Consider the following 57,671-nt stretch of genomic DNA (forward strand, 5'->3'; position numbering starts at 1 on the left):
GGCACTTTCTTATAGTAGCTAACCCCCCTCATCTTGTCAACTACTTCTAAGAAAAATTTTTTTGAATAGCCAAAACCTCACATATAAGCCACTTGAGGCTTAATTTTAGGCGGGACTATAACTAAAGTTAAGTTCTTAAGAATTTCAAATTTCCCTAAAACCTCATGTTTCAGTCCTTGTGAGGTGATACGTTAGTGCAGATGATCGCACGCATCAAAATTGACCCTTAATTGTGACCTCCTGTCCAATAGATAAGCTGCTGGCTAACTATCGCTTGTGGGCAAACTATGGTGATAGCAAAGCAGCTACAACCTAAACTAATAAGGAATGATGCAACCTTGCGAAGAACTACATCTAGTAAGATGACTACTACCAGCAGAAAAATTTTTCAAAGTGTTGAGTGTTTGAGTCAAGGACAAATCTTATGATATCTTCGCTTGCTGTACTGCCTCCGTTTATTCTGCTAGATCAATTGCTGCAAAGCTGGTTATTAGAAGATATCGGTAGGGGCGATCACACGACTCAATCTCTATTAAGTCAAGGTAAAATTCAACGACAGGCTAAGTGGATAGCTAAAACACCTGGCGTGATAGCTGGTTTGCCAATAGCAGCGAGGGTGTTCCAGCTTTTAGATGAAAACATTAGTTTTCAGATACATGCAAATGAAGGTGAATATTGTCAGCAAGGACAAGTAATAACGCAAATGTATGGATCTTTAGATGCATTGTTGATGGGAGAACGAGTAGCACTGAATTTGGCAATGCGCTTGAGTGGAATTGCCACACTGAGTCGTCAATATGCAGAAAAAATTGCAGATTTACCCACTAAATTTGTAGATACACGCAAAACGACACCAGGTTTAAGAATTTTAGAAAAATACGCAACTCAAGTAGGAGGAGCAATTAACCACCGCATGGGGCTGGATGATGCGGTCATGATCAAAGATAATCATATTGCAGCAGCCGGAGGAATAGCAGAAGCGATTTCTCGTATTCGAGAAAGGATACCTTATCCATTGACAATTGAGGTAGAGACAGAAACTTTGGAACAGGTACAAGCAGCCATTGATCACAGAGCTGACATTATCATGTTGGACAATATGCCTCTAGATATGATGCGGGAAGCGGTGCAAATGATTCGTTCGGTTGATATGAGAATCAAAATAGAGGCTTCTGGCAACATTACCTTAGAAAGTATTCGTGCTGTGGCAGAAACAGGTGTGGACTATATTTCTAGTAGTGCGCCTGTTACGCAATCGAAGTGGTTAGATTTGAGTATGAAGATTCAATGATGTCATTAGAATAGAAGGTTAATTATTTGTAGTCATGACAGACTAGTTAGCTTAGCTAGGTTCAAAGACCTGTATAAACTAATAATATATTTAAAGTAACTATAACTATTGATGAATTTAAAATCTACCCCTAGATGATTTGATGTAAAAGCGATCGCAAGTAAGCTTGCAAAGCAACATATTATTTTGCTTGCTAGCTTTTATGGTAGATATTTATATTATTGACCTATTGATTATTGGTCTACTGTTATTAGTTGTCACTCTAGGTTCAGGCTGGATCGCACGTTTACCTCTTTCTTTTGCCCTCATCTACTTAGTGGTTGGTATTGTGCTGGGACCTTACGGATTTGGACTAATTCAATTACGTCGTGATGGGATATTTAATGCTGAAGTACTAGAACGTATAACTGAATTTGTAGTAATTATTTCTGTTTTTAGTTGCGGTTTAAAAATTGTTCGTCCAATAGGTTGGAAATCTTGGAATCTTACGACACGGTTGATTGCTTTGTTAATGCCAATATCCATTTTTGGGTTAGCTGTTGTAGGTAAGTTGTTATTAGGGATGAATTGGGGAGAAGCAATTTTATTAGGAGCAATTCTTGCACCCACTGATCCGGTTTTAGCTTCAGAAGTTCAGCTAACTGATACACATGATCAAGATGAATTACGTTTTGGCTTAACTTCCGAAGGTGGCTTAAATGATGCTTTAGCCTTTCCTTTTGTTTACTTTGGATTATATGCTTTAAAAGATAGCAACTGGAATAATTGGTTAAAATCTTGGATAAGTATTGATTTATTTTGGGCTATTGCAGCTGGCATAATGATGGGGTTTGTTGTTGCTAAAGCAGTAGTCTGGATTGATAAAAAAGTCCAAAAGCGTCGTCGTCCTGACGAGTTAATGGAAGATTTTATTGCTATTAGTACTATTTTATTGACTTATTCATTAACAGAAATAGTTAATGGTTATGGTTTTCTCGCAGTATTTGTAGCCGGACTGGTTGTACAACGAAGTTACAAGAACTCCGAAAAAACTTTAGCGCAGTTAGAATTCATAGAAAGGCTAGAAAAGCTGCTAGAAGTAGGAACAATCTTATTACTAGGTTCAATATTATTATTCCAGCCGATACTTAATTACGCTACTCAATCTCTGTTGGTGATCGTACTATTATTCTTGATCATCCGACCTTTGGGGGTGTGGCTCAGTACGATTGGTCAAAGTTCATCGTCTAAACACCGCTTTCTACATCCAGGAAGTCGCTGGTTAATTGGTTGGTTTGGGATTCGTGGTGTTGGTTCTTTGTATTATCTCGCTTACGCCTTTGGTAAGGGTTTAGAGGGTGAAGTTGCCGAGAAGATTTCCTGGATTACTTACACTACTATTGTTGTTTCTGTGATAGTTCATGGTGTTAGCGCTACTCCGTTAATGAATATGTATGAACGTCGGATTGCAAGAAGTCAAGCAGTTCATGAATCTTCAACAATTGATGAATTTGAATAATTATAAAACATTACCAAATGTCGCATTCTCATAAGCTTCTCAAGGTATGTTCTTATAACTAAAGGTATGAGGTTTGCGACTATTACCACAGATGGTTGATCGCATCGGTAAGATAAACGATCCCAGGCATAAAAAAAGCAACAAAGATCCGAGCTTCCAGAGTACGTTCAAAGCATGAAACAACGAAAGTTGCCAGGATGCTACCAACTAGTCCAACCAGTAACCACGGTAAGCGATCGGTATGCTCGTCGAGTCGGGGAAGCTTCTAAGACATGACGTGCTTGAAAATCCTCCTCTCGAATGCCACTCAGGCGATGCAAATCTTGAATATGCTCTTGTCTGAGAATGGAAATTAAAGATTGAGCAGGAACTATTCCCAAAAAGTAACCTTGAGCGTCAACTACAGGAACATCCACCAATCCATAGGTTACTGCCAAATCAGCCACCTTTTCCTTATCATCGTGGAGATAAGCAGCTATTGGTTCAGTAATCATAATCTTACTGAGTTTTTGGGGTGGAGATGCGGTTAACTTATATCTTGCACCTGGAAATATGAATGTCAAATCCATGACTACGTGCAAGAGGAATCCGGTAATCATCGAGATGCTCTTTTGCATTCCTCACAAGTTTCTCAAATTATTTCTCTATATGTGTAGGTGTAGGACAAAAATTTTTGAAAAACTTACCCAGTATCAGTATTAGAGGTTTGTATGTTTAAAAAGATTTTGATAGCATTAGATTGCTCTGAGATGGGTAAACATATTTTTGAACAAGGCTTTGCTTTGGCAAAGATGACAGGAGCTAGTTTATTGCTACTACATGTTTTATCTAGTGAAGAAAAAGGCAGTCCTTATATACCAGTGTCCTCTTTTGACTACTATCCCGGAATGTGGGAGCAAGTCTCGGAGTTTTACCAACAGGAGTGGGACAAGTGGAAAAATAAAGGTGTAGAGATGTTGCAATCATTCTGCGCTCAGGCAAACACAGCCGATGTGAACGCTGAATTTAGACAAGTTCCTGGTACTCCTGGTCGAGTCATTTGTGATTTAGCTGCGAGTTGGGGTGCTGATCTGATTATTATCGGGCGTCGAGGTCACTCTGGTCTAGCAGAACTATTGCTTGGAAGCGTCAGTAATTATGTGCTTCACCATGCTCCTTGTTCAGTTCATGTTGTGCAAATTCCCATTGATGGCAAAGAAACTGAAGTTGTAAAAGAAAGTGCAAGTGCTTCCACCGCCAGGTAATTTTCATAACAATTTTAGTTCTCTGGGAAATTGAGCGATCGCCCTACTTGCGTCTCACGCAGACCAAGCTTCCCGGAAGTCAGCGTATAGTGTCAGCCCACCGTCAATAAACAGTGTTTGTCCTGTGATGTATGCGGCTTCGTCAGATGCTAAAAAAGCTACTGCTGCAGCCATCTCTTCCGAAGTTCCCGCACGACCCATGGGTATGCGACTTTCTACAACTGCTTTCTTTTGGGGGTCATTAGTCCAAGCTTCATTGATAGGGGTGATAGTTGCTCCCGGCGCGATCGCGTTGACTCGGATACCTCGGTTTGCATACTCCAGTGCCAGAGTTTTGGTCATATTTTCCATCCCGCCTTTGCTAATGGAGTAACTGACATACATTGGTCGGGGAATAATTTCGTGAACGCTAGAAATATTAATGATGATTCCGGAACGGTTTTGCGAAAGGAAGTATTTGATAGTTTCACGCGCACACAGATAAGCACCCCGCAGATTCACCCCAATCACTCGGTCAAAGTCTTCGGTCTTCACTTCATGAGATGGACATTCGGTTTGAATTCCGGCATTATTGACCAAAATATCAAGGCTACCCAACTTGTCAACTACGCTGTTGACCATTTTAATAATGTCTTCTTCCTTAGAGACGTCGCCTTGTACTAGAAGTGACTTCACACCGCAATTTTCAATACCCCCACAGGCTTTTTGCATTGCCATTTCTTCGGTATCTTCCGCACCTTCAGGACTTTTGCGGTAATTAATGGCAATATTACAGCCTTCTTGGGCAAGGCGAATGGCGATCGCTTGTCCAATACCAGAACTTGCGCCTGTAATCAAAGCATTTTTACCTTTTAATCCTTTCATTAGATTTGACTCCTTGCAAAACTTGCTTTGCTTGTCCACATATTTTTTATTTATTTATGGTTTCTGCTGCTTCCATTTGCCTTCTTGCTTATTGTTATTCGTGGGGAAGGAGTTAGAAAATATTTCTCTGGTTAGAAAGCGATCGCTTTGATCATATATTCCTTTGAGCGATCGCCTTATTTGAGCAGTGACAAATGCCAGGAATTCCATATATATATTGTCTGTAGCTGAATTTTATAACTTCTATCTAGAGAACTACTTAAAAAACCGCTATTTCTGACTCGTTATGTTTTTGACAAATATTCTGCAAGTAGAAGAATTTGCCGCAGTGCAGGAACGCAAACGCAATCATATTGCCCATAATATTCATGATTCTCTTGGACACGCTTTGGCTGTTCTGAATATTCAACTCCAAAGCGCTTTGAAGTTTTGGCAAGTTGATCTACATCAAGCTCATCAGTATGTTTTGCAGTCTAAACAACTCGGCTCTTTTGCTATGCAGGAGGTTCGCCGTTCAGTCAATACCTTGCGGGTGGATATACCAAAAGAGCGATCGCTCCAGATGGCGATCGCCTTTCTCGCACGAGAATTTCATCATACTACAGGCATTTTGCCTACCACTCAATTGAATTTAACTTCTGCGTTACCTCCACAGCAGAGCAAAACAATTTACCGTATTGTCCAAGAAGCACTAACAAATATCTACAAACATGCAGAAGCAACAGCAGTTCATATTCCTAAGTGCAATTCCAGAGTAAGTGTATCTGACTATAGAAGACAATGGCAAAGGCTTTCAATTAGACGAGCAGTCAATGGGGTTTGGACTCCAACAGATGCAACAAAGAGTTACCCTCTTAAAGGGTCAATTCCAAATAGAAAGTGAGCTAGGGACTGGCTGCTGTCTTACTGTGAGACTACCTTTATCAGAATTTCCCAGCAATACACCACAGCTTCTGGGTTCAAATAGGAAAAATCTCACTCTCCAAAAGAGCTTTGTCTGAACGAACAACTGTTGGAATCCTTCGTCAGTCTTGTCCTCCCAGAATTCCCCGACCCCACGGCTTAAAAGAGATTGGGAAACTCTTTCTGCCTAAGATTCGTTTTCAAACTCTCTGCTCTGGACCTACAACTTCTTGAAGTACCTGGCGGTCGGTAACAGCCCAATCGTTGGGATAGAATGAGTGGTACACTCCAAAGTCCATCACTTGCTGAATGGAATCAAAGACCGGAGTCCATGTCCGCAGCGAAAGACTGTTGATAGCATCAAGTTGACTTTTATCGTATGGTTCAATTCGCATTTCGGTATGAACTCCACTTATATGTGGTATCAGCAATTAAAACAAATCCAAATCAGTCACCGCACCAAGACTGCTAGAAGATACCAACTTGGCATACTTCGCCAACACACCCTTAGTATAACGAGGTGGACGAGGTTGCCAGTTTTGACGACGACGAGCTAATTCTTCATCTGATAGGTGCAGTTGCAATAAACGAGCGTGGGCATCAATGGTGATGGTATCACCTTCTTCTACTAATGCGATCGCACCACCCACAGCTGCTTCTGGTGCAACATGTCCCACAACCATACCATAAGTACCACCAGAGAATCTGCCATCAGTGATTAATCCCACGGAATCACCTAAACCAGCCCCGATAATTGCTGAGGTGGGAGCCAGCATTTCCCGCATTCCTGGGCCACCTTTGGGGCCTTCGTAACGAATCACAATCACATCACCAGCATTGATTTTTTTGGCGAGAATAGCGTCTAAGCAAGATTCTTCCGATTCAAAAACTCGTGCTGGTCCAGTAATTTTCGGGACTTTTACACCAGTAATTTTTGCTACTGCTCCTTCTGTGGCTAAATTCCCTTTAAGTACAGCTAAATGTCCTTGAGTATACATCGGATTACTCCAAGGACGAATGACATCTTGGTTAGTCGGCGGTTCTTCTGGCACTTCTGCTAAGACTTCTGCAATAGTTTGACCAGTGATGGTTAAGCAATCACCGTGCAGCAAATCATGCACAAGTAGCATTTTCATAACTTGGGGAATACCACCAGCTTGGTGTAAATCCGTAGCTACATATCTACCACTTGGTTTCAAATCGCATAACACCGGAACCCGGGCGCGGATAGTTTCAAAGTCGTCAAGACAAAGTTCAACACCAGCAGCACGGGCAATTGCCAAAAAATGCAACACGGCATTTGTTGAACCTCCCACTGCCATAATCACAGAAATCGCATTTTCAATTGATTTACGAGTAATAATCTGACGGGGTAAAATTTGCTTGCGAATTGCTTCTACTAGAACAAACGCGGATTTTTCTGTACTGTCGGCTTTTTCTTCATCTTCTGCTGCCATTGTCGAAGAATACGGCAAACTCATGCCCATCGCTTCAAAGGCCGAAGACATGGTGTTTGCTGTATACATACCACCGCAGGAACCAGCGCCAGGACAGGCGCGGCGTTCAACTTCCAATAGTTCATTTTCGTCTATTTTGCCAGCGCTGTATTCGCCTACCGCTTCAAAAGAACTGACGACGGTTAAATCACGTCCATTGTAGTGTCCAGGTTTAATCGTACCGCCATAAACAAAAATAGCAGGGATGTTCATCCGGGCGATCGCAATCATTGCTCCTGGCATGTTTTTATCACAACCACCAATTGCCAGCACTCCATCCATGCTTTGCCCATTGCAGGCAGTTTCAATCGAATCGGCTATTACTTCTCGCGATACCAAAGAGTATTTCATCCCCTCGGTTCCCATGGAAATACCATCGCTAATGGTAATTGTGCCGAATACTTGTGGCATTGCTCCGGCATTCTTGATGCCATTTTCTGCCCGTTGCGCCAGTTTGTTGATGCCCATATTGCAGGGGGTAATGGTACTGTAACCATTAGCAATGCCAACAATAGCTTTAGTAAAATCCTGATCTTGAAAACCTACAGCACGCAGCATTGCACGGTTAGGCGATCGCTGTACTCCTTGGGTAACAACCTTGCTTCTCCAGTTTTCTGACATTTTGATATTTCCTTAGGACTCCTGAATTATTAGATAGCAGAAATCGGAAAAGTATAAAAATTTTCCTTTCTCTTTATCCATATGTTATGGGAGTATCGTACGTGGATATTTTTCAGATGTCCAATATATATTTTTTGCTAATTAAAACTTTTAAAATATTAAAATTATGGAATTACGACACCTGCGCTATTTTATTGCTGTGGCGGAGGAACTACATTTCAGTCGTGCTGCTGAGCGATTACACATAGCGCAACCACCTTTAAGCCAGCAAATTCAACAACTTGAAACGGAGTTAGGGGTAGAGTTATTTCACCGCAAAACTAAGCGACAGGTACAGTTGACGGAAGCAGGAAAGGTATTTTTACAGGAGGCTTATCGACTTTTAGCACAACTTGAACAGGGAATTGAGTTAACGCGGCGCACGGGTAGGGGTGAAACAGGAGAATTGCGCGTAGGGTTTATTAGTTCTGTCACCTATGATGTGTTACCTGCCATCTTGCAAGCTTTTCGCCAACAGTTTCCAGCAGTGGAATTAGTATTGCAAGAGTTAACGACAACAGAACAAGAAAAGGCTTTACAAAATCATCGTATCCAACTTGGTTTTGTGCATTTACCTTTAGAAGATGACACCTTTGCGAGTGAGTGTATTCAGCAGGAAAATCTGGTTGTGGCTTTACCTGCAAATCATCCTTTAGCTAAACAAGAAAAAATTGCAGTGCGATCGCTTACGGAGGAATTATTTATTTTATTTCCGCGTCATTTAGGAATGGGACTTTACGACAAAATTATGGCTTTGTGTGAGCAAGGTAATTTCACACCAAAAGTTGCTCAAGAAGCTATTCAAATGCAAACTATTATCGGCTTAGTTTCGGCTGGGATGGGAATTGCTATTGTACCTGCTTCGTTGCAAAATCTCCAGCGTCAGGGAGTTGTGTATCGAGCGATCGCCCAAACAACACCGTTGGTAGAAACAGCTGTGGTGTGGAAAGCAGAAGAAATCACACCTGTACTGCGGCAATTTCTCACTGTTGTTAGAAAAATCACAAGCCGTAAACTAAAGTTCCACCTCAAAACTTAAACTCATTAAATAATGATTTTCATGCCCCCAGATTCCATCAGTGGAATCAATTCAAAATCTATAGACGCGCCTTCTTCGGCTGCAAAGAAGAGTCATCAAAAATCCAAAATTCGATCACTCACGCATGAATTGTGCCATCTGGCATAATCGCACCCTGTAACAAAGTTCCCATCAGATAAGCTCCATACAGATTAGCTTTTTCTAAATTGGCAGCGGTAAAGTCCGCATCCGTTAAGTCTGCCATTTTCAGATGCGCTCCATGCAGTGTAGCTCCTGTCAGCTTGGCTTCAAACAGATTTGCTCCGTTGAGGTTAGCTTCTTTCAGGTTGGCTCCTGTGAGGTTGGCTCTCACTAGAGATGCTTCTCTCAGGCTTACTCCTGTTAAGTTAGCTTCGCTCAAATCAACTTCACTCAGAGATGCTCCTTGTAAATTCGCTCCACTCAGATTTGCTCCATACAAGTAACCACCAATGAGGTTTACACCTTTGAAATTTCTTTCTCCTGACTGATAACGTCTGAGAAGTTCATCTATATGCATTGCGATCGCTTTAAAACTCCTTTACTTTATATAGTGTGGCTCGCATCACAAAATGTATCAGTTATTTGTGTTACTTAATATTTCTACTAGACAAAATATGATTGTTAGTTAACAACTTCTTGATGATTCGGTAATGGGTAATTACGCCTGATGTGAATTGAATATGGAGACGCAATATTCCTTGCGCCTGGTAAAAACGTTTTTTTAGAAATCGACCACCGATACACACTGATAAACACAGATAACACAGATGGATCTTTCATGGGTGGTTGGGTGGTCATTGGTTTGTTGAGTATTTCCCATGATCTATTAGCGCCTTTGTTAATTCACATTAGACGTTAATTGGGATACAGTATTTGCTTGCGATAGTCAAAGACTGCTCCTTAGTAACATCGCAGTGCGAACATAAAGTGATTATCCGAACTTAATATAATGAGCAAGATCAATTAATTGTATCTATTTTTACATTAAAAAATTACAATTTAAGTATATTAACTTAAAACAGAAGTTAGAATAGTTATATTTTTTGTCAGAAATTAATTGTAAATCTACGACAGCTTTACCCAATAAGTCTTTTGGTTTCTTAAACTGTGCTTATAGAAACACGTGGTTGTGTTTAGACAGGGCGTAAGCAAGGATAACATTTAGTAAAATTTTTTACTTCTTATTTCCGCATTTTATTACCCGAACCCTACACCTGCAATTAAACCAACTAAATCAAAATATCAAGTGTATTTGTATAAAATCACACTCAAAACCGATGGAGATGACAGCAGTGAAAAATACAGTAAAGAGACTTTTAATAGGCGTTTATATGGTTGCTGGTATGAGTGCGATCGCCACTGCTCCAGCACATGCGGTTGATTTTACTTTTAATAACTCCAACGAAATCAACACCTATACTGGTGGATCAGACGGCGTATTTATCGGTAAAGATACAACAGCAGCTACCAATGCACTGACAGATGGTGATGCATCTTCTAACGTTGAACTTTGGTATAGTAGCGAAACTCCAACTGCTAACGTTGGTTTTACTACTACAGAAGGAAACTATAGCGCAACCGTTAGCAGTGTTACAGCGGATGACTGGAAGGAGTTTGGTTCCCAATGGCTAAATGATCTATTAAATGCCTATCAGCCATTCCAATCTGTCTGGAATGCGTTTTCAAGCAATACCAAATCAATGATTACAAGTTCTCTTCCTTCATTAGGGATGGGAGATCCTAACATTGGTGGTTTCCAATTCGGTGAAAATGGCGGTGTCCAATTACAATTGGTCGGTCACTTGGATTTGAAGACCAAACTGTTAGACCAAATTAACACTCTTTTAAAATTACCATCAGTGCTGCTTCCACAAGCTCAGCGTACTGATCTCACAAATTTGAAAAACGCCTTAAATGCCTATCAAGGACAAATTGCAGCCAGTGAAATTGCTAAGGTTGTAACTGGCGGTAAAACTTATTACGCTTATAGCTTTAGTGGTGTTGCATCTGGAATTACAGCCTCTGACGATGGCAAATCCTACAATGCTATTTTTAATTGGAGTACACCTGATTACGTTGCTAAAGCGCCTCCGAAATCAGTACCTGAACCTTCTGTCATGCTTGGTTTACTAAGTATTGCTGGTGTTTTTGTGACACAAAGACAGCTAAAAAAAGCACAGGCATAGTTAAAGCTACTATTCTCACAACAAAGATTTATAACAGGAGCAACTAGCTCCTTTTTTTATTTATATCCTTCTCCAAGGCTGTTTTAGCTTATCACGCTCCTATTTTTTGCAGCCTCTGCTGCCATTTGTGAGTTTATAGTCTATGCTAGTGGAATCTGCTTAGTACCAGGGTGTAAAAAACTTATGAGCATTGTTAGTGGTTGGTAGTCTTAACTACTGAAAAGAAAGACGAAGTTGAATAGGAAAGGAAAAGCTTAACTCCAGCCTGTGATGGTTGTTAGCACTAGCATTTAGAACATCCATCATGATGAGTTTTAAAGAAATTATAAATTACCACATATTTCTCAATTTTTCTTAAACATTTTTGTTGTACATTTAAATTGATCTTTTAAGCGAATATCTATTAAGTATTAAAATCATGTAACTACAGTAATTCGTATAGTATTTGTATCTGTTTTATAATTAATTATTCTATTTTAGATGTGAAATTATTTATTGTGGCAAGATTTATTTACTTTTAACCTACAATTATTAGGTGAAAATGACAGCCCAATTACTTAATATTAAACAGCAGTTATCATCACATAAAGATAAAAAAATATTACTAATAGAAGACAATGACATCAATAGAATGCTACTTAGTGATTATCTCAGCTACTGTGGGTATGAAGTCCAAAGTTTACCTGAAGGATCACAGTTTCTCTCTACTATAGAAAAATTCAAACCTAATTTAATTTTACTAGACCTCAAACTACCAGATATTGATGGTTATTCTCTGTTAGCAAAAATTCAGCAGCGCTCAGATTTACAATACATACCTATATTTGTGGTTTCAGCCTTTGCTTTTAGAAAAGATCAGGAAAAAGCCATAAAATTAGGCGCTCGTCGTTACTTCGTCAAACCTGTAAACTTAACTGAATTGATTCTGGCAATTGAAGAAGAGTTAGCTTGCCAGTGTAGGTAAAATTTATGTTAAAAATGGCTCTCTACTCATTTCTTTGTCTTGCCATAAATTCTTCAAAATTTTGGCTAAGATTTTGTACAGAGTTACCAATTTGTGATATTTTTAATTGCACTTGCGTTAGCATAAGCATTGCTGATTGTAATTCGTTAAGCGTTTCAGCAATAGCACCACGATATTGATTATCAAACTCGTCTATATTCATTTTTTCTCCTAAATACAACAAATCAAGAATTAAGGTTAAAAATTCACTACCTCTATGGAGTTATTTCGTTATCGTCTATTGATATGGCTGGAGTAACAAGGAAATAAAGCTTCTCATTACGAGCTTTTTACCTTGTTCAAACAGCATAACTATTTCATTTCGCTGCACTGATTTTCACCTAGAAGTGCATACTTTAGATAATATAAATTCTAGTTTAATTGGAGATTTTAAAAATCCGTTAATTTGCTTAATATTTTGTGAAATAACAGTATATAAAATATTTCATCTGAAAAGTTTTAGATAATTATAACTTTATAAAAAGTCTAAAAAAATCAAGTTTTCTATAAAAATCATGAATCACATCTACCAATAGACTCATATTGCTACAGTACTCAACCGCGAGATACCCGAGTTTTTTTAAAACTCGAGGATCTGGCTTCTCCCAACCCCTCAAAACTGATGTAGTCGAGTAATAGAGTAGAAGTTGAAAACCCTTCTAAAAAGATTTAGTCTAGTAGATAACATCGAAAACTCTAATTTATGGTTGAAAGAAAACAGCAGTATATAAAAATCAAAATCTGCAAATTATCAAATTAATATAAAAATTTTAAGCAATCAAGAAACTTTTTTATAATTACAAGTCTTATATAAAGATTCAAGTGTTTGAGAGAGTGAGAACTAGCGGTAACGCATCCTCTAGACTCACATAGCTAATTTCGTGCATAAATCTCTTCTTCTATACTCTGTGTTCTCTGTGCCTCCGTGGTTTATTGATGCACTATTTTAACGCGTCACACTAATACTTAAGCTTTACTTTATAAAGTACTGTGAAAAATCAGTTTTGACTTTTACTGTATCTGTCACTACTTGCTACTTAACAACTCACTGAAATCCTATAAGCAGTAAAGCATAACATCCACAGCTAAAAATAGTAATTTTACTTAAAATAAATATAGGTAAATTGTAAAGTTACCAATCTCTGGTTGTGACAACATCTGCTCAAACACTACCACTCATCAAAGATCCGCAACGCCTAGAAAATCGTCTAGCCGAAATTCCGCCAGAACCTGGAGTTTATTTGATGCGAGACGGAAGCGATCGCATCATATATATAGGGAAATCACGAAAGCTGCGATCGCGTGTTCGTTCCTATTTTCGCGAATCACAAAAACTTACCGAACGTATTGCCACAATGGTAAGGCAGGTGACAGAAATTGAATTTATCGTCACCGATACTGAAGCTGAAGCCTTGGCACTAGAAGCTAACCTGATCAAGCAACACCTGCCATACTTCAACGTACTACTGAAAGACGATAAAAAGTATCCCTACGTTTGCATCACTTGGTCAGAAGACTACCCACGTATTTATATCACCCGCAAGCGCCAACTCAGTAACCAAAAAGATAAATATTATGGCCCCTATACAGATTCTCACTTACTGCGGGAGATTTTGCGCCTCTGCAAACGGATATTTCCCTTGCGTCAACGTCCCCAACCACTATTTAAAGATCGTCCTTGCTTAAATTTTGACTTAGGACGCTGTCCGGGTGTGTGTCAGTCGCTGATTTCCCCAGAAGAATACCGCAAAATTGTGCAAAAAGTGGCGATGGTGTTCCAAGGAAGAAGCAGTGAACTCATCGACATCCTCACAGAACAAATGCACAAGCAAGCAGAATTGTTGAACTTTGAAGCTGCGGCGCGATTTCGTGATCAAATTAACGGGTTAAAGTCTCTGAGTGCGGAGCAAAAAGTATCCTTACCAGATGATACTGTTTCCCGTGATGCGATCGCTCTCGCAGCTGACACCCAGCACGCCTGCATTCAATTATTCCAAATTCGTGCCGGAAAATTAGTTGGACGTTTGGCTTTCGTCGCAGAAGTACCCACCCTTTCCTCTCCCTCAAACGAAGGGGAATTGATGGGAGCAATTTTACAACGGGTTTTGGAAGAACACTACCAAACAGCCGAAGCGGTGGAAATTCCTACAGAGATTTTAGTGCAATACGAGTTGCCAGAACCGGATATTTTGGCAGATGTGCTGACACAGCGTAAAGGTAGAAAAGTGACAATTGTAGCTCCCCAACGCCAAACTAAGGCAGAATTAATTGAGATGGTAGAGCGAAATGCTCAGTATGAATTGCAAAGAATGCAAAAATTGAGCGATCGCAACCAACAGGCGATGGAAGATTTAGCTGCTATCCTCGACTTACCCGAATTACCCCACCGCATCGAAGGTTACGATATTTCCCATATCCAAGGAGCAAATGCGGTAGCTTCTCAAGTGGTATTTATTGATGGTTTACCTGCAAAACAGCACTACCGTCATTACAAAATTAAAAATCCCACAGTTACTGTTGGACACTCGGATGATTTTGCGAGTTTAGCCGAAGTTATAGGACGTCGCTTTCGCAAGTATGCTGAAGATCCCCAACTACAACGCATTGGGAATCCAGATTGGCCTGATTTAATCATGATTGATGGGGGCAAAGGTCAGTTATCATCGGTTGTAGCAGTCTTGCAAGAAATGAATTTATTGGAAGACTTGCGTGTAATTAGTTTGGCCAAAAAGCGAGAAGAAATCTTTTTACCGGGAGAGTCTGAACCACTTACTACTGATGCTGAACAAGCAGGAGTCCAACTTTTGCGACGGTTGCGAGACGAGGCGCATCGATTTGCTGTCAGTTTTCATCGTCAACAGCGCAGTGATAAATTGAAGCGATCACGTTTAGATGAAATTCCTGGTTTAGGACACCATCGCCAGAAACAACTTTTGGGACATTTTCGTTCTGTTGATTATATTCGGCAAGCTACACCGACACAACTAGCTGAGGTTCCCGGAATCGGTCCACGCTTAGCACAAGAAATCTATGATTATTTTCATCCCTCTTGAGGTGTAGATTCTTAAAAAACCTTCGCCTACTTTGCGTCTAATGCGGTTTATGACTTCATCCCTGTCGCCAAATGTATCAGATGTGCGGTGCGAGCGTCAGCACATATCTCAAATCGGACATTGCTGTATTTGGTCATCAATTATGTTTGCATAGATTTTTCTGGTTTGATGCCAAATCTTTGACCAGACTTAGCATTGCTACCTCTGGTCTTTTTCGGAGATGATATCTGCGGCTAATCCTAATTCCTTTTTGGCATTGCTGAATCAAGATATGAATTTACAATTCACGGATATGTAGAGACGTAGCATTGCTACGTCTCTACAAAAATGTATACAAACATAATTCATGACCAGATTCAGCAACGCCTCCTTTTTGGTACTAGGTAGGCATCAAGTCTCAGAAGTTGAAGACTGAATTTTGATCCTGGGCAAGTATTGTCTTGCTTTGTATTTGCTAAAGATTCTTCATGCTCTTTTTCTCATATTTTCGGCAATACCAGCAAATCCAATAAGCAAGGACTGTTGAGAAAATAAGAAATGACGGGTAATGGACAATTGGGGAACCCATTGTCCATTACCCATTACTCATTACCCATTACCCATTACTAATCATTAGATTAGCAAACTTGGCAATGATGTTCATCTATATAATCGAAATATTTCCTTAAATTTTATCATGGAAGTTTCATCACAACTCCCTTCGCAACAAAAAATAGGCGATAGCTAAAAATTAACACTTTGTTACTAGAATTAATAAAATCATGTCTGAACTAATTGCTCACCATACAAAGCTTAGGCATTGGACATGGTTAAAAAATAACCAATTACTAATTACCGACTCCAACGGATAATATTAAGTGTTCAAGCTATGATATTAGTGTCAAATAGATAATTCACAGTTAAGCGCGGACTGACTTAATTATTCAAATTTTTATTTCTCTTCCCTCTATCCAAGTTTTCACTGACATATAAGAAATGTCACTACCATAAAGCTATAGTTTTCAATCTATAACACACAGGGATCAGTGGATCTATAAGAAGCTAGAAAATAAAAATAACTTTTATATCCAAAGTAGGATGGTTGTAGAGTATAAATATTAAGATAATAAAAAAAATATCAAATATTAAACTTTTATAGATTAGCTTGATATTGAGTGCAAAAAGAAAAATTTGATTTTTGTCAAAAATGTAAAACTAAAAAAAATTAGTGAATTTGATATAGACACAGCTTTTACAAACAACAAAGTTATGAGTATAGCCAGGGGTTTTCAAATGCAGACAATACAAAAAATTCACTGTCCAAACTGTGGCAGTGAAGGTGAAAGACATTATATTTCGGATAGCCAATTAACGCGGACGCAATGCCAAAACTGCGACTACTTAATGGTATGTTGCACCCTTACAGGGAAAGTAATTGAAGCTTATGCCCCTGGAATTTATGCACGTCGGTAATTAAGTAAGTGGTTGTTGTTTGTTGTTTGTTGTTTGGAACAGGCAACCATCAACCATCAACCATCAACTATCAACCACCAACCAAAACTACTCCTTATTTGCCCGTAATTGTCCGCAAGCAGCATCTGCTTCTAAACCACGAGAGTAGCGTACACTAACGGCGATATGATGTTGTTTGAGGACTTTGACGAAGGCTTGAATACGATCACGATTAGGGCGTTGGTAGTCAACTTCAGAAATCGAGTTGTAGGGGATTAAATTGACGTGACTTTGGAATCCCCGCAGTCTTTTTGCTAACTCAGCAGCGTGTTCTGGCAAATCGTTAACACCAGCAAGCAGAATATACTCAAAAGATACTCGCCGCCCTGTGATCTCGACATACTCTCGACATTCGGTGAGTAAATCGTCTATTTTATAGGGACGGGCGCTAGGAATGAGTTTTTCCCGCAGTGTTTGATTAGGTGCGTGTAGACTCACCGCCAGAGTAACTTGCAGTTGATTTTGGGCAAACTGACGGATGCGATCGCGAATTCCCACAGTCGAAACAGTGATGTTACGCTGTCCAATTCCCACATCTTGATTTAGAGATTGGATCGCAGCCAGGACATTATCTGTATTTAGCAAGGGTTCACCCATACCCATAAATACAATATTGCTAACCCGTTGCTGAAAATCTTCTTGAACAGTCAGCACTTGATCAACAATTTCATGACGTGACAAATTGCGCTTGTAACCACCTTTACCAGTAGCACAGAAATCACACGCCATCGGGCAACCCACTTGCGTAGAAACACAAACTGTTAGACGCTTTTCTGTAGGAATACCGACAGTCTCAATAATAAATCCATCGGCAAGTTTTAAAAGATACTTAACAGTGCCATCAGGGGCAACCGAGCGGTAATGTATAGTAGAACGCCCTATGGGAATTTCTGCAACTTCTGCACGCCATTGTTTAGGGAAGACAGAAATATCAGCAAGCGATCGTACTCCCTTGTTATAAATCCAATCATGCAGCTGCTTACCTCGATAACCTGGTTGTCCCTGTTGCTGCACCCAAGCAGTTAATTCCGTTACAGAAGCACCCAGCAACGGAGGAATAGTTATTTTTGGAGTGGGTGACTCAACCTGAGACAAAACAGACGTAGCAGACATAATTAATCAAAACTTGCACTGGCATATATATGCTATCTCAAGCTAAAAGTAAAAAATTAAAAATTAACGACTGACGTCAAGTAACGAACTTGCAAAGAGGACTTACGCAAAAACCCTCTGAAAGCCTCTTTCCTTTGCGTTCTTTGCGTCCTTTGCGGTTCATTTTACCGTGACCACTGCGTAAGTCCTAAAAGAATATTGTTGGTTGTTGGTTGTTGATTTTTTCTATAAACTACTAACTACTAACCACCATACTGCCAACCTGTCGTTTCCAGTCGTAGCTGTTTACCTTCACGGTGAACACCAGCAGCTATCACTTCACCCACAAATACAGTGTGATCACCTTTCATCACTGCATCGACAACTTGACACTCAACATATCCCAAAGAATCAGAAATAATTGGACAACCCGTTTCGCCCAGATAAAATTCTACATCTTCAAATTTATTGCCAACGCGACGCATCTGCTTGAAGAACTTTTGTGCCATGTCTTTTTGTCCTTCTTCCAAGAAGCTAATGGCAAATACCCCACTGTTTTTAATCATGTGATGAGAAATCGAATTTTGATTTACACAATTTACAATCAAGGGGGGTTTAAATGAAGCCTGCATTAACCAGCTAGCTGTGAAACCGTTAATTTCTTCTCCATCTTTAACACCACAGATGTAGAGTCCGTGGGGTATTTTCAACAGCATCGTTTTTTTTGCCTGTTCATCAAGCATGAGTTAATCTACCTAATATTTTTTACATTGCTAAGTGTAACGAACAGGAGCAACTGTAGTACAGTCATCCTTTGGGACGAAATAGATGAGTATGTTCAGGATGATATAGGCGCGATCGCCCGATACTTTCTTTGAGTGCAGGGCTGATTACATAAAGTGTGGTACGAGTCAAGTTTTCTTGATGAGTACAATTAGCCATTTTGTCAAGGCTAACTATCAAAATCTTCTCATCAGCCCAGCCCAGACGATAACAAATAGCCACAGGTGTGTCAGGTGAGTAATGTTCTAGTAATTTGGTTTGGGCTGCTTCGATATGACGCGCACTGAGATAAAGACACAAACTAGCTTGATGGGAGGCGAGGGAAGCTAATTCTTCCGTTGCAGGAACTTCTGTGCGTCCGCTGATGCGCGTCAGGATGATTGTTTGTACTAAACCAGGAACAGTGAGTTCGACTTTGAGTTTAGCAGCAGCGGCTTGAAAAGCGCTAATACCTGGTACAACTTCAAAAGGGATTTCCGCCTCTGCCAAAAGCTGCATTTGTTCGTGAATCGCACTATAGAGGCTGGGATCACCAGAATGAAGACGGGCAACAGACTGTTGCGATCGCACCCGTTGTATCATTAGTGGCAGAATCTCTTCTAAAGTCTTGTTCGCAGTTGGAATAATTTCTGCATCTTGGCGACAGAACTGTAAAATTTGTTGAGGCACTAAAGAATCAGCAAATAAAATTACATCAGCAGCCATCAAGATTTTTTGCGCCTTAATAGTCAGTAGTTCGGGATCTCCAGGTCCTGCTCCTACTATATACACACATGAATTTAGTGAATTTAAGTAAATTTTGTTATCTAAGCCACTAGAATTATTACGCATAAAGAAATTAGATAATTAATTAAAAAAATTTTTTTTGAGATTTTCTCAGTATCTTTCCGGATCAACTCTCCCCATCTAGTAGAGATGAATGGTAGATGCACCCTGGTTAAGCCCTAGAGAAAACTCTGGGGCATTTTTTATTTTTTAGTCATTAGTCATTGATCAATAGTCAATAGTTATTCACTCCTCCTACTCCTCACACTCCCCCCACTCCTCACACTCTCCTCCCCACCTCCCCACCTCTTCAATCTTGGGGAGGCGAAACAACATCTGGTAATGGACGTTTAGCGATGTATAGCCACGCTAAGCCACTCAATCCCAAAATAATGCCAATTAAACTTACCACTTGTGCGATTCGTAATGGTCCAAGCATCAAGCTATCAGTCCGCAAACCTTCAATCCACAGGCGTCCCAGACTGTAGGTTGCCAAGTAAACCATAAATAATGTGCCTGTTTTTAAACGTGGTTTACCCCGCAGTCCTCTGAAAAACAATGTCATCAACAAGGCAAATACCATTAAATTCCACACTGATTCATACAGAAAAGTGGGATGAAAATATTCAAAACTAGCTAATTCTGGTGGACGACGCTCTGGCGGAATATAAAGCTTCCAAGGTAAATTCGTAGGAGCGCCAAAAGCTTCCGAATTGAAAAAATTGCCCCAGCGTCCGATCGCTTGCCCTAAAATCAATGAAGGAGCCACTAAGTCTGTCAGCAGCCAAAAAGAAACCCGCTTGACTTTAGCAAAGATTAAAGCTGCTAGAAGACCTCCCAGAATCGCCCCGTGAATAGCAATACCACCTTGCCAAATTGCGATAATCCGCTCGGGATGCTGGGCATATTCTGGCCACTCAAACAAAACATAATATAGTCTTGCTGCTGGAATTGCCCCAATTACTAGCCAAATTGACAAATCACTCAGTAAGTCTGGATTCACATTACGACGTTTTGCTAGGTATTGCGAAAGAGTCACGCCAATTAAGACTGCTGACGCAATTAACAAACCATACCAACGGATAGTAATCGGCCCTATTTTCACAAAAATCGGTCCAGGAGATGTAAACAGAAACGCCAAGGGCAAGGCGGAAAAATCCAATGCCATGCAGAAGTACCTAAAAAGAATATTTAAAAGTCTTGAGTTTTGAATTGTCAGTGGTGAGTAGATAGTTATTTGTTGGTAGTTCTCTGTTGGTAGTTGGTAGGCATGAACAACAATCAACAAACAACGAACAACTACTAGCTACTAAAGCCACAGCTTAGATTCTAAGTTTTATTAGCTCAATCAGAAAGAAAAAAGTTTGGGTAAAGATTAAAGGGTGAAGGAAAAAGGATTTTTAAATTCCTTGAACCCTTATCCCTCCACCCTGAACAGGCGACTAGAAGTCGCAGCAGTTCAGCTTAGTACTCTGTTGCGATTAGTTCAGACACTCTATCAGCTTGTCCGGGTATCCAAGTTTCACCTAGCAACTTGTAGTTCATGCGTGGGAAATAGTGGTAGCGTTGACCCAGTTCACCGCTTAGTAATGTCATACGTTCGATGGTTCGTGCGTTCTTGAGTTTACCAGCATCGTAGACGATTGTGAGAATTTCTAAAACAAAAAATTACCTCTGTTAATAATTAACTGTGATTAGATATAATCACTTAAACAACTGTGAGGCATCGTTAAATTGTGATTGCCATTTATCCAGGAAGTTTCGACCCCATTACCTTGGGACACCTAGATATCATTCAACGTGGTAGTCGTCTATTTACGAAGGTAATTGTTGCTGTACTACGAAATCCTAATAAAACGCCACTATTCAGCGTCCAAAAAAGGCTAGAACAGATTCGTCACTCTGTTGAGCATTTACCAAATGTAGAAGCTGATGCTTTTGATGGTTTGACTGTTAATTATGCCCAGATGCGGGGAGCTGCTGTTTTACTACGGGGGCTAAGAGCAATTTCAGACTTTGAAATTGAGTTACAAATGGCTCATATCAATAAAACTCTTTCTATGGATATAGAAACTGTTTTTCTGGCAACATCTAATGAGTATAGTTTTTTAAGTAGTAGTGTGGTAAAAGAGATTGCAAGATTTGGTGGCTCCGTTGATCATCTTGTTCCCTCGCACATTGCCCTGGATATTTACCAATGCTACGCCCAAAACCATCCCGTATCGAATCAAGTCAAAACGGAAGCAATTTAGTCCCACAAGAATTGACCGAACAGAGTTCCCATCAAGAATCTACAGCAACGGCAAGCATAGATATTCAAATGGAACTCAATCGTTTGGAAGAAATGATCCTCACTAGCTTTCGCATTCCACTGACGCGGCGCACGTTAGTAGATGAAGAAAAGCTGCTTGATCAGCTTGATTTTATCCGAATGTGTTTGCCGACTGCTTTTGCCGAAGTAGCAGATATGTTGCAACAAAAAGAAGAAATTTTGTTACAGGCAGAAGAGTATGGACAGCAAATAGTAGAAGCCGCACAAGCTAAAAGAGCGCAAATATTGGATGATAACGACATCCTCAGACAGGCAGAACGAGAAGCCGCAGAACTACGGCGACAAGTGCAACAGCAATGTGAAGCAATGTTACAAGATACTCTCGAAGAAATTGACCGTAAACGTCGCCAGTGCCAGCAAGAATTAGAAGAAATGCGACAAGCAGCGATTGCAGAAGCAGAAGCAATCGAACAAGGTGCAGATGAATATGCTGATAGCGTTCTCGAAAGTATCGAAGAACAACTTCACGACATGTTGCAAATAGTTCACAACGGCAGACAGCAGTTGCAACCAAACTTGCCACCACCACGAAATTCTCAATTTCCGAAAAATGGGTAATGAAGGAGGCAAAAGGCAGAAGCCAGAGGGCACCCTTCATCCTTAAAATATTCGATGTTGTAGACTAGGCATTTGACGGCGGACTTGTTCTAGCCGTGATGGGTTAATTTCTGCGATCGCAATTCCTGGTTTTTCTCCAGCATCAGCTAAGATCACTCCCCAGGGATCGATAATCATTGCATGGCCGTGGGTTTGACGGCGGTTATAATTGAGTCCTGTTTGGGCTGGGGCGATGATATAACTGGTATTTTCAATTGCACGGGCTTGCAGCAGCACCTGCCAATGATCTTTGCCTGTGAAAGCAGTAAAAGCCGCAGGCACAAAAATCACATCCACTCCCTTGGATGACATATGGCGATAAAGTTCAGGAAAACGAACATCGTAACAAACAGAAAGTCCGATATTACCTAGTAATTCATCAGCATAAATTGAAGGTAATTCTGTACCAGCCATCACTGTGCTGGATTCTCTGTAAGTATTACCATCAGGAACATTAACATCAAATAAGTGTACCTTGCGGTAACGCGACAATTCCTGTCCGTTAGGATCAACAAGTAAAGCAGTGTTATAAACTTTACCTGTGCCTTCTACAGGAATGGGAAAGCCACCACCCAAAATGGTAATTTGATAACGTTGGGCCATCGTTTTCAAAAATGCTTCTGTTTTATATGCGATCGCCTCAGCTTGAGCAAGTTTGTCCTTATCTTCTCCCATATAAGGAAAATTTTCTGGCAAACCCACCAATTCAGCGCCCTGACGCACAGCTAAATCAATTAATTCCTCTGCCTGTGCCAAATTTTTTTCTAGTTCAGGCACACTTGTCATTTGAATAGCAGCAGCTAAATAACATTTCATAGATTTAACAACAATTTAATAGTTAATAGTTAATAGTCAAACGTCAAGAGTCAACAGTCAAGAGTTTGTTAGTTGTTAATTGTTTACCACTTCTCACACCCCTCATACTTCTCACACCTCCCCACTGCCCCTAATCCCCACCTCCTCTTCCCCTAGATGCTTGGAAAAAAACTTAAATTGAGGTTAGGTTGTTATAAAATTTTGATAATTTCTGTCTACTGTGGATGCCTCTGTTCTAATTAAAACTTTTGTGGCTGTTTTTGTGCTTGCTGATGCGATCGGCAATGTACCAGTAGTTTTGGTTCTTACTAAAGGTATGGAACCAGAACAAAGAAATAAGGTAATAGATAAAGCTATTTTGGTGGCAATAGCAGTACTCTTAATCTTTGCTTTTGGTGGTCAATTGATTTTGAGTTACTTAGATATCAGCATGGGGTCGTTAAGAGTAGCTGGGGGACTACTACTATTGTTAATTTCTTTACAAATGCTCCAAGGCGACTTAGATACTCCAGTGATCGACAAAGAGCGTGATGTAGCAATTACTCCTTTGGCTTTACCCCTACTAGCAGGGCCTGGTACACTTACTACCGTAATGTTACTGATGTCAGAGTCTCCCAATCCGCATATTAGCGTGATTGTTGGAATTATCGCAGCAATGCTCGTCAGTTGGTTAATTTTGCGACAGGCAAATTTTATCGATCAATGGTTTGGTGCTGAAGGAGAAATAATTGTCACTCAACTTTTAGGCTTTTTACTGGCAGCCTTAGCAGTAGAAATTGGTAGTACAGGGATAAGGGAGTTATTTTTGAGTTAAGTATTGAGTAGCGATCGCCCTGTTGCTAACTGGAAGCACTAGTATAAAACCGTAATGCAAATTGCCAAAACTTATTGGCAACAAAAAATAGCAGCAAAGCTAGCACTCCCGCACCAAGCATCCAAGAAATTTCGCTGCGCCCTAGCATCGCTTCTGCTGGTACTGTAGTTAAAAATGCCACAGGTACTACAAAAGTGAAGAAAAAGCGATAAGCAGCCGGATAAGCTACCATTGGATACCTACCAGCTTCCAACAAACCGCGCAGTACCTCAGTAACATTATAAATTTTGACAAACCAGATACTGGTAGCTCCCAGCATAAACCAGAGGCTGTAAAGTATGATTAAGCCAAAACCCAACGGCACAGTACTTAAGAGGTAGTCATCTATTCCCAAATTCAACTTTCTACCTGCATAGACAAGCAATATAGAACCAAAAACCAAATCTGGGAGTCCCCAAGGTGAAAGAGTGTGGGTAGAAAGCCAAAATTGACTGGGGATTGGTTTTAATAAAACAAAGTCGAGGGTTCCTTCTTGGACATGACGGACAATGCGATTGAGGTTAGGGGCCAGAAAAGTTGCCGAAAAGCCTTGCAACAGAGTAAAAATTCCCAGCACAAGCAAAGCTGCTTCCCACGACCAACCAGCAAAGGTGTAGCCTTGTCCGTAAAATAAGAATAACCCAAATAAGCTGCCTGCTAAATTGCTCAGGCTGCTGAGGGCAGCTAAAAGGAAGTTAACACGATACTCCATCTCCGCCGCGATCGCTGTACTCCAAAATATTCCTAGTAATTTTAGGTATTTTGACATTACTTATACCTGTATTTATTACCTATCAATTGGTTTAATTGTTATTGTTTTGCTAGTAGTCTAGCAGCCTAAATTGCTGGGTGAATTAACTTCTCAACTCCTCTTTTTCTCTTGATCTTGGCGCACTTGGCATCTTGGTGAGTCCACTTGCCGTCTTGGCGGTCTCCGTCACGATGGCAAGGTGGCAAACCCGGAGGGCGGTTTATTTCTCTACTCCATAAAGTTTCCTTACTAGACCACTAGTTCCATAATTTGCTCAAAGAAAATAGAGCTAAGACATTAAAATTTTGATTTTATAGATTTGACATTGAGTAAAGGGGCAATGGTAACGGGTGGGATTTTGGAATATGATCCGAGCGATCGCACTTACTTGTTACCCCCAGAACATGCTTTATTCTTAACACGATCTGCTGACATTAATATGGCGGCAACGATGCAATTATTCCACCAGATGTACCAGACGTGCCATGGCACATCTGGTACAAACTAATTTTTGGGCAAAAGATGAGGTCAAACCCACCATTTGCAGCTGCAAGATCAAGGGAGAGTGCGCTGTCTTTGGGGTTTTTTTAAACTCGATAACAGTTAAAAGGCACTCCATTCAGTACCAATTTGTGGCAGAAAGACACCATTAGCAGTTGTGCCATTCATAAACCAAACTGCAACTTCACCGGTTTCACCATTGCGCCAGAAAACATCTGTCTTGCCATCACCATCATAGTCGCCGATGTTCGGTTGCCAAGATGCACCAGTCCCAGGTAAGAAAGCCGCAGTCCCGATTGATGTGCCATCCATTAACCAAGCAGTGTTTTCACCTGTCGTTTGATTGTGCCAGAAGACATCTGTCTTGCCATCACCATTGAAGTCACCAATATAGGATTTCCAAGCAGAGTCCTGTTTCGATAAATTACCCTCACTGATGAAGATACCGCTCATCAGCCAAACTTTATTTTCGCCTGTTTCGTAGTTACGCCAGAGGATATCACTGTTGCCATCGTTGTTGAAATCACCAACGTTAGCCTCCCAGTTACCTTCCAGTTTGCTCAGAGCATATTCTGATGTATTGATGCCATCCATGAACCAGACTTTATTTTCACCAGTGATGTTGTTGCGCCAAAAGATATCGTTTTTGCCGTCAGCATTAAAATCAACCACACTAGAAGTCCAAGTTGTGTCAGTGGTGGGTAAAAAAGCGGCAGTTGTGACATTTGTACCATCCATCAACCAGGTAGCATTTTCTCCAGTTTGAGTATTACGCCATAAAACGTCACTCTTACCATCACCGTTGAAATCCGCAATGCTATAAGTCCAGACTGGGTTGATTGTTTGTACACTAGCTTGAGCAGCAATGTTTGTGCCATCCATCAGCCAAATCACATTTTCACCGCTGTTTTGATTGCGCCAAAAGATATCTGTTTTGCCATCGCGGTTAAAATCGGCATAACTAAAGTCCCAAGAAGCATCTACTGTAGTTACAGTAGTTACAGTAGATGCTCTAGGGTTGCTGCCATCCATCAGCCAAATAGCAGTTTCACCAGTTTGAGAGTTACGCCAGAATTTGTCAGCTTTGCCATCTCCATTGAAATCTGCAACAATGGCTGCATTGCTAAATCTAGGATTAGGATTAGGATTTTTTGCTGCTATTGAAGACTGGTTTTCATCATTTGAGCTTGAAGAATGTCCCAGCTTAAAACTAAGATTGGGAACGGTATTGTCATCAAAAAGATTTGTAGAAGTATATTTTGATGCACTAGTTTCTATAGACAAATTCAAGGAAGAATTAGAGTTAGGCATAATGTTGGTTTCTAGTTAGCACAAGGAGAAAGAGCCTAATTCTGAATTGAGAATTAGGAATTGATAATTGAGAATGCACAAGTGTTCATAAAATTTTTACCTGTTTTTAATGTTTTTTTTGTCAAAAACAAACATCTAATACTTTGGCTAATGTTGTTTGTGATTAACATTTTTATGAGTAATAAAAATATTGGATTTTATATAAAAACAGTAATTTTTGATGAATGTCTACCTATAAACATTCACCAAAAAAAGACGAATCATAAATATAGACAATTTAACGTTTCCGCGTGTTCAACTGATTGTCATAATAACGGGTGGTAGATGCCTTTGTAATTGCACAAAATTGCGATCGCTCTAGTAGTTCCTAGTCAGAACTAAAGTCCTGAAATTTTCAACTACTAAAGTGTTTACTCAAAACTTTTAGATAGTAAGTGAAGATACTTTTACGAACAATCTCCACAATAATGACCCGCTATGTATGAAAATCTTTAGGCAGTGTGGATTTTATTTCGGCGCTTACTGTCAACGAGCAGATATCAGTTACCAGTTAACTGAATTAAAAGGTATACCATTCTTTGCCAAGGGTAGGTAGAGCTGTAGGAGTAGAGTCAGTACCAGTTACAACCACAACGGCGTTTTCACCTGTTTCGTAATTCCGCCAGAAGATGTCGGTTCGACCATCACCGTTGGTATCACTGATACTGGGAACCCAAGCTCCACTGGGTGCATCGGCAGCAACTGTGGTGAGAACATTACTACCATCCATGATCCATATCTGGTTCTTGCCAGTTTCCTGGTTGTACCACAAGATATCGGTCTTACCATTACCGTCAAAGTCACCAATTAATGGTTTCCAGCTAGAACCTGCGAGCGTAGGTAGAGCAGTATCACTAGCAACGGTTGTACCGTTCATTAACCAAACTTTGTTCTCACCTGTGGCTGTATTGCGCCAGAGAATGTCGGTTTGGTAATTGAGATCAAAATCACCCAAGGTAGCTTCCCATTCAGTACCTAGTGTTGGCAAGGATGCACCAGTGGCGTTTGTACCATCCATTGTCCAGACAGCGTTTTCACCTGTGGCTTTGTTGCGCCAGAAGATATCTGTCTTACCGTCGCTGTTGAGATCAACAATGTTGGCTGTCCAATTAGTATCAACAGTCTGGAGAAAAGACGGAGTGGTAACTTGTGTACTATCCATTAACCAAGCGGCGTTCTCACCGGTTGTTGTGTTCCGCCAGAGGATATCGGTTTTGCGATCGCCATTGAAATCTGCAATCACTGGTGTCCAATCTGGACTTAGTGTTGCCAAGGACGCTTCAGAGACAACAGCTGTACCATCCATCAGCCAAATCTGGTTTTCACCTGTGGCTTTGTTGAACCAGAGTAAGTCTGTCTTGTCATCACCATTGAAATCGCCGATTTTAACATCCCACTCTGTACCCATTGTCTTGACAAAATCCGCAGAGGCGACATTTGTCCCATCCATTAACCAAATGGCATTTTCGCCAGTTTGAGAGTTACGCCAGAACTTGTCGTTTTTACCATCACCGTTGAAATCCGATATGATTGCCGCACTCGTGAATACAGGATTAGGATTCTGTAGATTCGGAAGATCAAGCTGAGAGTTTGCATCTGAAGAACTCCTATAGCTTGAGTAAGTCTCTATTTCTAATTGACTTTTGCTTGTGTATTTGTCTGTTGAGATTGGAGCGCTACTAGAAGTAGAAATCTGATCGGACATGGCGTGTGTTTGAGACAAGTGGTCATAAACCTTTTAACTCTTTTTGTCTCTTTGATTCAAGTGTTAGTTAATAACATATTTGGCTTTTTAATATTTTCTTAATAAATGTCACATTTTGCCTAAAATAAAAGCTTTTGCTAGCTTTTTTTTGAAAAAAATAAGTTCAAATTAATAACTTTTTTTCAGATATTATTGCTAATTATAAACAAATTGCTAACTAAACAAACATCTACAATTTATCAACTGTTTTTTTATGGAGTCTAATAGTTAAAGAATAAACATGTACTAAAATGTGCTGAGTATTTGTAATTTTAATACACGTAATGATATATTTAATTAGAAGAAGAATGATAATTTTTCCATTTTGTTGCTGGTAATTCTACTAGGTAGTATGTAACAGTAGCTAGTATAACTGACAAAAACAGTGTTGCTACTAGTCTGTGATGAAAAGCTTCAAGAGGAATATTTGATGTAAATATTGAATAAATTTTCCCTAAAATTGGCATATGCCAAATGTAGACACCATAAGATAAATTTCCAAATAGTTCTAATATCCGGAGAGGATTTTTCAGAACAGAAGCAAATGATAGTTTTTCATTTTTACTAGAAATATAATAATTATCTGATTCAAAAGCAAAAATAAAAAAAGATGTAATTACTGCGGTTAATGGCTGAAAAATAAAGATAGTTGTGATTGTTCTCCAGCCACCAGGACGATTAGTTAATCCCCATAATTCTTGATGATATAAGTGATGAGCAGTGAATAGATAAAGTAAAATCATCAAGATTATAGATAAATATTTTTTATTCCAAAATACTTTGTGATGAAATCTAAATTCTATGTTATGAGATGTTGGTTTTTGATATTTAATCAATGCATTGACTAAAAAACCACATAAAAATATATCAATATTATTAAATATGGAAGTATACCAATATTTAAAAGCATATTCCATTTGATGATTGATTTGATGAAATAAGCTAAGCCAAGATAAGGTTTTGCTGAAAAAGACTATTAATATAATTAAAATTGCTGTTGCAATTACATACTTTTGATTGAAAACTAAAGATTTGGTCAAATTGTAAATAAAAGGGATAATTATATAAAATTGTACTTCTGTAGATAGAGACCAAAACACATCATTAAATGCTACAGATTGAGATGCAATATAAGGATTAAATGTGAAAGTACAAATCCGCAGTAGATATCCCCAATTCTCGAATTTCAGAACATCAGGATAAACAAATATAGATAAAATCAAAATAGCAAAATAATAAAGAGGGAAAATTCTAATAACACGATTACGCCAAAAATTAATGACTCCTGTGACATCACTGCTATAACGCTCAGTAAAAAAGGCTTTTCCCATTAAATAGCCAGACAAACAAAAGAAAATCCAAACAGCTACTGCACCATGACTAAATAAGATCCAACTGAAATCATAATTTTGATAAATAAGTGCATTTCGAGGCGGCGCGCAATGGATAATTACTACCATCAAACAAGCAAAACCGCGCAGAGCTAATAGGACATCTAATCGATTCTGATTTTGAATGATCTGTGGCAAATACGAGTAATTTATTGATTTTTCCATTGATATTTTTAAATCAGTGAACAGTTAAAATTGAATCATTTAATTTGATAACTGATAACTAATAACTGACTTGGTATGTTGCCAAATTGGCAAAAATATAATTTTAATTTTGTTGGTAGTTAGTGTTTAGTGGTTAGTGATTTTTAATATCTTCTACCTACCATATCTGACTGAAATCCAAAACAAATCCTGGTAGTAAAGGCTCTCCACTCAGTGTTTGAGGATTATCTAATTCCGGCGTTGCTGAATTTGGTCATGAATTATGTGTGCATACATTTTTGTAGTTCGATGCCAAATCATTGACCAGACGTAGAGACGTAGCATTGCTACGTCTCTACTACGTCTGGTCATACCCGTGAATTGTAAATTCATATCTTGATTCAGCAACGCCAATTCCTCAATAACATTGCCAGGATGGTCAATAAAAACCTTGCGTTGTTTTCTGTCAATCAACCAGCCTAACTGTGTTCCATTTTCGATATATTCTTGCATCTTTTCTTGTAAAAGCTGCAAACTATCACTATCAGAACGTAATTCAATGACAAACTCAAGACAAATGAGTGCAAATTTTTCCGTAACTCTACTGATATAGCTTGCAACGTGTACTTTTTATCCAGGCTGCGTCTGGCGATTGTGGTTGTAGTTAACTAGTATTAACTTTAGACAAAATTAGATAAGTTCTTTATAGCAGAATCATGCAGACAGAATATAAACAGCGTCGGGAAGCGTTAATGGCCAAGATTGGTAATGGTACTGCCATCTTTCGCAGTGCGCCAACAGCAGTAATGCACAACGATGTCGAATATAACTTTCGTCAAGATAGCGATTTCTTTTACTTGACTGGGTTTAACGAACCGCAAGCAGTAGCAATTTTAGCACCCCATCATCCAGAACATCGATTTGTGTTGTTTGTGCAACCCAAGGATAGAGAACAGGAAATTTGGAGTGGTTATCGCTGTGGGGTAGAAGCAGCCAAGGAAATATACGGCGCGGATGAAGCTTACCCAATTGCGGAACTAGATGAAAAATTACCGCAGTATCTTGAAAAAGCCGATCGCATTTATTATCGTTTAGGACGCGATCGCGCTTTTAACGATAAAATCCTCAATCATTGGCAACGCTTAATGCGGACTTATCCGAAGCGGGGTACAGGACCGATCGCGATCGAAGATACTAGTCCGATCCTCCACAGTATGCGTTTGATTAAAAGTCAAGCAGAATTGGAGTTCATGCGTAAAGCTGCTGACATTGCAGTAGAAGCACATAACCACGCCATGCAATTTACTGCACCAGGACTTTATGAGTACGAAGTGCAAGCAGAAATTGAACACATCTTCCGCAAGCGAGGCGGAATGGGGCCAGCTTATCCTTCGATTGTTGCTTCTGGCGTCAATGCTTGTGTACTGCATTATGTAGAGAATAATCGGCAGATGCAGGATAAGGAGTTACTGCTGATTGATGCTGGCTGTGCCTACGCATATTACAACTCAGATATTACCAGGACATTTCCTGTGGGAGGTAAATTTACCCCAGAACAAAAAATCTTGTATGAGATTGTTTTGGCAGCCCAAAAACAAGCGATCGCTCAAGTGCAACCAGGTAATCCTTATAATCTATTTCATGATACCGCTGTCCGTGTTCTCACAGAAGGTTTAGTAGAAATCGGCATCCTCAAAGGCGAAATCGACAAATTAATAGAGGAAGAAAAATACAAACCTTTTTACATGCACCGCACTGGCCATTGGTTAGGCTTAGATGTGCATGATGTAGGAGTTTACCAGCATGGCGATAACCCGCAAATTCTGCAACCAGGTCAAGTGGTGACAGTGGAACCAGGACTCTATATAGTCCCAGATACTAAGCCAGCAGAAGACCAACCAGAAATAGATCAACGTTGGGTTGGTATTGGCATTCGGATTGAGGACGATGTCTTGGTGACTCCGACGGGAAATGAAGTTTTGACTGCTGGCGTACCCAAAGAAATCGAAGACTTGGAGAGTTAAAACTCTAGTCACCAACGGGTCATCTATTATCTGTGTTCATCGGTGTTCATCGGTGGTCGAGTTTTCAAAAAGATTGTGGCGTAGCGACAGGGATAATAATTATCGTAGACGCGCAAGTGGCTTCGGTGCAGGGTACACAGATGAACACGGATGTAGACGCCCCTAAGGGCGGCTTTCCATAGGGTACACAGATGGTTTTTATCTGGGCTGTCTTTTTATCGGTGTTCATCGGTGGTCAATTTCTAAAACTCAACTCAACGGTAAAGTGTGAGGTTCCAATTTTAAACGTAATAGAAACCAGGTTTTTAAGCTTAGTAAGCTTTAGCTTACTTCAGCTAAAAGTCCTTAAAATTTATTTCTTGGCGATGTATCACATTTTCCTCACTCACAAATCCAACTTTAATGCACTAATTCAATTGCCCGTTTCGTCAAAGCCTCCGCAGTTAAACCATTAAATGTCATTAACTCACCTGCACTTGCTGTCGTCTCTCCACGCCGCCACGCAAAGGTATCACGCTTGCATACACTCCGCAGCATAACAGGTTCTAACATCGCCGCCGCACCTCCAGTCACACCAATTAACGCATCACCTGCAAATAATTCGGCGAATTTTTCATCATCAATAAAACCACCATCAGGTTCAGCGCAGGTATCCCAACTTGTGTCATGGGGACGATACAGACGGCGGGGATTAATCACGGAAACTATCTTCACCCCTATACCTTCTGTTTCTAAGAAAGCTGCTGCTTCAAACACGGGAATTAATGTCATGTCGCCAATTACAGCAAACACTACTTGCTTATCTCCAGCAACTTCTTGCAAGACTACCGCACCATCTTGTAACCCATGACGAGTCATATTAAAAGTAGTGCGAATTGGCAATGGCGACTTACTAGCAGTGATGACAATTCCCTTATTTTTTGTTGTCAATGCCCAGTCATAACAAACTTGAATACTGTTAGCATCGGGGGGGAACAATGGGAAGACATTTCCATTTCGCATCATCGCAGCAAAGTAAGCTTCAATTTCTGGACGTTGATGAGTCCAACCATTACGTCCTTGTTCTAATGCGCCAGCGGTAAATAATGTAATTGTCGAGGGAGTAGGACGTCGCAATTCTGCCATTGCTTGGGTGACAGTTTGCCAAATTGGTAAACCGTTAATGGCAAAAGATTCGTAGGAACACCACAAACTTCTAGCACCCATCAACGACAAAGCCGCAGCTAACCCAGCGCAAGCATCTTCACTCAGAGGTTCGTAAACTTGTCCGCCTGGTGCTTGGTTGTATAAGTCGTCAGTGGTGGGGTGGATAATTTTTAATGCTTGGTTGATGTTACCAATACCTGATGCTTCATTACCGTCGGCGTTGGTGACAAGGAAGTTTTCATCGATTTGTCCAACTTTTGCCACTAAACGTCCCATTGCCGTTGTAGAAACTTTGGGATCGCCACCCACAGCATATTCTTCTAAAGGCAATTCACCCAAGTCTGGTAAGGGATACTCAAATTCGGTAACTACTGTTTTCGCGGCTGGACCTCCGCCTGCACGTTCACAGTTTGTCCGTACGATTTGCCAAGCTTCCAGAGGTAAGGCACGTTCTTTCAAGGCGTTGACAATATGGGGTGCATCCAGTGTGTCCTTGGGATAAAGGTTATGAGACTTTGCACCCCGGGCATGGACGCCTGCGCCTTTGAGTTGTTTAATGATGAATACAGTTAGCTTACCACTCAAAGCCGATCGCGCCGCTTCATCTATACCTAAAAGTACTGCTTGGGTGAAAGCGAGGCGTTGGGCGAAAGAAAAAGCGGTACTATCTACGTAATCTCCTGCTTGGTTTTTGTCATCAAAATCTTTGGCATCGACTAACACAACTTCTTCAAAACCGTTTCCGTGCCAGTACGACATCATCTGTTCGTTGGTTTTGATCGATACCATACTATGGTGTTCTTGGCTATAACCATTCCACACCAACACTGGTAGAAAGTTTGTCACACCGGGATAGGCGGTGTGGAAGTGCGCCATCGAACTCATAACATAGGGTTCACCGAGTCCTCCATCGCCAACCGTGAAGGGAAATAGTTTATCTTTATACAACAGCGCAGCAGCCATCGCAAAATGTTGCCCTTGTCCTAAAGGGCCGGCAGGTGCGAGAATACCGGGAATGTAGCCAGACAGGTGTCCCAAAAGTCCATGTTTTTCTCGGAAGCGATCGCGCAATTGTTGTACTGTATAAATGCCCATGTCTTCTAAGGAGCGATCCAAGAACATGGCACTATAAAAACCGGGGGCATGGTGTCCCACTTCCGTAATAATATTTTTGTAACCGAGCATGACCAAAGCAGCATAGGCTTCCGCTTGCGAAGCGAAACCACCAGGGTGTCCAGAGGCTTTACTTCCGGTAATTTGTAGTGTCAGATAACGCAAAGCATCGGCAGTGAGCAAGGTTTGGTATACTGCTGTTGCTTCTTCTGGATTGGCGATCGCTGTTTTTCCTGACTCTATAACTGGAGTTGCACCATAGGTTTCAAATTCCGGTGGTGCTTCGCCAAAATATTGAATCCCTTCGTAAAAATTGGGAAGCGCTGAAGTTGCTTTGGAAGTAGTTGCCGTCATGCTAAGTACCTTACTAAGCCTAAGGAGAAACTATAAATTGATATAGATGTTCGCCAATTTAACAAAAATTTTACAACTTCTCGACGGTCATTATTGATTGCTATTCAGCATCATCAAGATAAATAGCTTCTATTTGAGAGCAATCTCAACTAGCCCAAAATCCCCCAGCGTAGAATTAACCACCAAGTCACCAAGACACTAAGGAGTCAAACGTAATACTAATACTTTGGACGAAGGGACGGTGAGGATTATGTAATGGGATTATGGGGGGAAATTCTCTCCCTATCTCCCCATCTTCCCGCCTCTTTATTTTTTGCGTAAATTGTGAAATTCAACTACTTCAATTTTTATCTGGCAAATCATCTCCACCTGTGTAACCAGTTGCTACCCAAACTAAGGATCTCACACCATCGCGGATAGATTTACCAATTGGTTCTGGTTGGGAACTACTAGAAGGAACTGACACTGGTTTAAAAGTAATTCCTCGACTACCCAAAACAATCTCACCGATGACTTTGGCGCGTCTCATGTGATAGTCAGAAGTGATTAAATAGACACTTTTGATATTATTTTTTTCTAATTCATCTACTATGGTTGTAAAGTTTTCTACTGTATTATTAGCTCGATAATCTAAGTGCAAGCGTTGATGATGAATTCCTGCTTTGGCAAATACTTTTCTTGTCACTGTTGGTGGACTACCTCCAGAAATCCAAATAGGTAAGTTGGGATGTTTACGAGCAAAATCTGCCGTAAATTTTTCTCGTTCTAATTTTTTTGTGGAACCACCCAAGACTAAAATTGCTTGTGGTTGTGTAAATTGGCCTTGGATTTCCTTATAACCCCACAATGTTATTAGTGGTAGGGTGAGAATCATCAACCGAGAAGAAAGATTTTTGAACAGTGGCTTTTTCAAGGTTTTATCAGTTCGTCAGCTGCAAAAATTTTTCTTGAAAAAGAATAATTGACCCTAGCAAAGTCAGGAGAAGTTTTCCCAAGTATGGTTTTGGGTAATTTCCTTGTTTTGCAAGCAATCAAGTAAGCCCAGCAACAATAGATAGTTGCTGACTCGATGCTAGATTTTAGCTGCTATTGGGGCAGATGCAAAGTGTTCGTGCAACTTTAATATATATAAAAGTTTTTAGACTACGGGACTGGCCAGACTCGAACCGGCGACCTAGCGCTTAGGAGGCGCTCGCTCTATCCAACTGAGCTACAGCCCCAAAATATATGGATATCATTTCCCATGATACCACTTTTAATGAGACTGCCAAGCATCATTCCAAGGCCCGCCGCCTATTTCTAATCCACAAGCTGAACTGTGTGCTTTCAGGATAATTTCTTGTTGATTATTCTTTTTTTCTCGCAGTTCTATGTTTAATTGCCCTTGCAAAGTGTCACGACAGCAAAAAATCAAACCATTTTCTGTCGGCGCACGTAAGAGAGTTCCTGGTAAATCGGTAGTTCCTGTTAATTCAACTTCGTAGTGGGAATTTTGGGCTTGCATTTGCCATTTACCCCAAGGCTGAATATTCCAGCTAACTTGTGAGTTCCAAGGCACAAATTCGTAAAACTTGCCTTGGTAGTGTATGCCAATCATCGCTACAGATTCCATCCACCACAGCACTCCTCGTCTACCACCGCCAGCAGTTAAGGCTAAGTCAGGAGTGTCTGAAAAACTATTGCAGTTTGCCCAAAACCATTTTTGAGGAAAAGCGCCACCCCAATTTTTTTCACCATAAGCAGGGGCGTTGGTAAATTCGTAGCGTTTGCCATTCCAGTCTATCCAACCGCTAGCCAAGCCATGGGCCATCAAGATTTGCCAACCGGGTTCAAAAATCTGCAAAAATGATAACCAGCCTGCAGTTGATTGCTGTATACTGCGTTGATTTCCCCAGCCATACACGGGTTGAATTTCATATTGCCAACGACAATATTGACTAGTACTGGGATCACTGATAATGCCTTGATTTAAGGTAGCTGTGGCTTGATAGCCTTGCTGAATATACCGTTCAAATTCTTCTGGTTCCAAGTAGCAAGGTTGAGTATCTGGTACAGTTTGGCTCAAAAGCTTGTGAAAAAAACTTTCTTCCTTTTTGCCTTCTGAATTGAAAGTAACCTCACCCCGTCCTATCGGACACCCCTCTCCTTGGCAAGGAGAGGGGCTGGGGGTGAGGTTTTTCATTGGAACTTCGCTCTCCCTCTGCCCTCTTCTGCCTTCTAGATTAGTTTGACCCCAATGACCCAAAGCTAGCACATCCGGCTTTGCCCAAAAATTCTTGACTTCTGGGAAGGTACGACATAAATACTCATCATTCGGCCCCAAAATTTGGGCTGCACCGCCGCTATGGGATTTACCACCGATGGGGTCTTCGATAGAGTACATAAAGGCGAAGGATTGATCTTCATCAGGCAATGTAACGCGGTAGTACCAACCTTCAAAAAAGCGACGGCTACTATGATCCCAGTGATAACCACTGTGAGGAGTTTGGGTGGTGTCAAAAGGATTGCTAAGAAAACCAAGCATGATTTCTGTTGACAGAGATTTAGGAGTGTAAAAGGAGAAGGGTGTGAGGAAACCTCATTCAAAGTAACCTTACACCCTTTTTTAGTATGGGCGATCGCACTTACTTCTTGGCAGTTTCCATTAAGCAAGTTTCACCGCCACACTCTACACCCTTACACCCCTACAAGTTAATCCATTATCCTGCTTCAGGCATTACGTTTATTTATCTGTTGTGGGTAATGAGGATTTCTGGGCACAGATTGGAGAAGTTTCTTAGCAGAAGATGAAGATATCTCCTAAAACTACGTTGCATGCTCTAGCTGTTTTACCTCCCAGCCGCAAGTACAGCAGTCCACCAAATATGACCAAACTCCACTGGCTAGAAGTTACTGAATATATTTCCTTATACGCCTCCGCAATTGGAACCTTGGCGGCTACAGCCACTCAACAAGTTGTCTACGCAGCATTTCCTTTAACTGTAGCCCTTGGTTTAAACCTCACGAATCGAGAACGATTGAAGCGTTTAAACGAGCAATATCGGCAAAATGCGATCGCCCAATTCGATCAATTGGTTGATCCCTTTAGACAGCGCTTAGAAAACTTTGATGACTTTACACGAAGATTAAGTCAAACAACTCAACAACAAATAGAAGAATTACGACAAAATCAAAAGGAGCAAAATACCGACTCTAATCAACAGCGTTTAGCGCAATTTGATACATTTAGGCAACAGTTGATGAAGGCGACTGAGCTACAAATAGAACCTCTTAAACAACATCTTACCCAGATCAATGCTTACACTCAACAGTTATATACAAGTATCCAACAAATAGAACCTCTTAAACAAAATTTTGCCCAACTCAACACCTACACTCAACAGTTATATACAAGTGTTCAACAAATAGAAACTCTCAAACAAAATTTTGCCCAACTCAACACCTACACTCAACAGTTAAATGCCAGTACTCAAAAGCAATTTGAACTACTCAGACAACAAGTAGGAGAACTTGATGCTGAGACAAAAAAAATTACTACTAATTCCCAACAGCCCATAACAAAACTTGATGCTATTCATCAACGTTTAGAACAACTTGAGAATTTTACAAAACAGTTAAATACAAATACTCAACAGCAAATTCAACCCTTGAGGGAATATGTCACTCAACTAAATGCTTATACACAAGGCTTTAATAAAAATACTGAAAAACAATTAGAAGAATTTAAATATGCGATCGCTTTACTGCAAACCGAAATGCAGAACTTAGCAGAGTCTTTAACTCAAACAGAAAAACGTCTCAGTCAAGAAGTAGCTGAAAAAGTCAAACAACCCCAAGTAAAAATTACAATTCCAACACCAGTTAAGTCTCAACCACAAAATACAATTTTACATATTCAACCATCAGAAACAGCAAAAACTGAAACAACACAAGCTTTACCGCCAGTTGAGATAGCGCCTCCAACACCACCAACAACACAAATACAAAAGAGCAAATCTCTCTCTAGCTTACGAGGACATACAGAACGAGTTGTTTCTGTTGCTTTTCATCCCAATTCTGTTGCGCCAGAAAAAAGGATTTTAGCTAGTGGTAGTCATGACAAAACCATCAAAATCTGGCGTTTAGATACTCAGGAAAACCGCACTCTCACAGTTTCTGGGAAAGTTAATTCAATTGCTTTTAGCCCTGATGGTAAAGTTTTAGCCTGTGGTCATGACGACAAAACGGTTAAATTATGGGATGTAGATACAGAAAGAGAAATTTGTAATTTTATCGGACATAAAGAGAAGGTTTATGCTGTTGCTTTTAGCCCCAACGGTAAAATTATTGCTAGTGGTAGCCAAGATAAAACTATTAAACTTTGGTCTCTAGATGAGCAAAAAGAAATATATACACTGACAGGACATCTAGATGAAATTTTATGCGTTGCTTTCAGTCCTAATAATAGATTAGTTGCTAGTGGTGGTGGTGAGCGCGACCAAACTCTTAAAATTTGGCATCTAACTCAAGATAAATTTCTGACTCTCAAAGGTAAATCTGGTACATTAGGGAGAATTTATTCTATTTGTTTTAGCCCCGATGGCACAACTTTAGCTAGTGGTCATCAAGATAAAATTATTAGATTCTGGGATGTGGAAACTGGTAGAGAAATTAGTAATATCACAGGACATAACGACGAAGTTTATGCTGTCGCTTTTAGCCCTGATGGTAAAAAATTAGCTAGTGGAAGTTACGACGGAAATCTTAAAATTTGGCAGGTAGATACGGGTGAAGAACTTAATCATATTACAATTGGTGAAGGTGCAATTTATTGTGTTGCTTATAGCCCAGATGGCAAAATATTAGCAACTGCCAATGGAGACAAAACAGTGACGTTAGTAAATCTTGAATCTAGAACAATACAGCGATACAAAGACATAGAAATAGAGAAAGGGTTTGATTAATGGGATAATTGGTAATTACTAATGAGTAGATTAGCACAACTAGCTGTGCTAACCTGCTCAAAATTTGAATATAAAATCTTTCAGTCTACTAAAGTAGACTTTAGCTATTAGCCTTGAACTTTAGTTCTAGCACTAGATTTATGCAGCCAATTTTTCTTGCACTAATACAAATGGTTGGACTATTAAAGTATTAAACCGCTTAGTGCGATCGCTATTCCATTCACCTAATTGCTCTAAAGATGGTTTAGCAATCAATGCTTCATCAATCCAGTTTTGGACTTCTAAAACATTATCACTAGCAATAGCTACACCTACATCCAATATATTTAATCCTACTGCTACCACAATTACTGCATCTCTTTGTGCGTGGGGAATTAGCCAATCCCACTCCGCCTCATCTAAGTTTTCTGTTAATTCTGCTCTTAAATTTGGATTAGTCATTAGTCATTAGTTAAATGATCTTTTTACTATATTAAATAAAATTTACACAAAATTCCATAGGTTTAGATTAGTTTCTAGTCAGTACTTTATGAATATAAATATTCAAAGGCTAAATGTGTTAACACTCATAATCAACTAAACTTCTGACTTCATTTCATCAATTTCAAACATAGAAACTATAACTCCAGCAATGGGAATTGCAATAAAAATTCCCAATAAACCAGCTACTCTTGCGCCTACTAGTAAAGCAAAAAATACCACTACAGGATTAAGATTTAGCGCACCTTGCATAATCCGAGGTGCAATAAGATTATCTTGTATTTGCTGAAGTATAATGCAAACTACCAATACCTTGAGAGCCAACCAAACACCTTGAGATAATATAATCAAAGTGATTGTGCCAATTCCCAAGGTTGCACCGATACCAGGAATAATGTCTAGTAAACCGACTATTACTGACAATATTAAAGCAAAGGGAACTTTTAATAACAAGAACGCAATAAAAGTAGAACTAGTCAGAAATAAAGTTAATATCAATTGACCTTGAAAAAATCCTAAAAAATTGCGTTTAACTATATTATTAAATCTGTTACGGCGGTGCTTTGGTACTACTTTGAGAATTAAATACCACAGTTTTTCTCCATCCAGGAGCATAAAAAAAGCAATAACTGCGATTAATATAAAAGTCACAAAATTAGTTAAAAATGTTTGTAAAATAGCCAAGCTATTAACAAGGCTAGATATGGCTTGGGCGCGGATTTGTTCTTCAATAACAGTTAAATCTAGCTGAATATTACGTGAACGAAAAAATGATTCTATTCGCTCTAATAAAGGTACTAATGAATTGAGAAAAGCTGTAAGACTATCAATTAATTGTTGTCCTTGGGAGACAACAGTTAAGCCAACAGTAATTGTTAGACTACCAATAATCACAATACTCAGCAAAAAAATTACAATTACTGCTAAACTATGGGGCAAAAAACGTTTTAGCCATTTGACAGGATAACTTAGTAAAAAAGCTAATATAGCAGCAAAAGTAAAAATTACAATCACTGGTTCAAAATAAGCCAAAAGTATTACAATTGCCCACCCAGAAGCGACCAAAAGTAAAAATCTGACTAAAACAACATTATTTAACCTAGACCAAAAATTATTATTTTCCAAGCTACTCATGAATTATTAGAGATAAGTATATTAAAGGTTAATAGGACTAAGTACAACATTTATTTAATTCCTAGCAAGTTCTTTATAGTAAAAACTCTGCACTCCTCTGCGGTTACTTTGCGTTCCTTTGCGTTTCAAAACACTGCATTTAACGCAAAGCGACACAGCCAATAAAATGTCTTAAGCCCATTAACCAATGACATTTACCTTATAGTCTTTAGGTACTAATAACAACTTTCCTAAAGTATATTTTTCTGTTTTTCTAGCTAATAATCTCAATTCCCCAAGAAGGAAGGATTCTGACAAGACAACTATCTAAAGGTATGTCTTTTTTAAACTTGGTGCGTTTCATTACACTTCAGGGATAATCCAGAAAAATCAAGAGTTTTATATCGAGTCCGTCTTGCTGTAGAGTACACAGATTGTTTTCTTGTTCGCTCACCTGAGTTGCACCTCACCCTGAGTACACCTTGAACTGAAGTTCAAGGCTCATAGTACACAGATGAACACCGATAGATTATGGGTTGGCTGTTAATTCCTGTTTTTCTACTTTCTAGACAGCCACTTATGACTTCGTTTCCATCCAATTTTCACCAGCACGTACATCTACTACTAAGGGGACACTTAATTGCACCGCATTTTCCATCGTCGACTTAATTTGCATTTGTAATTCTTCCCATTCTTGCGGAGGAACCTCAAATACTAATTCGTCGTGAACTTGTAGCAATAATCGTGCTTGGTAATTTTGCAAAATTTCATGCAGCCTCACCATCGCAATTTTGATAATATCAGCGCTAGAACCTTGAATTGGGGCATTTGCAGCAGAACGTAATAAACCAGTGTCGTAATTACCTAAATTCTTCAGCTTACTTAAATCAATATCTTCCGGATTGCTGCCTTTTAATTGACGTAGGCTATTGGTGGTAAACTCAAAATAACGACGCCTACCGAGAATTGTTTCGACATAACCTTGAGCGATCGCTTGTTTTTTCAATCCCTCTAAATATTCAAATATTTTCGGATAACGTTTGTTAAATCGCTTGATAAATTCGTTCGCCAGGTTTCGATCTACACCTGTTGAACGGGAAAATTTCAGCGAACCCATTCCATAAATTACACCAAAGTTAATTGTTTTCGCTACCCGTCTTTCATCTGATGTAATATCTTGTTTTTCAAACATCAGTCTCGCGGTAACGGTGTGAATATCTTCGTTGTTTTGATAAGCTTCTACTAATACTGGTTCTTGACTCAAATGAGTGAGAATTCTTAACTCAATTTGCGAGTAATCAGCAGCAACCATTAACCAACCAGATTCTGGTAGAAATGCCTTACGAATTTGCCGACTAAAGGCAGTCCGAATTGGGATATTCTGTAAATTTGGATTAGAAGAAGATAGCCTTCCTGTTGATGTCGCTGTTTGATTAAAATCGGTATGAACTCGCTTTGTATCTGCACGCACCAAGGCTGGTAAAGCATCTACGTAAGTAGATTTTAATTTTGCTAATGTCCGATATTCAATGATGGCATCAATTATGCCAGTTGTATCTACCTCTCGTAATCTTTCTAAGGTAGCTGCGTCTGTAGAATATCCTGTTTGAATTTTGCGAGAATGTTTAGTACTTAACCCTAATTTTTCAAACAAGATTTGACTTAGTTGTTTGGGAGAACCCAAACTAAACTTTTCTCCAGCTATTTCGTAAACTTGTTGTTCCAGTTTGGCTAAATCTGTTTCTAATTGTTGTGAAAGTTCTTTTAAATAAGCTGTATCGATGTGAATACCGTTGTATTCCATTTCTGCCAAAACAGCTTCTAGGGGTTGTTCCACTTCCACTAGTAGCCGATATAAAGCTGGTATTTTCTCCAGTTCCGTACGCAATTTTGTCACGAGTTGGAACGTAGCCCAAACTTGCAAACCACAATAGTCAGCTACTTGAGCAATTTCAATATCAGCGATAGTGTTCCCTTTGGGAACTAAATCTAGATAATTTTGAATTATTAACCCTAAATGTTTTTGAGCTAAGTCGTTCAAATTATGACTACTATCAGGATTGAGGACATAACTTGCTAACATGGGGTCAAAGACTACCCCAGTTAAATTAATTCTTTGGCACTTCAAAACTAAGCGATCAAATTTAGCATTTTGCAAAGTCTTAGGATAGCTAGCACTTTCCAAAATAGGGCGTAGGGCTTGTAGTGCAATTTCTTTATTTAAATTTTTCCCACTTTGATGATTCAAGGGAATGTAAGCTATTTCATTTGGGTTTGTTCCCCAGCAACAACCAATTCCTACTAATTCCGCATCTCGTGGTTCTAAGTCGTTGGTTTCAGTATCCCAAGCTACGGGTAAATTGGGGTTAGTAAATTCCTGTAATATCTTCACTAACTCAGTCAGTTTGGCTTCTGTATCAATAATACGTGGTTGAATTGTAGAAGTATTTTTTTGCTGTTGAATTTGTTCTGTATCTGTTGCACTGAAAAACCACAAATCTTCATCTTGTGTGGAGACGTGATTTTTCGTATTTCTACCTTCTGTGTTTGTAGCTGAAGTTTCTGCAACAGTACCACCAAATTTTTGTTGGAGTTGGTTAATTTTGCCTAAAAAAGATTTAAATTCTAAGTTTTCTAAAATAGGTGTCAGAACGCTACTATCAAAGCCTTTTAATTTACAATCTTCTAAATCAATATCGAGGGGAACATCAAGGACGATCGCTGCTAAGTATCGAGATTTTTCCGCGTCTTCTTTACCAGCTTCTAATTTTTTCTGAGTCGCGCCTTTGATTTCACTTAATGATGCATAAATTTGCTCAAGAGAACCATAGGTATTTAGTAATTGGACTGCTGTTTTTTCACCTATTCCTTTGACACCGGGAATATTATCTGATTTATCACCACAAAGAGCTTTAAAATCAATTACTTGTGATGGTAATATTCCTAGTTTTTCTTTAACTTCTGCCTCTCCAAATTCGCTGATACCATTTGTATTTGTGGCACGTTTGAGCGCATCTGGACTAAAATACAAAACGCTAATTTCTTTTTTAGGATCAATGAGTTGAAACAAATCGCGATCGCCTGTGAGAATCTTGACTTGATACCCCGCAGCACTAGCCTTTTGTGCTAGGGTTCCCAGCACATCATCTGCTTCGTATCCAGGGGCGGTGAGAATTTTCAGATTGAATGCATCCAGCAACTCATGTAAGTTTTTCAAATCCGGAACAAAATCCTCTGGTGTACCTGGGCGATCAGCTTTATAAGTATCATCTGCTTCGTGGCGGAATGTGGGTAAACCTAAATCAAAAGCCACTGCAATCGCTTGTGGCTGTTGTTCTGTCATGACTTCTAGCAGACACTTTAAAAAGCCAAAACAGACGCTGGTAGGAATTCCTGTTTTGGTTCGCAGTCCGCCGTCTCTTCCTCTGGCAAAGGCGAAGTAAGAACGAAATGCCAAGGAGTGTCCATCGATGAGGATAAATGTAGGACGTGTCGTGTTTGAAAAATCGGAAGCCAACTGATTTAAAGGTGTTGTTTGGGACATAGCCTTATTGTAGCCAGTTGCTTCCGTTTAGATTACAGGTGATTCTAAATTAAGTAGATTCTTTTACCTGCTTTTGACGACGACTTAGTTTCAGCATACCTAATGCTCCCACACCCAATAATGATAAAGTTGCACTTGGTTCTGGAACAGAAGTTGAAGTTAATGCTTTAACATTTTTCTCACCTATTTTCAGCACCATCACAACATCATTAAAGTCGCGATCTGAACTTTCGTTGTACTTCCCAGTATTTGAATCTATTCCAGAAGCACCCAAATCACCATACAAATCCTCAAAACCTAATAAAATATAATCACCAACAGCATAGGCAATAACATGCTGCAATCCATCTAAATTTGAAGAAGTTTTGGTACCAAAAATATTTGCAGAATCACCACGATTCAAACCATCGGCTCGCAACCAGAAATCTAATTGTGTACCTGCTGCAAAGTTACCAAGATTTACTCCATCACCCAGTTTGAGTGTATTACCACCCCAATCACCAACGCACCCGGAACCACTACAAGCAATATCATTAAATACTAGGCCAGATTTATTTGTAGCCCCAGTTGCTTGATAAGCCAACTGGTTTCTATAACCAGCTCCTTCGTTGATGAAAAAAACACTAACGTCGTTACTGTATTTCAAGAATAATTTACTAGGATCCAATAGAAATTGTTGGCTATTTGGTATAGCCATTCTTTCTGCTTGCACAAATTGCTGAAAGAAGGTGTCATCAAAACCTGTTGTTTCTTTACTTTGTATTTCTGGCTGAACCCATGAATTATCCCAAGTAAAATCACTCGCAGATGCTGAGCCTACTTGAGAAAATAATCCAGCGAATGCAGCAGCAGCAAAAATTATTTTGGTTAGACTTTTTTTAATCATGGAAATCCTTCTGTTTGCGTTTAATTCAGAAAAAGTATCTTGCTTGTGTAGAGAAGGCAGAAGTAAACTTTTGTAAAACTCTACGCTACTCGGAAATTTATACCGTTTCTCCAAAAATTAACTACAAACTATCTGTAGTCCTATTTTGAAAAAATGGTACTAGTGGTCAATAGATGGTAGTTGATATGTGGATGCTATTAGCTTCTTAGTGCAGGTATCTCCCACTAATCTCTGGCTATTTTGAAGAAGTTCCAATAGGAGGAAGCTTCTATTCTGAGTTTTTTGGATTCTTTTATCAACCTAAGATGCACTGTCTGATGAAGTGAGTGTTTGATTAATCAATTGATAACTTAGTCTATTCATGTCTGTCCACACTTCAAAATAGTTTTTACTAATTATTCATAGAATTTTTCTTTCAGCTATCAGCAAATCTCAATTCTGGGCTTTTTTGTTATCTGTATTCAACTTATTAGCAAATAAGTACTGAAAATTTTTCTATCTTGAGGAAAATCGTGAAAAAATTAATAAAATATCTGAATTTATCTACGTGTTCGGTAATTCACCATCGTAAATTTACGTAGAATAGTAATTAAATTTAAATATGATTTGTATGATTCAACTAAATTACCTTTAACAATAGCTACTGCCATATTTTACCCTAGCCTGATAATCTCTTAAGTGAGTCTCTCTTGATGAAATTGCTCACCAAATTTATGCATAAAGCATCTACTACTCAAATAGCAATTAAACTGCTGGTTCTAGATATAGATGGAACTATCGCCGGCGAATCTAACAATATCAGCGAACCTGTCAAAGAAGCAATTACTGCGGCAAAAGCACAAGGAATTAAAGTCGCGATCGCCACTGGTAGGATGTTCCGTTCTGCTTTGCGCTTCCACCAAGACATTGGCTCTACTCTACCTTTAATAGCCTATCAAGGAGCCTGGATACAAGACCCAGTCTCTCAACAAATGTACCAACATTTGCCTGTTTCTAGGGAAATGGCTCAGCAGCTATTAGACTATTTTGAACAACCAAAATTGCGATCGCTTTTATCTGTTCATTTTTACATCAACGATCAACTCTACGTCCGCGAAATCACAACCGAAACTCAACTTTATGCAGAACGTTCTAGGATTAAACCTATTGCAGTCGGTGACTTACGCCAAGTTTTAACTACTTATGAACCTACAAAAATACTAGCTTTGTGCAATGACACAGACATTATTGATAATTTACTCGGTTCTTTAAGCCGTCAATACACCCCTGCTGAGTTGTATTTGACAAAATCGGTTGCCACATTTTTTGAAGCGACTAATCCTTTTGCTAATAAAGGTGTGGCGGTGCGTTACCTTGCTGAAGAACTGCTAGGACTACAACCTAATAACGTCATGACTATTGGCGATAACTTTAATGATTTAGAAATGCTAGAGTATGCTGGTATTGGTGTTGCTATGGGTAACGCTCCATTACAAGTGCAAGCGATCGCCAACTGGATAGCTCCCAGTGTTGAGCAAGATGGAGCAGCAGTGGCAATTGAAAAGTTGTTGCTATCGCAGTAGTTGTTTGTTGTTTGAAACGACCAACAGTCAACAACCGTCGATCAACAATTTATAAAAAATCAGAAAGGGTGCCGACGACTGGCCGTGTTTCGTCTCGGCACCCTTGCTGGTTCGCTCCTCACACACCAGCTAATATATCTTGGGTGATTAGAGCAGTCAATACTTGTTACAAAAGTTTTGGTTTCTTTCATTAAACTCTCATATTTCTACCTCGTTAAATGAAGATTTCCTCACAATTCCAAAATAGCCAAAATACCAAGCTTTTCTTCTAACAGTGTTCTTAAAACCGATTGAGTGGCCATAACCAATCCCAGTCTAGCTAAAGCTATTTCTGGTGAATTGACTTTTACCTCGCCCCAAATCCGACAGTCGCGCCAGAAGTTGTCAAACACTCGACTTAAACCAAGCGCTAGTTTTTGCCATTTCACCGAATCACTGGAGTCAGAACACTCTAATTCATCAACTACTTGTACTAACTCACTTAGCAAACACAACTCACTTGGGTGATGAAAACGTAGTTCTTGTTGTTTGTTCAGCCAAGGTATAGCGCCCTCAGAGGTAATTAATCCCTCTCGTTCACCTAGCCGCACAAGGGAACAACAGCGTGCATGAGCATATTGAATTGGAAATAGGTGATTAGGGAGCGGGGATTGGGGAGATGGGGAGTGTGAGGAGTGTGAGGAGTGTGAGGAGAATAATACAGTAACCAATTCCTCCTTGTCTTTCTTGTCCTCCGTTCCCCCGTGTCCCTGCGCCACAATATCCCCCCGTTTTTCAACCAGCCTCTGCAACCAGCCAGCCAAAACAGGGTGTGCCAATTCTAGATGAATCCAACCAGGTGGAACTATCTGAATACTAAAAACTCCAGCCGAGTTTGCCGATAAATGAGAAGCGATCGCTTCAGCAATCTCCATCGCTGGAATTTTCTCATATTTTGATAGCTGTAATGCTAACCCTGTGATGTAAAAAACTTGATTACTATTTCTACCTTTAGATAGAGGAATTTTTTTATCTGCTAGGGTTTCTATTTTTGAATAATACGTATAAATACTTAAAGCGATTATAAAATAACTGTGTACTAACTGTTTAATTGCCGTGTATTTACTTACTAGTAGCATTTTATGCACATATTTTACTGATAAAAGACTCCTTTATTAAAACTATTGATTTTGTGTCATCTGTCTTAAGACAGAACTTTAATTTAAGCAAAGAAAAATTAGAATTATGCAAATTTTTTTTGAAACTGAGTAAATTTTACTACCATCATTGTACAGTAGGTAGTATAACAAAAGAGTAGGAACTCAAATTCCACTCTTTGCATGGCTGGCACTGTTAGGTGTTAAGCCTGACCTGCCAACGAGAAGACACTCCTTGCACCTTTTTATGACGTCTTTGTCTTCAGCCGAACGCTCTTTGTTACCTATGCAATCTCCATCCTCCTTTTCTGAGGCATCACGGCCTTTCTTAACTTGGCAACGAATTCTTGATTGGGCTCAAGAACACTACCGCTGCCGCACCTTTAGCAAAGATGAGCGCATTCCAGCCCGTCCTGGATTGCTGTATTTGGTGCAAAGGGGTGCTATCCGCATGGTAGGAACCGCCCAAGTGAGTGCAACAGCAAATCAGCTAACGTCTCGACGCATTAACAGAACCCCAGAAGAAGCCTTCTTAGGATTTGTTGGTGCAGGAAACCCGTTTGAAATTGTTGCCCAATCACCATTCACACTCCAGGCTTACGCCCACGTTGACCAAACAGCAGTGTTGTGGATGTATTGGCACGATTTAGATAACTGGCCTCACTTCCGCCGCGAAATCATGGATCTTTTTAGATATCAGCACCAGCGCAAACTGTTGTGGCTAAGTGCCTTAGGACAACGCCGTACCATTGACCGACTCTTAGGATTCCTCACGTTGTTGATTGAGGAATATGGAGAGCCGGCAACAAGCGAAACAGATCCTGAAGTGATTCGTGGTTATTGCCTACCTTTCCCTCTCACCCATGCCCAAATTGGCAGTGCTATTGGTTCGACTCGTGTTACTGTCACCCGTTTGATGGGTAAGTTGCGTCAACGTGGCTTAATCCTCACCCAGGGAGATAATTTGATTTGCTTGCCAGCAGAGTCGATTAACAGAGCCGGCTAAAGCAAATTTGCCAAATTTTTAGACGAGAAGTCGCCTACCATCAGGAATAGCGCCCCACCACCGCTATCCTTACGGGAAGGCGTAAAATCTCCTAAAAATCATCCCCCAATGATTTCTTGTCTGCTTATGACAAGTGTCAGCGAATTTTGACAAACCCAGCTTGGGAAATTAATTCCTGCCCCTGCTCAGTCAGTAGCAAGTTGGCATAAGCGACACCCGCTTGCTGCTCAATTTGGTTATTCTGTTTGACCACCACAAACAGATTTCGGGTAATTGGATACTTTCCAGATTGGAAAGCCTCTATGTTCAATTTATTTCGTTTACCAGGACACTCAGAAGGGAGGACAAGTGGTTCTTGGTAAGGAGTAATATACTGCCCTTGCGTTCGCCCCAAAGGCAAGGGTTTAATTGAACATTGGGGAACAACTTCTGGGGCAGAAGCGTAGTATATGCTACCAATACTACCAGCCACTTTTTGTAAGGCTTGGGTGGTTGTGGAAACAAACTCCACATTGGAGCTAAAAGCTTGACCACTCAAGATGTCTTGGACAAATAGTTCTACAGTCCCACCATCACTGATGCGACGCGAGTATGGCTTTATAGGGATATCAGGGCCACCCACTTGATTCCAATTCGTGATTTTGCCTGTGTAAATAGACCGTAATTGGTCTACTGTTAGTCCTGGAATATTAATATTAGGATTTACTGCTACTGCTAAGCCATCAATTGCTACAGCAATTTGTCGCAGAGCAAACCTGCGCTGCTTGGCACGATTTAACTCCTCGTCTAAGATTGGCCGGGATGATTGGGCAAATGCAAGTTGACCATCAATTAGCGCCTGAATGCCCGTACCAGAACCAGGAGTACCACTACTGGGTTCTACATAACGCAGACGAAATTCTGGTCGTGCTGCTTGAATTGCCGAATCGACTGTGAGTCGAATCGGTGCCCAAGAAGTACTACCTCCGTAGTTGAATAATCCTGTAGGGACACTTTGAATAGAGGCAAAGTTATTACCACTTGATTCTGGCTTAGTAACATTAGGACTAGTAGAGTTAATCGGTTGAGGCTTGGTAACTTGATTCAAGTTAAAGCTATTTTTTCTGGTAAACCACCAAAAGCCGCCACCAATTAGCCCAGTAGTTATTAATAAAGATAATATTAGAATTGGCGTTTCATTTTTTTGTGACATAGTAATTTACCCATTTTTAGTAGTTAGTCAGGACTTACGCACACTCTACGAATTCTTGGCGTTATTGGCGTCTACCGTGCGGGAAGCCTATGAGCGCGCCTATGGCGGTTCGATCAATTAAGCTTTTTGGCAACTTTTGCGTAAGTCCTATTAGTTATTGGTTGTTTCCAACAAAAAACAACAGCCACAACCAATTAGCAATTGTCCAGAGTTTGGTTTTGATTAACGAACACTCATGGAACACAGTGCAAGGCGATAATCTATCTGTGTTCATCGCCTTGCACTGTGTACCTTACGGAAGCCGCGCAAAGCGCGTCTACGATTAAAAACAAGATTATTGCCATAGTTTTAATTCACATTAGATGTTAATTGGAAAAAAATAGAGTTAATAATTTATAAATCAGACGGAATAAAGCTGTAACAGCGATCGCGACTAAACCCGCAGCCACAGATAAAATAATTACTTGCTTAATACTTAAACCAGCCCGCAACACAGGGAAAAAAAATATCACTCCCCATGTAGCTGCTGCTAAGACTAACATCTCGGTTCTTTCAATCCAGCGCTGCTTTTGCCCAAAAATTAATATTGCCAGTATTACAGCACCAGCAACAAAAGTAATATTTAGAGAACGAAGCACACCATACAAAGCGATTGCAATCAATCCGCCTTCAAAACCGCTGAATCCAGCCCCCATCAATAACTCTAAAGTAGACAATGGTGCAACACGTGACGTTGACGAAAATGGTGCTTGCTGTGCAGGTTGAGTAGGTGTAGGCTGTGGTTGCGACTTGATTGACGACGGTAATTGGGTGGGTTGGCGGGGATTGATTTGTGTTGGTATTACAGGCTGAACATTTAAGTTAAGAGCATCTAAAACTTCTTGTGCTGACTGAAAGCGTTGATTAGCAGCAGGTAAAAGCATTCTATCGAGAGTATTAGCCACTAAAGGACTGACAGAAACACGCTCTTGCCATTTCCACTGGTTACTATAAACATCAAATAGCTTGGTTACGTCCTTTTCACCCGTTAATAGCATTACAGCTGTCACAGCCAGTGCATATAAGTCTGTGGAGGGAAAGACTTGTCCACCAGACATTTGTTCGGGTGGTGCAAAACCCAGAGAAAAAATGCCAGTAGAAGAACCAACTCCTCCAGGGGGTGTGTTTGCTACCTGCTTAACAGCGCCAAAATCTAATAGGTAAAGCTTACCGTTACGATGGCGCATAATATTGGAGGGTTTAATATCTCGGTGAATGATGCCCTTGTTATGGACAAACCGCAAGATTTTGAGAATATCTTGCAGCATATCTAATACTTCTTGTTCAGAGAATTGACCTTTGTGATTTAGTTCTTCTTCTAGGTTCTGTCCATCAATATATTCTTGAACAAGATAAAAAAATTGCTCTTGTTGTCCTAGTTGAGAAAAGCTAGAAACTATAATAGGAAAATAAGCAAACAAGTCAGGTATTTGCTCGTGTTGAGTGCCTATTTCTTCCAAAACTATGGCTTCTCTCTCAAATAAATCTTGTGCTAACTTTAGTTGAGTTTCACTGAGATTACCTGCTGGTTGGAATTGCTTAACCACACACTGGCGCATTCCTGGAGTATAGCGATCGCAGGCTAAAAACGCTGCTCCAAAACCGCCTCGTCCCAGTAATTTCATCGGTAAGTATCGCCCAACCAGAATTAGAGGCATTCCACAAGCTGTACAGTATTTTTGCTGTACGGTTCTTAAGATGGAATGGTCATCTAAATCTGAAAAATAGTTGCGTGGGCGAGGACAACCGGGACGAGTGCAGTAAATTTCCATTTTTGTTAATAGTCATTAGTCATTGGGCACTAGCCATCGGTCATTAGCTTCTTCACAAATGACAAATGACAAAGCACAAATGACTAATGACAGATGACTAAATCTTAACTTTCATCTGAGGAGGATGTGTCTAATTCCAGTGTGGTATTGATAGCTAAGCTCCGATGATTTTGTGGAGATTTTAACACATCGATATTCCATCCAGGCGCAGCAAACTGGGGTAAAATTTCCCGGCTGAAAGCTTCTGCGGCCTTGGATCTATAGCGATTGGGATTAAAAATCAACCACAGTGTCCGCTTGACAACAACACCCTCAATGGGAGCGCAATGTAACACGTCCATTTGCAATTCTTTAGCAATGGCGGAAGTAGAAACAAAAGCCGCTCCCAAACCAGATTGCACAGCATTTTTAATTGCTTCAATCGAATTGAGTTCCATTTCTACTTTTAAACGCCGTGTATCAATATCATGACGTGCTAACACTTGATCTATGACTTTACGGATTGTTGATTGAGAATCAAGGGCAATGAATTGTAATTTATATAAGTCTTCTTTTTGGATGGTTTCCAGTTTGCTAAAAGGATGGAATACAGGTAAAATCAGTGCCAATTCATCCTCTGAGTAAGGAATAATTTCTAAAGATTCCGCCAATTCCGCGGGAATTTCACCACCGATTATTGCCAAATCAACTTGTCCGTTTACTACACTCCAAGCAGTGCGGCGGGTAGAGTGGACGTGTAATTGTACTGCCACATCAGGATATTTTTGTCGGAACAACCCAATCATCCGGGGCAAAAGATAAGTGCCGGTAGTTTGGGAAGCACCAACAATTAATGTACCGCCTTGGAGATTTTGTAAATCCTCAATAGCGCGACAGGTTTCCTGACACAGACTGAGGATTTTTTCTCCGTAATTCAGGAGTAAATGTCCTGCTTCGGTTAATTGAGCACGACGTCCTCCACGGTCAAATAAGGGAACATCTAATTGCCGTTCTAAGTTTTGCACTTGCAAACTTACGGCAGGTTGGGAAACATAGAGACTATCAGCGGCGCGCTTGAAGCTCCCTTCTTGTGCGATCGCTTTCAGAATCCGTAACTGATCTAGTGTGAATGGAAGGTCAGACATAAGGCTCAACCCACAGACAAGAAAGGAGCAGCATTAGCAAAAAACCAGCAATTCATAGTATTCTGGCTGGACATTAATTGTTGAATATTAAAATCGGAGAATTTATCCGAAAAAGACATTAACACAACATCTTGACTCAAGTCCCCCTTTGAATACTTTGTGGTATTGATTGTACTGAATTAAGTTTTCTTTAAATTACTTCACCTGTGTATATGATGCTGCCACCGTGGTTGACCCCCAGTCATTTTATAATGTTGGGATTACAATTTGGTTTTGCAATTGCTCATAGCGGCGGAGCCGCCTTGCGACCTTGGGCAGAAAAATATATTGGCCCACGAGTTTACCGGATTATCTTTGCCTTAGTCAGTTTACCTTTGGCTGTTACTTTGATTATTTACTTTTTTAACCATCGTTATGATGGTTTACAACTTTGGCAAGTCCAAAGTTTACCTTGGATAAAACCATTGGTTTGGGTACTGTCGGCAATTTCTTTTTTATTTTTGTATCCTGCTACTTTCAATCTACTAGAAATTGCTGCCATTCAAAAGCCCCAAGTCCACCTCTATGAAACAGGAATTATTCGCATTACTCGCCATCCCCAAATGGTCGGACAGATAATTTGGTGTATTGCTCATACTCTGTGGTTAGGTACAACTTTTACTCTAGTTACTTCTTTGGGTTTGATTTTACATCACGCCTTTGGGGTATGGCATGGCGATCGCCGTCTTGGTTGGCGTTATGGCGAGGCTTTTATGGCAGTAAAACAGCGCACTAGCATTATTCCCTTTGCAGCGATTTTAGATGGACGTCAATCTCTACGGTGGCAAGAATTCCTTCGTCCTGCTTATATTGGAGTTGCTATATTTGTGCTGCTATTGTGGTGGTCGCATCCACTTTTATTGGTGGCGACTAGTAAGGTACAATGGTAGTCTGGACTCAAACCCTATTTACAACAGCACAAGATAGACAACCGATGAGGATTTAGGCTCATCTGTTATTACCAAATCAATGTAGGATGAATGGAAATAGCTGTTCAGTGGAGGGGGTGGGTTAAATTAATTTGAGATTTTGTCCTTGTAGTTGCTGGTCAATAGTCATCAATTGGAAGTAAGTGATATCGAACAGAGCCAGTGCGTTAGAGGTTTTCCCTACGGACAGGTCGCAAAAGCGGGAAAACGCCCCTATGCTTACTCTTACCCTTACGGAAACGCCTTACTGTGTAAGAGAGGCAGAGGTTGGGTGCGGGGTCTACGCAGTTGCTACAACTGGGCAAACCCCCAAATTAGTGCTGCTCATGGTACACTACTATCCTCCCCAAACCCACTACTGTGGGAATCCCCAAGCAAAGCGTTGTAGCTTCTGGCCTACTAACTTTCCCTCCCCAACAGAGGCAGCCGTTGGAGTTCCAGACCCCTAAATGCCACTGTGAATGCTACATTAGCTTATTTGCCAGCAGCAAACTCACCAAAATCAAGGCTGGAAAGATTGCGTACCTTCTTTTATGCCTACCAGGGCATCTATCAGCAGTTACTGAGCTTACGCTACCCTTGTGCTGATAGCAAGTTAGATATAAAAACCCTATAGTATTAGAGGCATCATGGTGTTGTCGGTTAGTGAGCGGACATTTACTCAAGAAGTTTTAGAATCCCCTATTCCTGTTTTAGTAAATTTTGAAGCTCCTTGGTGTGGTTTGTGCCGCATCATACACCCATTACTGTTGCAATTCAAAGCTCAATGCAACGAGAAAATCAAATTGGTTGATATAAATGCCGACGACAATTTTAAGTTGTCTACCAGATATCGGCTCAAATCACTACCAACTTTACTGTTGATCGAAAACGGTATTGTCAGACGTCGTTTGGAAGGTTTTCGCGGCCGTGAAGATTTGCTGCAAGCATTGGAAGAAATCAAACTCAGCTATGACAAGTCTTCCCATCCGTACAACACCCCCACAGCAGCGGATTTAGGATGCCGTTCAGCATAATAGTCAAGGGTCAATTGTCATTGAATTTCAACAAAGAATAATTGACAAATGACCAATGACCAACGACAAAATCTAAAACCATATTTAAAATACCCCACCTAATCAGTATCAGGTGGGGTATTTTATCCTCAAGGGTGTGTGTCACAATTATTAACAGATCCGACAAATTAGTCAACTAAAGGTTGAAGTTATGTAGACGCCCATTAGGGCGGCTTTTTGCAGGGTAAGTTGAAGTATGAAAAGATGTTTGGTTGCTTGTTTATGTAGAGACTTGTACTGTTCCCAAAAGACCAGACTTAGCCATAACATAAGGCGTGAAAGTTCCTCTTTATTGGCACTCTCAACAGCCATTTGCAACTAGTGCATTCTTTCATCCTTTGTCCTTTCTCATGAAGAATTCTATAAGTAGGCGTCAGTGATGGAAGTAATCTATCAATATGCCTGGCTAATTCCGGTACTGCCCCTTATCGGGGCAACGCTGGTAGGGCTGGGATTAATCTCTTTAAATCAGGTGACGAACCGCCTACGACAGTTCAATGCCGCGTTGATTATTTCCTTGATGGGAGCGGCTATGGGGCTGTCGTTTGCCATATTGTGGAGCCAACTGCAAGGACACGCACCTTACACCCGCACCCTAGAATGGGCAGCGGCTGGCAATTTTCACTTGAGTATGGGCTACACCATTGACCACTTGACAGCTTTAATGCTGGTGATTGTGACGACGGTAGCCTTCCTGGTCATGGTTTACACTGATGGCTACATGGCTCATGATCCTGGCTATGTCAGGTTTTATGCCTATCTCAGCTTATTTGGCTCGTCAATGTTGGGTCTGGTAGTCAGCCCGAACTTGGTGCAGATTTATATCTTCTGGGAGCTGGTAGGGATGTGTTCCTACTTGCTGGTCGGCTTCTGGTACGATCGCAAATCCGCAGCAGACGCAGCCCAAAAAGCCTTTGTCACTAACCGCGTGGGTGACTTTGGTTTGTTATTGGGGATTCTAGGACTATTCTGGGCAACAGGCAGCTTTGATTTTCAAATCATGGGCGATCGCCTTGCTGAACTCGTCCACACGGGTTCTCTCAGCAATATACTGGCAGCCCTATTTGCGATTTTAGTCTTCCTGGGTCCCGTAGCCAAATCTGCCCAGTTTCCCCTCCATGTCTGGCTACCAGATGCGATGGAAGGCCCCACGCCCATTTCTGCCTTAATCCATGCAGCAACCATGGTGGCAGCAGGCGTTTTCCTCATTGCCCGGATGTACCCCGTATTTGAACACGTCCCGGCGGCAATGAACACAATTGCCTACACTGGGGCATTCACTGCCTTTTTAGGGGCAACCATTGCCATTACCCAAAACGACATCAAAAAGGGCTTGGCTTACTCCACCATTTCCCAACTCGGTTACATGGTGATGGCTATGGGAGTAGGCGCTTACAGCGCTGGACTATTCCACCTGATGACCCACGCCTACTTTAAGGCGATGCTGTTTTTAGGTTCTGGTTCGGTAATTCACGGCATGGAAGCAGTTGTAGGTCACGACCCCGACTTGGCGCAGGATATGCGCTTAATGGGTGGACTGCGGAAATATATGCCAATTACAGCCATTACCTTCTTTATTGGTTGTGTAGCAATTGCTGGTATCCCGCCCTTTGCTGGTTTCTGGTCAAAAGACGAAATCCTCAGTGCGGCGTTTGCCTCTAACCCACTGCTGTGGGGCGTTGGCTGGCTAACCGCTGGAATTACCGCCTTTTATATGTTCCGCATGTATTTCACCACCTTTGAAGGTAACTTCCGGGGCAACAAAACCCAGTTGTGGAAAAAACTCAAGTCTCCGATTGGCATGGCCATTGTTACGGGCTTTGAAAGAACTCCAGCTTTTGGCCCTGGTGCAATGACCAAAGGAGAACTAGAAGCCCACACTGGACACCACAACGACCACGATCATGGTCATGGTCATAGTGAGTATCCCCACGAGTCACCCTGGACAATGACCCTACCTTTGGTGTTATTGGCAGTTCCTTCAATGCTAATTGGTTTGGTGGGGACACCCTTTGCTAACTACTTTGAGGAGTTTATTTACTCTCCCAATGAAACCCTCGAAGAAGTTTTGGTAAAAGCTGCTGAATTTAACCCGCAGGAATTTTATGTCATGGCGGGTGGTTCGGTGGGAATTTCCCTCATTGGTATTACTATTGCTTCCTTGATGTATTTGTGGGGTAAAATCAACCCGGTGGCGATCGCTGCCAAAATTAAGCCACTTTATGAGCTATCCCTCAACAAGTGGTACTTTGATGACATTTACCACCAAGTGTTTGTCCTCGGCTTGCGTCGCCTAGCTAGACAAGTCATGGAAGTTGACTTCCGGGTTGTTGATGGTGCTGTTAA

The 57,671-nt window shown here is 40.4% G+C and carries 50 protein-coding genes and 1 tRNA gene (1 of these 51 running past the window's edge); 22 read left to right on the plus strand and 29 right to left on the minus strand.

Annotated features, from left to right (window positions below; translation table 11 throughout):
- The first annotated feature begins 424 nt into the window (after positions 1 to 424).
- Together nadC and NIES592_RS03890 are read left to right on the plus strand one after the other, a co-directional pair.
- The gene (gene nadC, locus NIES592_RS03885; protein WP_073554984.1) at positions 425 to 1,291 is read left to right on the plus strand and encodes a carboxylating nicotinate-nucleotide diphosphorylase; all 867 of its coding nucleotides are present in this window, start codon (positions 425 to 427) and stop codon (positions 1,289 to 1,291) included.
- A 202-nt stretch (positions 1,292 to 1,493) separates the two neighbouring features.
- The gene (locus NIES592_RS03890) at positions 1,494 to 2,789 is read left to right on the plus strand and encodes a cation:proton antiporter (RefSeq protein WP_073554985.1); all 1,296 of its coding nucleotides are present in this window, start codon (positions 1,494 to 1,496) and stop codon (positions 2,787 to 2,789) included.
- 200 nt (positions 2,790 to 2,989) lie between these two features.
- On the opposite strand, the gene NIES592_RS03895 is transcribed toward NIES592_RS03890, so the two are convergent.
- A complete protein-coding gene (locus NIES592_RS03895) occupies positions 2,990 to 3,406 on the minus strand; it encodes a hypothetical protein (protein ID WP_143168334.1) in 417 nt (138 codons plus the stop codon).
- A 93-nt stretch (positions 3,407 to 3,499) separates the two neighbouring features.
- On the opposite strand from NIES592_RS03895, the gene NIES592_RS03900 reads away from it, so the two are divergent.
- Complete coding sequence (locus NIES592_RS03900; protein ID WP_062242557.1) at positions 3,500 to 4,033, plus strand: universal stress protein; 534 nt, start codon at positions 3,500 to 3,502, stop codon at positions 4,031 to 4,033.
- A 54-nt stretch (positions 4,034 to 4,087) separates the two neighbouring features.
- Here the strand turns inward: NIES592_RS03900 and NIES592_RS03905 are convergent, their stop codons facing one another.
- Together NIES592_RS03905 and NIES592_RS24900 are read right to left on the minus strand one after the other, a co-directional pair.
- Complete coding sequence (locus NIES592_RS03905; RefSeq protein ID WP_073554987.1) at positions 4,088 to 4,897, minus strand: SDR family oxidoreductase; 810 nt, start codon at positions 4,895 to 4,897, stop codon at positions 4,088 to 4,090.
- Between the two features lie 54 nt (positions 4,898 to 4,951).
- Positions 4,952 to 5,107 (minus strand): hypothetical protein, encoded by a 156-nt coding sequence (locus NIES592_RS24900; protein WP_178379470.1) that lies wholly within the window; start codon positions 5,105 to 5,107, stop codon positions 4,952 to 4,954.
- Positions 5,108 to 5,183: 76 nt separating this feature from the next.
- Between NIES592_RS24900 and NIES592_RS03910 the strand changes: the two genes are divergently transcribed.
- Together NIES592_RS03910 and NIES592_RS26170 are read left to right on the plus strand one after the other, a co-directional pair.
- On the plus strand, positions 5,184 to 5,780 hold the full coding sequence (locus NIES592_RS03910; protein WP_231936296.1) for a sensor histidine kinase: 597 nt from the start codon (positions 5,184 to 5,186) through the stop codon (positions 5,778 to 5,780).
- Positions 5,710 to 5,898, plus strand: coding sequence for a hypothetical protein (locus tag NIES592_RS26170; RefSeq protein WP_331710231.1), 189 nt, complete (start codon positions 5,710 to 5,712; stop codon positions 5,896 to 5,898). Before NIES592_RS03910 ends, NIES592_RS26170 begins: the two co-directional genes overlap by 71 nt.
- A gap of 102 nt (positions 5,899 to 6,000) precedes the next feature.
- Here NIES592_RS26170 and NIES592_RS03915 read toward each other — a convergent pair whose 3' ends face one another.
- On the minus strand, positions 6,001 to 6,195 hold the full coding sequence (locus NIES592_RS03915) for a hypothetical protein (protein ID WP_062250355.1): 195 nt from the start codon (positions 6,193 to 6,195) through the stop codon (positions 6,001 to 6,003).
- Positions 6,196 to 6,231: 36 nt separating this feature from the next.
- Positions 6,232 to 7,917, minus strand: a complete 1,686-nt coding sequence (gene ilvD / locus NIES592_RS03920; protein WP_062242563.1) for a dihydroxy-acid dehydratase — start codon at positions 7,915 to 7,917, stop codon at positions 6,232 to 6,234.
- A 166-nt stretch (positions 7,918 to 8,083) separates the two neighbouring features.
- Between ilvD and NIES592_RS03925 the strand changes: the two genes are divergently transcribed.
- Complete coding sequence (locus tag NIES592_RS03925; protein ID WP_073554988.1) at positions 8,084 to 8,995, plus strand: LysR family transcriptional regulator; 912 nt, start codon at positions 8,084 to 8,086, stop codon at positions 8,993 to 8,995.
- Positions 8,996 to 9,113: 118 nt separating this feature from the next.
- Here NIES592_RS03925 and NIES592_RS03930 read toward each other — a convergent pair whose 3' ends face one another.
- Positions 9,114 to 9,533: a pentapeptide repeat-containing protein gene (locus tag NIES592_RS03930; RefSeq protein ID WP_073554989.1), complete on the minus strand. Its 420-nt coding sequence runs from the start codon at positions 9,531 to 9,533 to the stop codon at positions 9,114 to 9,116.
- 766 nt (positions 9,534 to 10,299) lie between these two features.
- Between NIES592_RS03930 and NIES592_RS03940 the strand changes: the two genes are divergently transcribed.
- Both NIES592_RS03940 and NIES592_RS03945 read left to right on the plus strand, forming a co-directional pair.
- The gene (locus NIES592_RS03940) at positions 10,300 to 11,202 is read left to right on the plus strand and encodes an NF038130 family PEP-CTERM protein (RefSeq protein WP_073555307.1); all 903 of its coding nucleotides are present in this window, start codon (positions 10,300 to 10,302) and stop codon (positions 11,200 to 11,202) included.
- Between the two features lie 541 nt (positions 11,203 to 11,743).
- The gene (locus NIES592_RS03945; protein WP_062242573.1) at positions 11,744 to 12,166 is read left to right on the plus strand and encodes a response regulator; all 423 of its coding nucleotides are present in this window, start codon (positions 11,744 to 11,746) and stop codon (positions 12,164 to 12,166) included.
- Between the two features lie 22 nt (positions 12,167 to 12,188).
- Here NIES592_RS03945 and NIES592_RS03950 read toward each other — a convergent pair whose 3' ends face one another.
- Positions 12,189 to 12,368, minus strand: coding sequence for a hypothetical protein (locus NIES592_RS03950; RefSeq protein WP_062242576.1), 180 nt, complete (start codon positions 12,366 to 12,368; stop codon positions 12,189 to 12,191).
- A gap of 985 nt (positions 12,369 to 13,353) precedes the next feature.
- On the opposite strand from NIES592_RS03950, the gene uvrC reads away from it, so the two are divergent.
- A complete protein-coding gene (uvrC, locus tag NIES592_RS03955; RefSeq protein ID WP_073554991.1) occupies positions 13,354 to 15,258 on the plus strand; it encodes an excinuclease ABC subunit UvrC in 1,905 nt (634 codons plus the stop codon).
- Positions 15,259 to 16,530: 1,272 nt separating this feature from the next.
- Positions 16,531 to 16,710 (plus strand): replication restart DNA helicase PriA, encoded by a 180-nt coding sequence (locus NIES592_RS25705; RefSeq protein ID WP_071846790.1) that lies wholly within the window; start codon positions 16,531 to 16,533, stop codon positions 16,708 to 16,710.
- An 87-nt stretch (positions 16,711 to 16,797) separates the two neighbouring features.
- On the opposite strand, the gene rlmN is transcribed toward NIES592_RS25705, so the two are convergent.
- The 4 genes from rlmN to lgt form a co-directional block, all read right to left on the minus strand.
- Positions 16,798 to 17,862 (minus strand): 23S rRNA (adenine(2503)-C(2))-methyltransferase RlmN, encoded by a 1,065-nt coding sequence (rlmN, locus tag NIES592_RS03965; protein WP_073554992.1) that lies wholly within the window; start codon positions 17,860 to 17,862, stop codon positions 16,798 to 16,800.
- 242 nt (positions 17,863 to 18,104) lie between these two features.
- Positions 18,105 to 18,584: a flavin reductase family protein gene (locus NIES592_RS03970; RefSeq protein WP_009455767.1), complete on the minus strand. Its 480-nt coding sequence runs from the start codon at positions 18,582 to 18,584 to the stop codon at positions 18,105 to 18,107.
- A 64-nt stretch (positions 18,585 to 18,648) separates the two neighbouring features.
- A complete protein-coding gene (gene cobM / locus NIES592_RS03975) occupies positions 18,649 to 19,455 on the minus strand; it encodes a precorrin-4 C(11)-methyltransferase (RefSeq protein ID WP_073554993.1) in 807 nt (268 codons plus the stop codon).
- A gap of 244 nt (positions 19,456 to 19,699) precedes the next feature.
- Positions 19,700 to 20,557: a prolipoprotein diacylglyceryl transferase gene (lgt, locus tag NIES592_RS03980; RefSeq protein ID WP_009455770.1), complete on the minus strand. Its 858-nt coding sequence runs from the start codon at positions 20,555 to 20,557 to the stop codon at positions 19,700 to 19,702.
- 568 nt (positions 20,558 to 21,125) lie between these two features.
- Here lgt and coaD point away from each other — a divergent pair.
- Together coaD and NIES592_RS03995 are read left to right on the plus strand one after the other, a co-directional pair.
- On the plus strand, positions 21,126 to 21,641 hold the full coding sequence (coaD, locus tag NIES592_RS03990; RefSeq protein ID WP_009455774.1) for a pantetheine-phosphate adenylyltransferase: 516 nt from the start codon (positions 21,126 to 21,128) through the stop codon (positions 21,639 to 21,641).
- A gap of 68 nt (positions 21,642 to 21,709) precedes the next feature.
- A complete protein-coding gene (locus tag NIES592_RS03995) occupies positions 21,710 to 22,279 on the plus strand; it encodes a hypothetical protein (RefSeq protein ID WP_073554994.1) in 570 nt (189 codons plus the stop codon).
- A gap of 42 nt (positions 22,280 to 22,321) precedes the next feature.
- Here NIES592_RS03995 and NIES592_RS04000 read toward each other — a convergent pair whose 3' ends face one another.
- The gene (locus NIES592_RS04000; RefSeq protein WP_062242587.1) at positions 22,322 to 23,134 is read right to left on the minus strand and encodes a carbon-nitrogen hydrolase family protein; all 813 of its coding nucleotides are present in this window, start codon (positions 23,132 to 23,134) and stop codon (positions 22,322 to 22,324) included.
- A 220-nt stretch (positions 23,135 to 23,354) separates the two neighbouring features.
- On the opposite strand from NIES592_RS04000, the gene NIES592_RS04005 reads away from it, so the two are divergent.
- Positions 23,355 to 23,948 carry a MarC family protein gene (locus tag NIES592_RS04005; protein ID WP_062242590.1) on the plus strand — a complete coding sequence of 198 codons (594 nt, stop codon included), beginning with the start codon at positions 23,355 to 23,357 and terminating at the stop codon, positions 23,946 to 23,948.
- A 25-nt stretch (positions 23,949 to 23,973) separates the two neighbouring features.
- On the opposite strand, the gene NIES592_RS04010 is transcribed toward NIES592_RS04005, so the two are convergent.
- Positions 23,974 to 24,756, minus strand: coding sequence for an ABC transporter permease (locus tag NIES592_RS04010; protein ID WP_073554995.1), 783 nt, complete (start codon positions 24,754 to 24,756; stop codon positions 23,974 to 23,976).
- 322 nt (positions 24,757 to 25,078) lie between these two features.
- On the opposite strand from NIES592_RS04010, the gene NIES592_RS04015 reads away from it, so the two are divergent.
- Complete coding sequence (locus NIES592_RS04015) at positions 25,079 to 25,246, plus strand: hypothetical protein (protein ID WP_256678061.1); 168 nt, start codon at positions 25,079 to 25,081, stop codon at positions 25,244 to 25,246.
- A 95-nt stretch (positions 25,247 to 25,341) separates the two neighbouring features.
- Here NIES592_RS04015 and NIES592_RS04020 read toward each other — a convergent pair whose 3' ends face one another.
- The 4 genes from NIES592_RS04020 to NIES592_RS26175 all read right to left on the minus strand — a co-directional run bounded on the left by NIES592_RS04020 (position 25,342) and on the right by NIES592_RS26175 (position 30,477).
- Entirely contained in the window at positions 25,342 to 26,550 is a 1,209-nt protein-coding gene (locus NIES592_RS04020; protein ID WP_073554997.1) for an FG-GAP repeat domain-containing protein, read from the minus strand.
- 559 nt (positions 26,551 to 27,109) lie between these two features.
- The gene (locus NIES592_RS04030; RefSeq protein WP_073554999.1) at positions 27,110 to 28,294 is read right to left on the minus strand and encodes an FG-GAP repeat domain-containing protein; all 1,185 of its coding nucleotides are present in this window, start codon (positions 28,292 to 28,294) and stop codon (positions 27,110 to 27,112) included.
- Positions 28,295 to 28,626: 332 nt separating this feature from the next.
- A complete protein-coding gene (locus NIES592_RS04035) occupies positions 28,627 to 29,889 on the minus strand; it encodes an acyltransferase family protein (RefSeq protein ID WP_073555000.1) in 1,263 nt (420 codons plus the stop codon).
- Positions 29,890 to 30,117: 228 nt separating this feature from the next.
- Complete coding sequence (locus NIES592_RS26175; RefSeq protein WP_143168335.1) at positions 30,118 to 30,477, minus strand: Uma2 family endonuclease; 360 nt, start codon at positions 30,475 to 30,477, stop codon at positions 30,118 to 30,120.
- A 107-nt stretch (positions 30,478 to 30,584) separates the two neighbouring features.
- Between NIES592_RS26175 and pepP the strand changes: the two genes are divergently transcribed.
- Positions 30,585 to 31,892, plus strand: a complete 1,308-nt coding sequence (gene pepP, locus NIES592_RS04045) for a Xaa-Pro aminopeptidase (RefSeq protein WP_073555001.1) — start codon at positions 30,585 to 30,587, stop codon at positions 31,890 to 31,892.
- Positions 31,893 to 32,291: 399 nt separating this feature from the next.
- Here pepP and NIES592_RS04050 read toward each other — a convergent pair whose 3' ends face one another.
- The 4 genes from NIES592_RS04050 to NIES592_RS04065 form a co-directional block, all read right to left on the minus strand.
- A complete protein-coding gene (locus tag NIES592_RS04050; RefSeq protein WP_073555002.1) occupies positions 32,292 to 34,505 on the minus strand; it encodes a transketolase in 2,214 nt (737 codons plus the stop codon).
- A gap of 340 nt (positions 34,506 to 34,845) precedes the next feature.
- Positions 34,846 to 35,379 (minus strand): YdcF family protein, encoded by a 534-nt coding sequence (locus tag NIES592_RS04055; protein WP_062250362.1) that lies wholly within the window; start codon positions 35,377 to 35,379, stop codon positions 34,846 to 34,848.
- 272 nt (positions 35,380 to 35,651) lie between these two features.
- Positions 35,652 to 35,725: transfer RNA gene (locus NIES592_RS04060), tRNA-Arg, on the minus strand.
- A 35-nt stretch (positions 35,726 to 35,760) separates the two neighbouring features.
- A complete protein-coding gene (locus NIES592_RS04065) occupies positions 35,761 to 37,029 on the minus strand; it encodes a tocopherol cyclase family protein (RefSeq protein WP_062242620.1) in 1,269 nt (422 codons plus the stop codon).
- 262 nt (positions 37,030 to 37,291) lie between these two features.
- Here NIES592_RS04065 and NIES592_RS04070 point away from each other — a divergent pair, with 262 nt between their 5' ends.
- Positions 37,292 to 39,448: a WD40 repeat domain-containing protein gene (locus tag NIES592_RS04070; protein ID WP_073555003.1), complete on the plus strand. Its 2,157-nt coding sequence runs from the start codon at positions 37,292 to 37,294 to the stop codon at positions 39,446 to 39,448.
- Between the two features lie 138 nt (positions 39,449 to 39,586).
- On the opposite strand, the gene NIES592_RS04075 is transcribed toward NIES592_RS04070, so the two are convergent.
- The 4 genes from NIES592_RS04075 to NIES592_RS04090 form a co-directional block, all read right to left on the minus strand.
- On the minus strand, positions 39,587 to 39,889 hold the full coding sequence (locus NIES592_RS04075; RefSeq protein WP_062242623.1) for a DUF2288 domain-containing protein: 303 nt from the start codon (positions 39,887 to 39,889) through the stop codon (positions 39,587 to 39,589).
- Positions 39,890 to 40,024: 135 nt separating this feature from the next.
- On the minus strand, positions 40,025 to 41,062 hold the full coding sequence (locus NIES592_RS04080; RefSeq protein WP_073555004.1) for an AI-2E family transporter: 1,038 nt from the start codon (positions 41,060 to 41,062) through the stop codon (positions 40,025 to 40,027).
- A gap of 556 nt (positions 41,063 to 41,618) precedes the next feature.
- Entirely contained in the window at positions 41,619 to 44,585 is a 2,967-nt protein-coding gene (polA, locus tag NIES592_RS04085; RefSeq protein ID WP_073555005.1) for a DNA polymerase I, read from the minus strand.
- 49 nt (positions 44,586 to 44,634) lie between these two features.
- On the minus strand, positions 44,635 to 45,471 hold the full coding sequence (locus NIES592_RS04090; RefSeq protein ID WP_062242632.1) for a DUF4114 domain-containing protein: 837 nt from the start codon (positions 45,469 to 45,471) through the stop codon (positions 44,635 to 44,637).
- 713 nt (positions 45,472 to 46,184) lie between these two features.
- On the opposite strand from NIES592_RS04090, the gene NIES592_RS04095 reads away from it, so the two are divergent.
- Positions 46,185 to 47,033: a Cof-type HAD-IIB family hydrolase gene (locus NIES592_RS04095; protein ID WP_073555308.1), complete on the plus strand. Its 849-nt coding sequence runs from the start codon at positions 46,185 to 46,187 to the stop codon at positions 47,031 to 47,033.
- Positions 47,034 to 47,263: 230 nt separating this feature from the next.
- On the opposite strand, the gene NIES592_RS04100 is transcribed toward NIES592_RS04095, so the two are convergent.
- Positions 47,264 to 48,151, minus strand: coding sequence for a DALR anticodon-binding domain-containing protein (locus NIES592_RS04100; protein WP_073555006.1), 888 nt, complete (start codon positions 48,149 to 48,151; stop codon positions 47,264 to 47,266).
- A 265-nt stretch (positions 48,152 to 48,416) separates the two neighbouring features.
- On the opposite strand from NIES592_RS04100, the gene NIES592_RS04105 reads away from it, so the two are divergent.
- Positions 48,417 to 49,175: a Crp/Fnr family transcriptional regulator gene (locus tag NIES592_RS04105; RefSeq protein WP_009455792.1), complete on the plus strand. Its 759-nt coding sequence runs from the start codon at positions 48,417 to 48,419 to the stop codon at positions 49,173 to 49,175.
- Between the two features lie 136 nt (positions 49,176 to 49,311).
- Here NIES592_RS04105 and NIES592_RS04110 read toward each other — a convergent pair whose 3' ends face one another.
- The 3 genes from NIES592_RS04110 to NIES592_RS04120 all read right to left on the minus strand — a co-directional run bounded on the left by NIES592_RS04110 (position 49,312) and on the right by NIES592_RS04120 (position 53,302).
- Positions 49,312 to 50,367, minus strand: coding sequence for a PstS family phosphate ABC transporter substrate-binding protein (locus NIES592_RS04110; protein ID WP_062242638.1), 1,056 nt, complete (start codon positions 50,365 to 50,367; stop codon positions 49,312 to 49,314).
- Between the two features lie 365 nt (positions 50,368 to 50,732).
- Positions 50,733 to 52,178 (minus strand): serine/threonine-protein kinase, encoded by a 1,446-nt coding sequence (locus NIES592_RS04115; RefSeq protein ID WP_073555007.1) that lies wholly within the window; start codon positions 52,176 to 52,178, stop codon positions 50,733 to 50,735.
- A 104-nt stretch (positions 52,179 to 52,282) separates the two neighbouring features.
- Complete coding sequence (locus NIES592_RS04120; protein ID WP_062242646.1) at positions 52,283 to 53,302, minus strand: LysR family transcriptional regulator; 1,020 nt, start codon at positions 53,300 to 53,302, stop codon at positions 52,283 to 52,285.
- A gap of 212 nt (positions 53,303 to 53,514) precedes the next feature.
- Between NIES592_RS04120 and NIES592_RS04125 the strand changes: the two genes are divergently transcribed.
- The 4 genes from NIES592_RS04125 to NIES592_RS04145 all read left to right on the plus strand — a co-directional run.
- On the plus strand, positions 53,515 to 54,231 hold the full coding sequence (locus tag NIES592_RS04125) for an NnrU family protein (RefSeq protein ID WP_178379471.1): 717 nt from the start codon (positions 53,515 to 53,517) through the stop codon (positions 54,229 to 54,231).
- A gap of 254 nt (positions 54,232 to 54,485) precedes the next feature.
- The gene (locus NIES592_RS04130) at positions 54,486 to 54,719 is read left to right on the plus strand and encodes a hypothetical protein (protein ID WP_073555009.1); all 234 of its coding nucleotides are present in this window, start codon (positions 54,486 to 54,488) and stop codon (positions 54,717 to 54,719) included.
- 180 nt (positions 54,720 to 54,899) lie between these two features.
- Positions 54,900 to 55,286 (plus strand): thioredoxin family protein, encoded by a 387-nt coding sequence (locus tag NIES592_RS04135; protein WP_073555010.1) that lies wholly within the window; start codon positions 54,900 to 54,902, stop codon positions 55,284 to 55,286.
- A 418-nt stretch (positions 55,287 to 55,704) separates the two neighbouring features.
- Positions 55,705 to 57,671: the 5' portion of an NAD(P)H-quinone oxidoreductase subunit 5 gene (locus tag NIES592_RS04145; protein ID WP_073555011.1), read on the plus strand. The gene runs 130 nt beyond the window's last position; the window shows 1,967 of its 2,097 coding nt (coding positions 1–1,967); the start codon lies at positions 55,705 to 55,707; its stop codon lies beyond the right edge, outside the window.

Source organism: Fischerella major NIES-592, assembly GCF_001904645.1.
In the GTDB taxonomy this organism is placed as follows: Bacteria; Cyanobacteriota; Cyanobacteriia; order Cyanobacteriales; family Nostocaceae; genus Fischerella; species Fischerella thermalis.

Bases quoted from the DNA above. Each gene is read 5' to 3' on its own strand.
- nadC (WP_073554984.1), top strand. From the start codon at position 425: ATGATATCTTCGCTTGCTGTACTGCCTCCGTTTATTCTGCTAGATCAA.
- NIES592_RS03890 (WP_073554985.1), top strand. From the start codon at position 1,494: ATGGTAGATATTTATATTATTGACCTATTGATTATTGGTCTACTGTTA.
- NIES592_RS03895 (WP_143168334.1), bottom strand. From the start codon at position 3,406: ATGCAAAAGAGCATCTCGATGATTACCGGATTCCTCTTGCACGTAGTC.
- NIES592_RS03900 (WP_062242557.1), top strand. From the start codon at position 3,500: ATGTTTAAAAAGATTTTGATAGCATTAGATTGCTCTGAGATGGGTAAA.
- NIES592_RS03905 (WP_073554987.1), bottom strand. From the start codon at position 4,897: ATGAAAGGATTAAAAGGTAAAAATGCTTTGATTACAGGCGCAAGTTCT.
- NIES592_RS24900 (WP_178379470.1), bottom strand. From the start codon at position 5,107: ATGGAATTCCTGGCATTTGTCACTGCTCAAATAAGGCGATCGCTCAAA.
- NIES592_RS03910 (WP_231936296.1), top strand. From the start codon at position 5,184: ATGTTTTTGACAAATATTCTGCAAGTAGAAGAATTTGCCGCAGTGCAG.
- NIES592_RS26170 (WP_331710231.1), top strand. From the start codon at position 5,710: ATGGGGTTTGGACTCCAACAGATGCAACAAAGAGTTACCCTCTTAAAG.
- NIES592_RS03915 (WP_062250355.1), bottom strand. From the start codon at position 6,195: ATGCGAATTGAACCATACGATAAAAGTCAACTTGATGCTATCAACAGT.
- ilvD (WP_062242563.1), bottom strand. From the start codon at position 7,917: ATGTCAGAAAACTGGAGAAGCAAGGTTGTTACCCAAGGAGTACAGCGA.
- NIES592_RS03925 (WP_073554988.1), top strand. From the start codon at position 8,084: ATGGAATTACGACACCTGCGCTATTTTATTGCTGTGGCGGAGGAACTA.
- NIES592_RS03930 (WP_073554989.1), bottom strand. From the start codon at position 9,533: ATGCATATAGATGAACTTCTCAGACGTTATCAGTCAGGAGAAAGAAAT.
- NIES592_RS03940 (WP_073555307.1), top strand. From the start codon at position 10,300: ATGACAGCAGTGAAAAATACAGTAAAGAGACTTTTAATAGGCGTTTAT.
- NIES592_RS03945 (WP_062242573.1), top strand. From the start codon at position 11,744: ATGACAGCCCAATTACTTAATATTAAACAGCAGTTATCATCACATAAA.
- NIES592_RS03950 (WP_062242576.1), bottom strand. From the start codon at position 12,368: ATGAATATAGACGAGTTTGATAATCAATATCGTGGTGCTATTGCTGAA.
- NIES592_RS25705 (WP_071846790.1), top strand. From the start codon at position 16,531: ATGCAGACAATACAAAAAATTCACTGTCCAAACTGTGGCAGTGAAGGT.
- rlmN (WP_073554992.1), bottom strand. From the start codon at position 17,862: ATGTCTGCTACGTCTGTTTTGTCTCAGGTTGAGTCACCCACTCCAAAA.
- NIES592_RS03970 (WP_009455767.1), bottom strand. From the start codon at position 18,584: ATGCTTGATGAACAGGCAAAAAAAACGATGCTGTTGAAAATACCCCAC.
- cobM (WP_073554993.1), bottom strand. From the start codon at position 19,455: ATGCGTAATAATTCTAGTGGCTTAGATAACAAAATTTACTTAAATTCA.
- lgt (WP_009455770.1), bottom strand. From the start codon at position 20,557: ATGGCATTGGATTTTTCCGCCTTGCCCTTGGCGTTTCTGTTTACATCT.
- NIES592_RS03995 (WP_073554994.1), top strand. From the start codon at position 21,710: ATGGAACTCAATCGTTTGGAAGAAATGATCCTCACTAGCTTTCGCATT.
- NIES592_RS04000 (WP_062242587.1), bottom strand. From the start codon at position 23,134: ATGAAATGTTATTTAGCTGCTGCTATTCAAATGACAAGTGTGCCTGAA.
- NIES592_RS04010 (WP_073554995.1), bottom strand. From the start codon at position 24,756: ATGTCAAAATACCTAAAATTACTAGGAATATTTTGGAGTACAGCGATC.
- NIES592_RS04015 (WP_256678061.1), top strand. From the start codon at position 25,079: ATGGTAACGGGTGGGATTTTGGAATATGATCCGAGCGATCGCACTTAC.
- NIES592_RS04020 (WP_073554997.1), bottom strand. From the start codon at position 26,550: ATGCCTAACTCTAATTCTTCCTTGAATTTGTCTATAGAAACTAGTGCA.
- NIES592_RS04030 (WP_073554999.1), bottom strand. From the start codon at position 28,294: ATGTCCGATCAGATTTCTACTTCTAGTAGCGCTCCAATCTCAACAGAC.
- NIES592_RS04035 (WP_073555000.1), bottom strand. From the start codon at position 29,889: ATGGAAAAATCAATAAATTACTCGTATTTGCCACAGATCATTCAAAAT.
- pepP (WP_073555001.1), top strand. From the start codon at position 30,585: ATGCAGACAGAATATAAACAGCGTCGGGAAGCGTTAATGGCCAAGATT.
- NIES592_RS04050 (WP_073555002.1), bottom strand. From the start codon at position 34,505: ATGACGGCAACTACTTCCAAAGCAACTTCAGCGCTTCCCAATTTTTAC.
- NIES592_RS04055 (WP_062250362.1), bottom strand. From the start codon at position 35,379: ATGATTCTCACCCTACCACTAATAACATTGTGGGGTTATAAGGAAATC.
- NIES592_RS04065 (WP_062242620.1), bottom strand. From the start codon at position 37,029: ATGCTTGGTTTTCTTAGCAATCCTTTTGACACCACCCAAACTCCTCAC.
- NIES592_RS04070 (WP_073555003.1), top strand. From the start codon at position 37,292: ATGAAGATATCTCCTAAAACTACGTTGCATGCTCTAGCTGTTTTACCT.
- NIES592_RS04075 (WP_062242623.1), bottom strand. From the start codon at position 39,889: ATGACTAATCCAAATTTAAGAGCAGAATTAACAGAAAACTTAGATGAG.
- NIES592_RS04080 (WP_073555004.1), bottom strand. From the start codon at position 41,062: ATGAGTAGCTTGGAAAATAATAATTTTTGGTCTAGGTTAAATAATGTT.
- polA (WP_073555005.1), bottom strand. From the start codon at position 44,585: ATGTCCCAAACAACACCTTTAAATCAGTTGGCTTCCGATTTTTCAAAC.
- NIES592_RS04090 (WP_062242632.1), bottom strand. From the start codon at position 45,471: ATGATTAAAAAAAGTCTAACCAAAATAATTTTTGCTGCTGCTGCATTC.
- NIES592_RS04095 (WP_073555308.1), top strand. From the start codon at position 46,185: ATGCATAAAGCATCTACTACTCAAATAGCAATTAAACTGCTGGTTCTA.
- NIES592_RS04100 (WP_073555006.1), bottom strand. From the start codon at position 48,151: ATGCTACTAGTAAGTAAATACACGGCAATTAAACAGTTAGTACACAGT.
- NIES592_RS04105 (WP_009455792.1), top strand. From the start codon at position 48,417: ATGACGTCTTTGTCTTCAGCCGAACGCTCTTTGTTACCTATGCAATCT.
- NIES592_RS04110 (WP_062242638.1), bottom strand. From the start codon at position 50,367: ATGTCACAAAAAAATGAAACGCCAATTCTAATATTATCTTTATTAATA.
- NIES592_RS04115 (WP_073555007.1), bottom strand. From the start codon at position 52,178: ATGGAAATTTACTGCACTCGTCCCGGTTGTCCTCGCCCACGCAACTAT.
- NIES592_RS04120 (WP_062242646.1), bottom strand. From the start codon at position 53,302: ATGTCTGACCTTCCATTCACACTAGATCAGTTACGGATTCTGAAAGCG.
- NIES592_RS04125 (WP_178379471.1), top strand. From the start codon at position 53,515: ATGATGCTGCCACCGTGGTTGACCCCCAGTCATTTTATAATGTTGGGA.
- NIES592_RS04130 (WP_073555009.1), top strand. From the start codon at position 54,486: ATGCTTACTCTTACCCTTACGGAAACGCCTTACTGTGTAAGAGAGGCA.
- NIES592_RS04135 (WP_073555010.1), top strand. From the start codon at position 54,900: ATGGTGTTGTCGGTTAGTGAGCGGACATTTACTCAAGAAGTTTTAGAA.